Annotated in this window: 30 protein-coding genes and 1 tRNA gene; 25 read left to right on the forward strand and 6 right to left on the reverse strand. The window is 69.1% G+C overall.

Features of this window, described 5'->3' with window-relative positions; translation table 11 throughout:
• Nucleotides 1-253: 253 nt before the first annotated feature.
• Both tagH and GGR48_RS16055 read right to left on the reverse strand, forming a co-directional pair.
• A complete protein-coding gene (tagH, locus tag GGR48_RS16050) occupies nucleotides 254-1,666 on the reverse strand; it encodes a type VI secretion system-associated FHA domain protein TagH (protein WP_183952854.1) in 1,413 nt (470 codons plus the stop codon).
• A 36-nt stretch (nucleotides 1,667-1,702) separates the two neighbouring features.
• Entirely contained in the window at nucleotides 1,703-3,706 is a 2,004-nt protein-coding gene (locus GGR48_RS16055; RefSeq protein ID WP_206362416.1) for a type VI secretion system Vgr family protein, read from the reverse strand.
• Between the two features lie 260 nt (nucleotides 3,707-3,966).
• Between GGR48_RS16055 and GGR48_RS17970 the strand changes: the two genes are divergently transcribed.
• The 18 genes from GGR48_RS17970 (at nucleotide 3,967) to GGR48_RS16150 (ending at nucleotide 33,730) form a co-directional block, all read left to right on the forward strand.
• Nucleotides 3,967-4,698 (forward strand): OmpA family protein, encoded by a 732-nt coding sequence (locus GGR48_RS17970; protein WP_206362417.1) that lies wholly within the window; start codon nucleotides 3,967-3,969, stop codon nucleotides 4,696-4,698.
• A 14-nt stretch (nucleotides 4,699-4,712) separates the two neighbouring features.
• On the forward strand, nucleotides 4,713-5,711 hold the full coding sequence (locus GGR48_RS16065; RefSeq protein WP_183952856.1) for a type VI secretion system protein TssA: 999 nt from the start codon (nucleotides 4,713-4,715) through the stop codon (nucleotides 5,709-5,711).
• Nucleotides 5,712-5,778: 67 nt separating this feature from the next.
• On the forward strand, nucleotides 5,779-6,327 hold the full coding sequence (gene tssB, locus GGR48_RS16070; RefSeq protein WP_183952857.1) for a type VI secretion system contractile sheath small subunit: 549 nt from the start codon (nucleotides 5,779-5,781) through the stop codon (nucleotides 6,325-6,327).
• A gap of 27 nt (nucleotides 6,328-6,354) precedes the next feature.
• Entirely contained in the window at nucleotides 6,355-7,851 is a 1,497-nt protein-coding gene (gene tssC, locus GGR48_RS16075) for a type VI secretion system contractile sheath large subunit (protein ID WP_183952858.1), read from the forward strand.
• A 44-nt stretch (nucleotides 7,852-7,895) separates the two neighbouring features.
• Entirely contained in the window at nucleotides 7,896-8,390 is a 495-nt protein-coding gene (locus GGR48_RS16080) for an Hcp family type VI secretion system effector (RefSeq protein ID WP_183952859.1), read from the forward strand.
• Between the two features lie 59 nt (nucleotides 8,391-8,449).
• Nucleotides 8,450-9,247 (forward strand): type VI secretion system accessory protein TagJ, encoded by a 798-nt coding sequence (locus tag GGR48_RS16085; protein ID WP_183952860.1) that lies wholly within the window; start codon nucleotides 8,450-8,452, stop codon nucleotides 9,245-9,247.
• Nucleotides 9,248-9,255: 8 nt separating this feature from the next.
• The gene (tssE, locus tag GGR48_RS16090; protein WP_183952861.1) at nucleotides 9,256-9,789 is read left to right on the forward strand and encodes a type VI secretion system baseplate subunit TssE; all 534 of its coding nucleotides are present in this window, start codon (nucleotides 9,256-9,258) and stop codon (nucleotides 9,787-9,789) included.
• Nucleotides 9,782-11,662 (forward strand): type VI secretion system baseplate subunit TssF, encoded by a 1,881-nt coding sequence (gene tssF, locus GGR48_RS16095; protein WP_338110479.1) that lies wholly within the window; start codon nucleotides 9,782-9,784, stop codon nucleotides 11,660-11,662. The genes tssE and tssF overlap by 8 nt, the downstream gene beginning before the upstream one ends.
• Nucleotides 11,626-12,633 carry a type VI secretion system baseplate subunit TssG gene (gene tssG, locus GGR48_RS16100; RefSeq protein ID WP_183952862.1) on the forward strand — a complete coding sequence of 336 codons (1,008 nt, stop codon included), beginning with the start codon at nucleotides 11,626-11,628 and terminating at the stop codon, nucleotides 12,631-12,633. Before tssF ends, tssG begins: the two co-directional genes overlap by 37 nt.
• Nucleotides 12,634-12,676: 43 nt before the next feature.
• The gene (locus tag GGR48_RS17975; RefSeq protein WP_206362418.1) at nucleotides 12,677-13,576 is read left to right on the forward strand and encodes a glycoside hydrolase family protein; all 900 of its coding nucleotides are present in this window, start codon (nucleotides 12,677-12,679) and stop codon (nucleotides 13,574-13,576) included.
• Nucleotides 13,573-14,091, forward strand: a complete 519-nt coding sequence (locus GGR48_RS16115; protein ID WP_183952863.1) for a hypothetical protein — start codon at nucleotides 13,573-13,575, stop codon at nucleotides 14,089-14,091. Before GGR48_RS17975 ends, GGR48_RS16115 begins: the two co-directional genes overlap by 4 nt.
• Before the next feature lie 37 nt (nucleotides 14,092-14,128).
• The gene (locus GGR48_RS16120) at nucleotides 14,129-15,046 is read left to right on the forward strand and encodes a hypothetical protein (protein ID WP_183952864.1); all 918 of its coding nucleotides are present in this window, start codon (nucleotides 14,129-14,131) and stop codon (nucleotides 15,044-15,046) included.
• An 87-nt stretch (nucleotides 15,047-15,133) separates the two neighbouring features.
• A complete protein-coding gene (gene tssH, locus GGR48_RS16125; protein WP_183952865.1) occupies nucleotides 15,134-17,782 on the forward strand; it encodes a type VI secretion system ATPase TssH in 2,649 nt (882 codons plus the stop codon).
• 285 nt (nucleotides 17,783-18,067) lie between these two features.
• Nucleotides 18,068-18,535 carry a hypothetical protein gene (locus GGR48_RS16130; protein ID WP_221211559.1) on the forward strand — a complete coding sequence of 156 codons (468 nt, stop codon included), beginning with the start codon at nucleotides 18,068-18,070 and terminating at the stop codon, nucleotides 18,533-18,535.
• A 119-nt stretch (nucleotides 18,536-18,654) separates the two neighbouring features.
• Complete coding sequence (locus tag GGR48_RS16135) at nucleotides 18,655-20,367, forward strand: ShlB/FhaC/HecB family hemolysin secretion/activation protein (RefSeq protein ID WP_206362420.1); 1,713 nt, start codon at nucleotides 18,655-18,657, stop codon at nucleotides 20,365-20,367.
• Nucleotides 20,368-20,376: 9 nt separating this feature from the next.
• Entirely contained in the window at nucleotides 20,377-29,745 is a 9,369-nt protein-coding gene (locus GGR48_RS16140) for a two-partner secretion domain-containing protein (protein ID WP_183952868.1), read from the forward strand.
• A complete protein-coding gene (locus GGR48_RS18415; protein ID WP_183952869.1) occupies nucleotides 29,742-32,864 on the forward strand; it encodes a CHAT domain-containing protein in 3,123 nt (1,040 codons plus the stop codon). The genes GGR48_RS16140 and GGR48_RS18415 overlap by 4 nt, the downstream gene beginning before the upstream one ends.
• The gene (locus GGR48_RS16150) at nucleotides 32,861-33,730 is read left to right on the forward strand and encodes a CPBP family glutamic-type intramembrane protease (protein ID WP_183952870.1); all 870 of its coding nucleotides are present in this window, start codon (nucleotides 32,861-32,863) and stop codon (nucleotides 33,728-33,730) included. Before GGR48_RS18415 ends, GGR48_RS16150 begins: the two co-directional genes overlap by 4 nt.
• On the opposite strand, the gene GGR48_RS17980 is transcribed toward GGR48_RS16150, so the two are convergent.
• The 3 genes from GGR48_RS17980 to GGR48_RS16170 all read right to left on the reverse strand — a co-directional run bounded on the left by GGR48_RS17980 (nucleotide 33,654) and on the right by GGR48_RS16170 (nucleotide 36,357).
• On the reverse strand, nucleotides 33,654-34,526 hold the full coding sequence (locus GGR48_RS17980; protein WP_206362421.1) for a peptidoglycan-binding protein: 873 nt from the start codon (nucleotides 34,524-34,526) through the stop codon (nucleotides 33,654-33,656). The genes GGR48_RS16150 and GGR48_RS17980 overlap by 77 nt on opposite strands.
• A 14-nt stretch (nucleotides 34,527-34,540) precedes the next feature.
• The gene (locus GGR48_RS16165; protein WP_183952871.1) at nucleotides 34,541-34,765 is read right to left on the reverse strand and encodes a hypothetical protein; all 225 of its coding nucleotides are present in this window, start codon (nucleotides 34,763-34,765) and stop codon (nucleotides 34,541-34,543) included.
• A 251-nt stretch (nucleotides 34,766-35,016) separates the two neighbouring features.
• Nucleotides 35,017-36,357, reverse strand: a complete 1,341-nt coding sequence (locus tag GGR48_RS16170) for a M23 family metallopeptidase (protein ID WP_206362422.1) — start codon at nucleotides 36,355-36,357, stop codon at nucleotides 35,017-35,019.
• Between the two features lie 178 nt (nucleotides 36,358-36,535).
• On the opposite strand from GGR48_RS16170, the gene tssK reads away from it, so the two are divergent.
• Genes tssK through GGR48_RS16200 form a run of 6 tightly spaced genes read left to right on the forward strand, consistent with a single transcriptional unit; the run spans nucleotide 36,536 to nucleotide 45,707 of the window.
• A complete protein-coding gene (tssK, locus tag GGR48_RS16175; RefSeq protein WP_240455906.1) occupies nucleotides 36,536-37,840 on the forward strand; it encodes a type VI secretion system baseplate subunit TssK in 1,305 nt (434 codons plus the stop codon).
• Entirely contained in the window at nucleotides 37,837-39,204 is a 1,368-nt protein-coding gene (gene tssL / locus GGR48_RS16180; RefSeq protein WP_338110480.1) for a type VI secretion system protein TssL, long form, read from the forward strand. The genes tssK and tssL overlap by 4 nt, the downstream gene beginning before the upstream one ends.
• Nucleotides 39,204-42,707: a type VI secretion system membrane subunit TssM gene (gene tssM, locus GGR48_RS16185; protein WP_183952875.1), complete on the forward strand. Its 3,504-nt coding sequence runs from the start codon at nucleotides 39,204-39,206 to the stop codon at nucleotides 42,705-42,707. Before tssL ends, tssM begins: the two co-directional genes overlap by 1 nt.
• Complete coding sequence (gene tagF, locus GGR48_RS16190) at nucleotides 42,689-43,150, forward strand: type VI secretion system-associated protein TagF (RefSeq protein ID WP_183952876.1); 462 nt, start codon at nucleotides 42,689-42,691, stop codon at nucleotides 43,148-43,150. The genes tssM and tagF overlap by 19 nt, the downstream gene beginning before the upstream one ends.
• On the forward strand, nucleotides 43,147-43,902 hold the full coding sequence (locus GGR48_RS16195) for a PP2C family protein-serine/threonine phosphatase (protein WP_183952877.1): 756 nt from the start codon (nucleotides 43,147-43,149) through the stop codon (nucleotides 43,900-43,902). Before tagF ends, GGR48_RS16195 begins: the two co-directional genes overlap by 4 nt.
• Nucleotides 43,899-45,707: a serine/threonine-protein kinase gene (locus tag GGR48_RS16200; protein WP_183952878.1), complete on the forward strand. Its 1,809-nt coding sequence runs from the start codon at nucleotides 43,899-43,901 to the stop codon at nucleotides 45,705-45,707. Before GGR48_RS16195 ends, GGR48_RS16200 begins: the two co-directional genes overlap by 4 nt.
• Nucleotides 45,708-45,716: 9 nt before the next feature.
• Here the strand turns inward: GGR48_RS16200 and GGR48_RS16205 are convergent.
• Nucleotides 45,717-45,793 (reverse strand) — tRNA-Arg (locus tag GGR48_RS16205).
• Between the two features lie 81 nt (nucleotides 45,794-45,874).
• On the opposite strand from GGR48_RS16205, the gene GGR48_RS16210 reads away from it, so the two are divergent.
• A complete protein-coding gene (locus GGR48_RS16210; protein ID WP_183952879.1) occupies nucleotides 45,875-46,609 on the forward strand; it encodes a queuosine precursor transporter in 735 nt (244 codons plus the stop codon).
• Nucleotides 46,610-46,976 lie beyond the last annotated feature (367 nt).

The following is a 46,976-nucleotide window of genomic DNA, read 5'->3' on the forward strand; positions in this document are numbered from 1 at the left end:
GAAGGGACCCTTGCTCCCTATCGGGCTCCAGACCCTCGGGGGGGACGGGCTCCCTTCCGCAACACCTTCATACCACCGTCGCATCAGACAAGGGGGGATGGCGTTTTGGCTTATCGCAACTCAAAAAATCCTCCCCGGAACGGGGAGGGGGACCATGCGGAGCATGGTGGAGGGGGCGTGCCGGAAACGACATCCCCTGTGGAAGCCACCCCCGTCAGGCCAGCAGCCTGCCACCGCCCCGTGCCGGGGAGGATCAACCCTGGTTGTAATGCGTCCTGAAATGCTTGGAGAAGACCTCCAGGAACGCCTCGTCCGAGGCGTCGGCGACGCCGCTGAAGCTCGACACATAGGCCTGCCACAGCGCGGCATCGCGGGCGAGGGGGACGACGCGTTCCAACATCCCGCCCTTTTCGGCGCTCGCCTCGATCGCGGCGGGGGCGAAGCGTTCGACCGTGGCCTTTAGCGCGCCCTGCATCGCGCGCAACGTGGCGATCTGGTGCGATTGCAGGTCGCGGAACGCATCCTCGACCGCCTCGTCGCCCGCCTGGAAACCGGGTTGTGGCGCGGAAAGAAGCGCGATCAGCGCATCTTCGGGCCGGCGTGCGAATTTCAGCGGGTTGTGGCCGCTGGGGTTGAAGGCGGTGGCATCCGCGCCAAGCTGCGCCTTGGCCCGCGCGCGCGCCTCCAGCATCACGACCAGACCGGAGACCAGCTTGGCGAGCAGCGGCGCGGCGCGGCGCATCGCCTCGGCGGGGTCGGGGAATTGCGCAGGGTCGAGGCCGGCGGCATGCAGAAACTCCGCCGCATCGCCGGCGCCGGTCGGGGCGGGCGGGGGCGCCGGGGGCTTGGGACGTTCGGGGGGAAGCGCGGCCTGCGGCTCGGGATTGAGGCCCAGCGGATCGCGCGGTCGCTCGACCGGCTGGCCGAAACCGCCGCGTGCCCAGTCGACGACATTGCCCTCGGCGATGCGTCCCCATAGCTCGTTGGGCGACGGAGTGGGCGGCCGATCGGGTGCCGCGCTCGACCAGGGCGAGGCGGGGTCGGCGGGCGGCGCGGCGCTGTCCCAGGCGGATACGACCGGCGGAGGCGGTGCCGCCGCCTCTGGCGTCCAGCCGCCGCGTGGCGGCGATGCGGGGGCGGCGGGAATGTCACCCCATACGCTGCTGGCCGCGCGGTGCGGCTCGGGCCGGGCGAGCGACGGGCCGGCCTGGGGCTGCCAGCCACCGCCACCGCCGCCGGTGGACGGAACCGGTCCCCAGCCGCTGGCGGCGGGCGCCTCACTGGCCGCCGGCGTGGCACTTCCCGTATCGCCCCAGCCATGCCAGCCTGAAGCGGCGGGGGCTGCCCCCTGTGACGACAGCCGCGCCTCGATCACATACGGGCCGGCCAGGAAGCGGTCGCCGTCGCGTACGACATGCGATCCCGATACGCGCTGGCCGCTCGTGCCCAGCATCGTGCCGTTGGTCGAACAATCGGTCAGCAGATATTGCTGCCCGTCGAAGCGGATCTCGAAATGGCGCGAGGACAGATGCCGCGTCGGGTCGGGCAGCGCCCAGTCGCAACCCGGCGCGCGCCCCACCACCGCGCCGCGCCGGTCGAGCACCAGCTCGCGCGGGGTGCCGCCCTCGGGCCGGGCATCGCCCGACAGCGTCAGGGTCAGCGTCATCGGGGCGTGGTCATTCCAGCTAATGATGCAGAACCCTTATTTGCCGCCGCCGGGCGTGACCTTGGGAGCGGACAGGGGTTTCGGGTCGGCGACACCCGCGCCGCCATCGGGATTGATGTCGGTCCGCCCGCCGTTGAGAACCAATGTCGCCCCGCCATTGATCCGCGCATCGGGCGAATTGACCTTGAAGGACGCGGTGCCCTGAATTTCGATGTTGGGCGACTGGATCGTGATCGAGTCCGGTGCGATCGTGATCATCGAATTCTGACAGCGGATGGTCAGGGATTGCCCCGCCTCGATCTCCAGCACCTGTCCGACCAGCAACGTGTCGTTGCGCCCGACCCCGGTCGAGCGGTCGCGGCCGATCGACTTGCTATCGTCGCGGCCGATATTGGTCGTGCGGTCCAGCCCGACGCGGCGGCCCTGATTGTGGCCGACATGGCGCGTCTCGTCGAAGCGGACGCGGCTGTTCATGTCGCGCTCGGCATGGATGAACAGCTCTTCCTGGCCGCCCTTGTCCTCGAAGCGGATCTCGTTCGAGGTGCGGTTCTGCCCGCTGTCGAGCGCCTCGCTTTCGGGATAGTCGCCGCTCGCGCCATAGGTCAGCGTGCGCCACACCGCGCGCGTCTTGTTGGCGGGCAGGTCATAGACCGGCATGTGCGCGCGGTTGAAGACGCGCCCCATCACGACCGGCCGGTCGGGATCGCCGTCGAGGAAGTCGACCAGCACCTCATGCCCGACACGCGGCAGGATGACATTGCCGAGGCCCCCCGTCTGCGACACGCGAATCCAGCAGGTCGAACGTTCGCCCGGCGTGTCGCCGCGATCCCAGTGGAAGCGTACCTTCACCCGGCCATATTCGTCGGTATAGATCGTCTCGCCCGCCGGTCCGGTGACGATCGCGGTCTCCAGCCCCATGGCGCGCGGGCGCGGGGTTTCGGGCACCGGCTGAAACGCGGTGTCGGCGGGAATCGCCTCGAACCGGACGTTGAACGGCTCCTCATCCTCCTGCTTGCCCGAACGGTAGCTTTCCGCCGTGATCGAGTGGAAGGTGGAGGTGATGAGGTAGGAGGCGTTCATCCGACCCGCCGGATGGCCATCGACATCGACGCGGTAGCCGGTGGTCAGCCCGGCGGCCTGTGAGGTGCCGGTAAAGGTGCGCCGCCCGGCGCGCTGCGCATCGAGCAGCGCCTGGCCACGCTCGCGCCCCGTCTGTTCCTGGTCGCCGCGCCCGGTCTTTTCGCGGGTATAGCGGCCCGGATAGATGAAGATCTCGCGGTCGTCGCGCGGATGCGCGCCCTGGCCCGTCGCTTCGGCGGCGAGCGGCTGGTCGGGGGCCTCGAAATCGAAGTCGCGGGTGACGACGCGCGCCTCGCCGGTGGAGACGACCCGCTCCATCCAGCTTTGGACATAATCATTCTGGCGATTGAAGCGCGACTTGGAATTGGTGGTGAAGACCGAGACGCTGTTGGCGTTGTAGGTCAGCCGCGACGGCCGCCCCGGTTGGTGCGACGCGGTACCTTCGCACAGCACCATGATGTGGCGATCTTCCTCATGTTGGAAGGAATAATAGATGCCTTCCTCTTCCATCAGACGCGAGACGAAGGCGAAGTCGCTTTCCTTATATTGCACGCAGTAACCGCGCGGCACGCGCGGGCGGGACAGGCGGCTGTAATCGACGTCCTGGATGCCGGCGCCCTCGATCACCTGCTTGATGATCTCGACCGCGGTCTTGTCCTGAAAGATCGCCATCTGGCGGTTCTGCGCCAGATAATAGGTCCAGGGCTGCAGGGTCAGGCGGTAATGATGGCCGCTCTGCGTTTCCTTCACATATTCACCGGCGGTGACCAGCCCGTGGAACCGGCGCAGCAGCTCCTCATCCTCCAGCACGGCGAGCGCGGCGGGCTTGCCGAGATGCGGCTGGAGATCGATCTCCAGCGGCGAGATGATGTCCGCATGATAGGTGAAGGGGCGCCCGAGCCGTTCGCTGCCCTCGATCCGTTCAAGAACGACCTGCTCATCACCGACGTCGATCGACATCTGTGTCAGGCGCTGCGTCGATTCCGCCACCTGAAACTCCCATCCAACCCGCCCGGATCAGGGCAGGCATGGCCAAGAGTAATGCCGCGATCCCGATAGGACAATGGTTCAACGTGTTTAGCATAGAGCAAGTCCCATAGGGTCAGATCGGACCATTATGGTTACCGCGCTATTTGCCTTGATGCTGCCACAATGGCTTGTGCTGCGCGTTATGGGTCAGTAGACTTTCCCCTTAGGTGAGCAAAAGCAAAGAGGTGTCGATGCGTACGAAGCTGCTGCTGACCCTGGCCCTGCCGGGTGTGATCCTGATCGCCGGTGGCGCGACCGCGCAACAGCGTGGCGGCGATCGCCCGACGGTCGAGGGCTATCTCTGCACCTTTGCCGGCAAGTGCGACGGCGTCGAGGCGCCGCAGGCGACTCGCGACGCGCCCGCCACCAAGGGCTTCCGCCTCGCCCGGCCGATCGCCGAAGCGAACCCATCCGCCACCCCCGCCGCCCGGGCGGTATCGACGCGCGGGCCGGAGCGGCGCGCGGCGGCGGCCTCACCGGGACGCGGGCGCGGGATCGGCGGCGCGGCGGCGGTCGCGGCCGCCAACAGGGCGTCGGGCTACAGCGCAGCGGCCCCGATGCCGGCGGCCGGCACCGGCGTCGCCCGGCCGCGTGCGGACCTGATGATCGGCTTCCACCTCAATTCGGACCAGCTGACACAAGAAGGGCGCGAGGCGGCGCAGGTCTTCGCCCGCTCGCTGCAGATGCCCGAACTGCGCGATCGCCGCTTCCTGATCGAGGGGCATACCGATCTGCGCGGGGGTCGCGCGCTCAACCAGTCGCTGTCGTCGCGACGTGCGCAGGCGGTGGCGGATTATCTCGCCAGCCTGGGTGTGGACCGCAGCCGGTTGCAGGCGCGGGGGCTAGGCTATTCCGCGCCGCTGCCGGGCCATGCGGTGACTGATCCCGCCAACCGGCGGGTCGAGGCGGAACTGATCCGCTAAGCGGGGCGACGGGCATGGCACCCGATATCGACACCCTGTCGCAGCCCTTGTCGCTCGACGCGCCGGCCGGGCCGGACCTGTCCTATGACAATGGCCGCCAGGCGATCGAACAGGCCTTTGCCGATGACGGCGAAGAGGTCGACTGGCCGCGCACCATCGCGCTGACCGTCGCTCAGGCGCAGGAGACGCGCGACGTCTGGCTCGCCATCTACTGGATGCGTGCCGGCGCGCAGAGTGGTGACCTCGAGGCGGTCGAGTCGGGCGCGACGCTGCTCGCCGATCTGTTCGAGCGGATGTGGACCGACGCGCATCCGACGATCGCGGAATATGGCATCCAGGGGCGGCGCGGCGCATGCGAGTCGCTGGTACGGATCGGCGAGTTTCTGGGGCCGCTGCGCCGCGTGCCGCTGATCCAGCACGCGCGGCTGGGCAGCTTTTCGGGCGCCGATCTGGAGCGTTTTGCCGAGGGCGGTACGAGCGAGCCGGGCTATGGTCCGTTCCGCGCGGCGGTCGCGGACACGCCGGTCGATGTGCTGGAGGCGGCCGTCGCGCGGCTGACCCGGATCGAGGCGGCGATCCGGCGCGCCGATGCCGTATTGTCGGACCGCGCCAGCGCGATCGGCGAGACGGGGACGAATTTCGAGCCGACCTATGACGTGCTGCGCACGATCACCCGTGCGCTGGCACCGTTCACCGGTGCGACCCATGATGACGAAGTAATTACCAACATAGGTGAAGTTTCACCACAAGCATCGCAGTCAAATTCCGCTGGTTTCGTTGCCGGGCGCATCAACAATCGCGAGGATGTCGCCAAATCGATCGATCAGATCATCGCATATTATGCACGCTCTGAACCATCAAGTCCGATCCCGATCGGGTTGAAGCGAATAAAGTCATGGATTACCATGGACTTCATGGAGATTCTGAAGGACATAGCGCCGGGTAGTGGCAATGAGGCCAGTGCCGTATTGATGGCACGGGACTCCGGCGGCTCGTCCTCCGATTTGATGTAGCGATTGAAACTTACCCGTAACGATGCGCGTTCGGCGCTCTAGCCGAAAGTGAAACAGGGAGGCAGTCATGGCTATCAAGAGCGGTCAGCGCTTCATTCGCGAGAACCGCAAGCCGCGCGTCCATATCGAATATGAAGTCGAAACCTATGGCGCGCGCCAGAAGATCGAGCTGCCGTTCGTCATGGGTGTGCTGTCCGATCTGTCGGGCAAGAGCCTGAAGGACAAGAAGGCCGCCGAGGTTCGCGAGTTCGTCGATTTCGACATGGACAATATGGACCAGCGGATGGAGGCGATCGCCCCGCGCGTCGCCTTCGCCGTCGACAACACGCTGTCGGGCGAGGGCAAGCTGGGCGTCGACCTGACCTTCGCATCGATGAAGGATTTTTCGCCCGGCGAGATCGCCAAGAATATCGAGCCGCTGGCCAAGCTGCTCGAGGCGCGGACCCAGTTGGAGGATCTGCTGTCCTATATGGATGGCAAGCATGGCGCACAGGACCTGCTCGACAAGGTGCTGAAGGACCCGGCGCTATTGAAGGCGCTGTCGGCCGCGCGCGGCGACGCGGCGGAGCAGCATGCTTCGAACGACGATGCCGGCACGCCGCCGGTCCAGGCCTGATCCCCCACCTCAATTCCGGAGCGACCCATGGCTCAAGACGCGCTGAGACAGACCGACGCCGCCGCCCCCGCCGAGGCTGAGGGCGAGCTTTCCGAATTCCAGGCGCTCCTGCAAAAGGAGTTCCGCCCCGCCAATGACGAGCGCAAGACTCGGATCGAGGCGGCGGTGCAGACGCTGGCCGAACAGGCGCTGCAAAATGCGCAGGTGATCGGGGGCGATGTGTTCGCCACGGTCGATGCGATGCGCGCGGCGATCGACCGCAAGCTGACCGAACAGATCAACAAGATCATCCATCATCCCGAGTTCCAGCAGCTCGAGTCGGCCTGGCGAGGTCTCGAATATCTCGTCATGAACACCTCGACCGGTAAGGACATGAAAATCCGCGTGATGAACATGTCCAAGGAAGAATGCCGGCGGATGTTCCGCCAGTATCGCGACGCGGCCTGGGACCAGAGCCCGTTGTTCAAGAAGATCTACGAGTCGGAATTCGGCCAGCTGGGCGGGCAGCCTTATGGCGCATTCGTCTGCGACTATTATTTCGACCATTCGGCCGCCGATCTGGAGGTCATGCGCGGGCTGTCGCGGATCGGCGCGGCCAGCCATGCGCCATTCATCGCCGCCGCTGCGCCCGCGCTGCTGGGCATGGACCGCTGGACCGAGCTGTCCAATCCGCGCGATCTGGGCAAGCTGTTCGACGCGACCGACTATGCCGCGTGGCGCTCGTTCCGCAAGTCGGAGGACAGCCGCTATCTGGCACTCGCGCTGCCGCGCTTCCTGGGGCGGCCGGTTTATGGCGCCAAGAGCGAGCCGGTCGACGAGTTCGACTTCGAAGAGGATACCGGCGGCGAGCATGACGCGCATCTTTGGCTGAACGCCGCCTATGCGATGGGCACGCGCATCACCGAGGCGTTCAATACCTATGGCTGGACGACGCGCATCCGCGGCGTCGAGTCGGGCGGCACCGTCGAGGAACTGCCGACCGCGACCTTCCCGACCGATGAGGGCGGGATCGATTACAAATGCCCGACCGAGATCGCGATTTCGGACCGGCGCGAGGCGGAGCTGTCCTCGGCCGGGCTGATGGCGCTGGTCCATCGCAAGAACACCGATCAGGCGACCTTCATCGGCGCGCAGACCGTTCACCGGCCCGCGACCTATGACAAGAAGGAGGCGACCGCGAACGCCAACCTGTCCGCGCGTCTGCCCTATATCTTCGCGAGCTGCCGCTTCGCCCATTACCTGAAGTGCATGGTGCGCGACTGGGTGGGCGGATCGCGCGAGGCCGACCAGTTGCAGCGCGACCTGAACAACTGGGTCCTGCAATATGTCGATGGCTCGCCCACGACCTCCAATGAGGAGACCAAGGCACGCCTGCCGTTGAAGCAGGCGAAGATCGAGGTCATCCCGGACGAGGAAAATCCGGGTTACTACAAAGGCAAGTTCATGTTCGTCCCGCACTACCAGCTGGAAGGCATGGATGTGGCGCTCAGCATGGTGTCGCGCCTGCCCAAGACGTCGGGATGATCGGAAATTCCATCTGACCACGACCAAAGAGAGGGAGAAATCTCATGGCAGTCGACCTTTTCCTGAAAATTGACGGCATCAACGGCGAGTCGCGCAAGAAGAACCACGCGAACGAGATCGATATCATCTCGTTCGACTTCGGCGCGGTGCAGCATGGTTCGTTCCATACCGGCGGCGCCGGTGGCGGTTCGGGCAAGGCCGAAATCTCCGACATCCGCATCCAGAAGGAAGTCGACAAGTCGTCGCCGCTGCTGTTCAAGGCCTGCGCCTCGGGCAAGCACATTAAGGAAGCGATCATCTATTCGCAGAAGGCCGGCGACGGCAATGCGCCGCTGACCTATTACAAGATCCGTCTCGAGGACGTGATCGTCTCCGACATCCATAACAATGGCGCGTCGGGCGGCGATTCGATCATGGAGTCGGTGACGTTCAACTGCGCGAAGGTGACCTTCGACTATCAGGCGCAGAACGAACAGGGCGGCAAGGACGGCGGCGTCGTCACCGCTTACTACGACATCCGTCAGAACGAAGCGGGCTAAACCCGCCGCGACGTCCGGTACGGGGCGTTCGCGTTGGCCCTCTCGATCCAGGAGTGATGATGACCGACGCGGACGCCCTGCTCCGCTCCGGCGACCTCGCCGGTGCGCGCCGCGCACTGGTGGAGGCCGCCCGGACCGCCCCCGGCGATGCCAAGACCCGGCTGTTCCTGTTCCAGTTGCTGGCGCTGGCCGGCGAATGGGACAAGGCGGCCACGCAATTGACGACGCTCGCCAGCCTGTCGCCCGAGGCGCAGATGCTGTCGGTCGTCTACGGACAGGCGATCGCGGCGGAACGCGTCCGCGCCGACGTCTTTGCCGGCACGGTGCGTGCCGATATTCATGGCGAGGCACCGGACTGGTCCTTGCAGATCGCCGAAGCGCTGCAATTGTCCACGCAGGGCAGGGTCGACGAGGCCGATGCCTTGCGCGACACGGCGTTCGCGGCCGCCCCCGACACTCCCGGTTCGTTCAACGACACGCCGATCGCATGGATCGCCGACGCGGATTCGCGCGTCGGCCCGATGATCGAGGCGATCATCGGCGGCCGTTACGGGCTGCTTCCCTTTTCCGACATCGCGGTGATGGTCAGCGAGGGGCCGCGCGACCTGCGCGATCTCGTCTGGTATCCGGTCGAACTCACGCTGAAGACCGGCCCGCGCATCGCCGCGCTGCTGCCGACCCGCTATCCGATCATCGGCGATCCGGCCGCGCTGGACGCGGACCACGCGCTGGCCCGCGCGACCGACTGGCGCGATGACGGGCAGGGCGGCGAGATCGGTGTCGGCCAACGACTGCTGATGACGTCGGACGGCGGCGAGCATGGCCTATTGTCGCTCCGCCAGCTGCGTTTCGACTGAGGCCGGCCATGCCCGTCACCCAGCGCCTGACCCCCACCTTGTTCGACAAGCTGGTCGCCGATCTCGAAATCTCGGGCATGCGCGACATGAGCGACGAGGCGCCTGAGATCAGCCGCGAGAATTTCCGCTATTATTCGGTGCCCCGGCTGGAGCGGTTCAACGAGGCGGCGTTGCGCGCCACGATCCGGCGCGATCTGGCCTGGCTGTTCAACACCACCAATCTGGAATCGCTGGTCGATCTGGAACGCTATCCGCATGTCGCCGAGTCGGTGCTCAACTATGGGCTGACCGATCTGGCGGGGCGCGTGCTCAACCGGCGCGCGGTGCTGGCGCGGGCGCGCGAAATCCGCCGCGCGATCCGGCTGTTCGAGCCGCGCCTGTCGCGCGACGGCCTGACCGTCGATCCGATCGAGGATGAGGACGAACCCCATGCGCTGCACTTCATGATCCAGGGCGACATCGCGGCCGCCGCCGAGGCGATCGCGGTCAAGTTCCGGACCGAGGTGGAGGCGGAGACGGCGACGGTGAACGTCCGTGAGTAGTGCCGGCATCGATCCCCGGCTGCTGCGCTTCTACAATGACGAACTCGCCTATTTGCGCGAGGAGGCCCGCGCGTTCGGCGAGGAGCATGAATCGGTCGCGGGCCGGCTGGGCCTGAAGACCCCGACCGATCCCGACCCCTATGTCGAGCGCCTGCTGGAGGGGGTCGCGTTCCTGGGCGCGCGCGTCCAGCTGAAGATCGCGGATCAATATCCCGAATTTACCCAGCATCTGCTGCACGCGGTCCAGCCGCATTATCTGGCGCCGACCCCGTCCATGTGCATCGCCGGCTTCGAGCCCAAGGAGGGCGATCCCGTCCTGATCAAGGGCCATGCCGTGCCGCGCGGTACGCCCCTGATCGCGGCGGCGGGCGAGCAGGGCGGGGCGAGCGTGGAGTTCCGCACCGGCCATGACGTGACGCTCTGGCCGCTGAAGATCACCCAGGTCGAATATCTGGCCAGCCGCGTCGCGGTCGCGCCCTTTGCCGGGGCCGCCAATGTCCGCGCCGAGGCGGGCCTGCGCATCCGGTTCGAGGCGACGGCGGGGGCCAGCCTGCCGCAAATCCTGCCCAAATCGCTGCCGCTTTATCTCGCGGGGTCGGAGGCGGTGCCGGGCGAACTCTATCGCCAGATCGTCGGTGAGACGATGGCCGTCGTCGCGCGATCGGCGGATGCGGCGGCGGGCGCCGAGGGGTGGGTGAGGCTGCCCCAGCCCGAACAGGTCGGCTTTGCCGATGATCAGGCGCTGCTGCCCGCCGAGCTGCGCTCGTTTCGTGGCTATCGTCTGCTCAGCGAATATTTCGCCTGTCCCGAACGCTTCCTGTTCGTCGACCTGCCCGGCCTCGACCGCGCCTTCCGCACCAGTCCCAAGGCGTGCGACGTGGTGCTGTTGTTCGACCGGTCGTCGCCGGTCCTGCACGATGCGGTCGCACCCGCCAATTTCCACCTGTTCGCAACGCCCGCGATCAACCTGTTCGAAAAGCAGCTGGGGCGCGTCCGCCGTTCGCGGTTCGAGCATGAACATCATGTCGTCCCCGATCGCGCCCGGCCGCTCGACTATGAGGTGTTCCGGGTGCTCGACGTGCAGGCCTACGGCGCCAATGGCGTCGCGCCGCGCACCGTCGCGCCGCTCTATGCCTATGGCGCGCTGCTCTACGACTGGAGCGACGCGCTGTTCTACACGACGCAATTGCGTCCACGCCGCCTGTCGACGCGCGAGCAGCGCCTGCGGCGGCGCGGCGAATATACCGGCACCGAGACCTGGCTCAGCCTGACCGCGCCCTCGGACCCCGCAAGGCTGGACGAGGTCGACGAACTGGCGGTGCGCGCGCTGGTCACCAATCGCGAGCTGCCCGAGCTGCTGACCTTTCGCGGCGACCAGCATTTCACCGTCTCGGGCGTGCCCGCGCGCGCGGTGACGGTGCTGCGCGCGCCGACCCGGCCGCAGCCGCCTTTGGGCATGGGCGATGCGGCCTGGCGGGTGATCGGTCATCTGACCCCCAATTACATGACGATCGCGCCCGAGGAGGGCAGCGATCCGCAGGTGCTGCGCGATCATCTGGCGCTCTATGGCCGCCCCGACGACGCCGATGCGCGCCGCCAGATCGACGGCGTCACCGCGATCCGCTCGACCCGCATCGCGCGGCGCGTGCCCGGCATGGACCGGATGGCGATCGCGCGCGGGCATCGCATCCATGTCACGCTGGACGACAAGGCCTTCGACAAGGAACGCAAATTCCTGTTCTCGGCGGTGCTGGAGCGCTTCCTGGCCGAATTCGCCAGCATCAACGCCTTTACCGAAACCCATGTCGCCAGCGTCAATGAAGGGGAGTTTCAGCGATGGCCGCTGAGGATCGGTCGCCGGCCGACCATCTGAGCTTCCTAGCGGCCGCGGCGGCGGACACCAAGCGGCACGGGTTGTTCCCCATCGCGCGCGGGGCGGAGGCGCGCGCGCCGCATCTGCCGCGCATCGGCCGCGCCCGGCGGCCGGCGCAGAGCATCGCCGATCTGGCGCAGGTGCCCACGCTCGCCTTTCCGGACTCGACATTGGCCGGCGTCGCGGTGAAAGACGGGCGGGCGCGGGTGGAGGGGCACTGGCTGGGCCTGACCGGGCCGATGGGGCCGCTGCCCCAGCATCTGACCGAGTTCGCCGCTTTCGAGCGCCGCTATGCCCGGCAACAGCCCTTTGGTCGCTGGCTGGATGTGCTGGCCGGGCGGATGCTGCAATTCTTCTACCGCGCCTGGGCGGATTCACAGCCGGCGGCGCAGGCCGACCGCCCGCAGGACGACCGCTTCGCCGAACAGGCTGCGCGGCTGACCGGCGCGACGCAAGGGGCCAAGGCGGACGGCGCCTTTCCCGCCCATGCCCGGCTTCATTATGCTGCGCTGTTCGCCGGGCGGCGCAGCGCCGGCGCGATCGAGGATGCGCTGACCCATCTGCTCGGCCAGAGCGTGCGCGTGCTGGAATATCAGCCGCGTTGGCGCGACATCGAGCCGGAGGACCAGACCCGGCTCGGCCGCCAGTTCAGCGGGTTCGGCGAGGGGCTTGTGCTGGGCCGCCGCACCCGCGTCGCCTCCGACGCCTTCCGCGTGGTCATCCGCGCCCGCTCGCGCGCCGATTACGAGGCGCTGCTGCCCGGCGGCAAACGCTTCGCCATCCTGTCCGAAGCGCTCGACGCCTTCGCCCCCAGCCATCTGGAATGGGACGTGGCGCTCGAAACCCCTGCCGACCACGCGCCAGCGGCACGGCTGGACGGGCGCACGCGGCTGGGCTGGTCGGGATGGCTGGGCGGCGGCGGGGATGAGGTTAGGCGTGACGCGCATCTGCGACGGGGGCGTGGGGGGTGAGTTCGAAGGAGCTTGGTCTTGGTGCTTGTGGGAGAATGACGTCATGATCCTCAGACAAGGCGCGCGTGGCGATGCGGTGAAGGCGCTTCAGCAGAAGTTGCACCCGTATCAACCAGGTTTGCAGACGGATGGAATCTTCGGCCCTTTGACCGAACGGGCCGTACGCTCCTATCAGCGCCGCCAAGGACTCTATCCCGCCGATGGGATCGTTGGTCCGATTACCAATGCTGCGCTATCGGCCGATAAGGACACCGGCGCTGACCGGGCGCCTCGACCGCCGGCACGACGCCCCGACGGACTGGGGAAGCCGGTCAGCGACGCGGCGGATCGCGCGCGGCATCGCCCGATGCCCAGCGGCGGCGCCATGGCAGTCGCCCGCGTGCAAGTTTCCCGGTTGGGTCGAAAATTCATATTCGACCATGAGGCGCAACGCGGCAAAAGCAATCGTCTCCATCATCCCAGTACCGGTAGCGGCGTCACCATCGGGCTAGGCTACGATATGAAAGATCGAAGCAGTGCGACCGTCCAGCGGGATTTGGAAACCATCGAGGTGCCGGCCGCCATCGCACACACTGCATCGTTCGGTGCCGGCAAGTCCGGCAGCGCTGCAGCGGAATTCGTCCGGAACAATAAGAACCTCATCGATCTGACGGACGTCCAGCAACAAGGCCTGCTGGCACATATCGTACCCCAATATGAAAACCTCGTGAAGCGTTCTATCAAGGTGCCGCTCCATCAGCATGAATTCGATGCCTTGGTTTCCTATGCTTACAATCCCGGCGGTGGATGGCGCAAGACGACGGCCTTTGTGAACGAGGGGCTTGTTCATGACGCAATGATGGAAATAAAGCGTTACGTCTATTCACGAGGAGAGCTGATCAGAAGTTTGGTGGCGCGACGCGCGGCGGAAGCGGCATTATTCCTTTATGGAGAGTATAAATGAGCTGGAATCGTAGCGTGGCGCTTCTGTTCGCGGGGGCGCTGGGTGCCTGTGGGGTTCAGCCAAGTGGTGCCAGCAATACGAGCACCGCCGAAAGGTCCGAGATCGCACCGATGGCATCGCCATCGATCGCGCCCGCAGGCTCATCCGAAGTGGCGGACCCCATGCCGGAAAATGGCCAGACGATCGATCGGACGAATGCGACGGGCATGACCGTTCTGCGCGACATCTTGGTTGCCGTAGGCCAGGTGGATGGCAAACCGATCTCCGAAGCGCGCCTGCAAGACCGTTGTCATCTTGCCCTGACGTCGAAGGATGGCGTGACCGTGCTCGACCTGAAGCAGATCGGCAATTTCGCGCCGCGTACGGATGGCGAGCGCCAAGTCATCGAACTCGACGACGGCTCTGTGGTGCACGCGATCAGCGTGCCTGAGGCGCCGCGACCCGAGCCCGTGGGTAATGCGGCCGCCCGGCTGAACGGTGGCCTGTCGGTGATGATCGACAGCTGTCAGAGTTGATAGGATGTACGCCGGACGCACATTTTCGAGGCTGTGCATGACGGGGGGCGCACTTTGTCTGACGCTTGCCCTCTCCATGGGCGGCGAAGCGGCCCATGCCCTTCGTCCATCCGCCATCGCGATGGCCGCGGCCGATGGCGAGGCGATGAACGCGCGCGCCTTACTGGTCTTGCGGCGAAATCTGCGCGAATCCGCGACATGGGATGGCGCGCCGATCGTGGATCTGGTCGCCAAAGGGCCTTGCGTTTCGACGTTGATCACGACGAAGGGGCGGGCTGCGATCGACTGGTCGGATGCGGGAAATATCGCCGCAGAGACGATCGACGGCAACGACCTGTTCGCCGTCAAGGCATCCGGAAGCATCGGAGGGCTGTCCGTCAAGTCTGGCGATACTGCCGACCGGATCGCCATGGGCATGGGGCTGTTGGCGGGGAATTGTCAGGCGGGGCGCGGTGGTCATCCGGCCGGCTTGCGCCTGTCTGGTCCTGCGTCGACCGACGCGATCAAGGCGGTCGAGGACGAGGCTGCCAGGCAAAAGATGACCCAAATTCGCGTCGATTCGACTCAATCTTTCGCTGTCATCGATGGAAACCAGACTGTCGCAACACTGGTGACGGGCGAAGGTAGCATGCCTGACGCCAAACGAAATGGTTGTTTCGTAGCCATGAAACAGGGTGACGAGACGATGCTGATCCCTACGTTAGGCTATGGCGAGTACGAATTTGAGACGTGCGGTGGTCCGCTAGCGGTTGGGTTTGTCTCGACAGCAGTCATGCCCAAATTGGGCATCGTGTTTCGTAGCTATTCACGTGAGGCGGAAGAGACGGTGCCGATCATCGTAGAATGGGACCGATCGAACAATACACTGCTGATTGATGACGCCGCATCTCGCCGTGCCCTCGATGCTAGAGCGATCAACATCGCGCAAATTCGTCGGGCGTTGAATGGACGATGATCTCAAGCACTCAGTTCGAGGCATAAGTGCGCAATCCTGATTGGAGCGTGTCTCCTCGAATTTTCTTCCCCCAGCAATAGGATCAGCATGACCGATATCAGCCGTACCGCCCTGTTCGGTCGTCTCGATGCGACGGCGCTTCAGGCGATCGAGTCCGCCACGGGTTTCGCCCGGATGCGGGGCAACCCCTATGTCGAGCTGGTCCATTGGCTGCACCTGCTCGTCCAGGATGCGACCGGGGATGTCGCCGCGATCCGGGCGGCGTTCGGGATCGACGAGGCGGCGCTGGCGCGCGACATCGTCGGGGTGCTCGACATATTGCCGCGCGGGGCCTCGGCAATTTCGGATTTCGCGCCGCAGGTCGAGGAGGCGATCGAGAAGGGCTGGCTCTATGCCTCGCTGCAGTTCGGCGCGGGCAAGGTGCGGACCGGGCATCTTCTCTATGGCATGCTGAAGACCGCGACGCTGCGCAGCGCGCTGTTCGCGACCAGCAACGAGTGGCGCAAGGTTTCGGCGGACCGTCTGGCGCGCGAGTTCGAGGCGATCGTCGCGCCCTCGCGCGAAAGCACCGCGCCGGCGGTCGAGGCGGGGGGCGGCGGAGCCACACCCCCGGCCTCCGGCCCGGCGCCGGTCGGCGAGGCGCTGGCCCGCTATTCGGTCGATCTGACCGCGCGCGCGGCGGCGGGCGAGATCGATCCCGTGGTCGGTCGCGACGCCGAAATCCGCCAGCTGATCGACGTGCTGATGCGGCGGCGGCAGAACAACCCGATCCTGGTGGGCGAGGCGGGCGTCGGCAAGACGGCGGTGGTCGAGGGGCTGGCGCGACGGATCGCCGATGGCGACGTGCCCCCTGCGCTGACCGGCGTGACGCTGCGTTCGCTCGACGTGACGCTGATGCAGGCGGGCGCCGGCGTGAAGGGCGAGTTCGAGAAGCGGCTGCGCCAGGTGATCGACGAGGTGGAGGGCGCGGCCTCGCCCGTGATCCTGTTCGTCGACGAGGCGCATACGCTGATCGGCGCGGGGGGACAGGCGGGGACGGGCGATGCCGCCAATCTGCTGAAGCCCGCCCTGGCGCGGGGCCGGCTGCGCACGATCGCGGCGACCACCTATGCCGAATATCGGCAATATTTCGAGAAGGACCCCGCGCTCACCCGGCGTTTCCAGGTCGTCGATGTCGCGGAGCCGGAGGCGGATGTAGCGATCGCCATGCTGCGTTCGGTGATGCCCGCGATGGAGGCGCATCACGGCGTCGTCATCCTCGACGAGGCGGTCGCGGCGGCGGTCACCCTGTCGCAGCGCTATGTGCCCGCGCGGCAATTGCCCGACAAGGCGGTCAGCCTGCTCGACACGGCGGCGGCGCGCGTGGCGGTGTCGCAGCATGCGACGCCGGCGGTGGTCGAGGATCGCCGCCGCCGCCTGGAACTGCTGGAGGTCGAGCGTGGCATCGTCCAGCGCGAGACCGATGCGCGCTATCGCCGGGACGAACGCATCGCCGAACTGGACGCGACGATCGCCGAGGCGCGCGCCGAGGTCGAGGCGGTCGAGGCGCGCTGGGCGCAGGAAAAGGACGCGCTGGAACAGGTCCGCGTCGCGCGCGAGGGGGGCGATGCGGCCGCGCTCGACACCGCACTGGCGGCGGCGCGCGCGGCGGCGGGGGATGCGCCGATGGTGTTCGGCATGGTCGATGGCGACGCGATCGCGGCGGTCGTCGGCGACTGGACCGGCATCCCGGTCGGCCGGATGGTCAAGGACGAGATCGCGAGCGTCCTGACCATCGCCGATGCGCTGAAGGACCGGGTCATCGGTCAGGACCACGCCATGGACGCGATCGCCCGGCGGGTGCAGACCTCGCGCGCCAAGCTCGACAATCCCGACAAGCCGGTCGGCGTCTTCATGCTCTGCGGCCCCTCGGGCGTGGGCAAGACCGAGACCGCGCATGCGCTGTCCGAACTGCTGTTCTCGGGCGACGATTCGATGATCGTCATCAACATGAGTGAGTTTCAGGAAGCGCACAGCGTCTCGACGCTGAAGGGCGCGCCGGCGGGCTATGTCGGCTATGGTCAGGGCGGCGTCCTGACCGAGGCGGTGCGCCGCCGCCCCTATTCGGTGGTGCTGCTCGACGAGATCGAAAAGGCGCACCCGGACGTCCACGAACTCTTCTTCCAGGTGTTCGACAAGGGCTTCATGAACGACGCCGAGGGGCGGCATATCGATTTCCGCAACACGATCATCCTGCTGACCAGCAATGTCGGCACCGATCTGATCGCCACGCTGACCGAGGACGAGGAACTGGCGCCGACCCCGGACGGACTGGCGGAGGCGCTGCGTCCCGAACTGCTCAAGGTGTTTCCGCCGGCGCTGCTCGGGCGGTTGCTGGTGTTGCCCTATTACCCGCTGTCGAAGCCGGTACTGGCCGGGATCGTCCGGTTGCAGCTGAACCGCATCGTGCGGCGCGTCGCGGAGCAGCACGGCATCGTCCTGACCATCGACGATGCGGTGGTCGACCATATCGTCGCACGCTGCACCCAAGCGGCGTCGGGCGGGCGGATGATCGACGCGATCCTGACCAACAGCCTGCTGCCCGATATGTCGATCGCACTGCTCGAACGGCGGATGCGCGGCGAAGAGGTGGGGGTGATCACGGTCGAGATGGCGGGCGATGCGCTCAGCTATCGTTTCGATGGGACCGGGACGACACCCGCTGCGCTGCCGGTTGGCGAGGCGGTGGGATCGTGAGAGGGCAGGGCGGGCGCTTCCGGCGCAAGGGTATCGCCGGTGTGGCGCGGTTGCGGGCATGCGCTTTTTGAAGAGCATCTGGGTGCGTGGTGACGGACGGCGTTGTCCGAGCCATGCGTGAACAAACACCGCCGGGGCTAACCTATTTTATCCAGATGCGATGGATCGGCGCGGGCGCACATTCGTTCTGTTGGCGTCATCATTATGTCTTGTGAGCAGTCGACGACAAGACAGATGAGGCCAGGGGCAATCAGAAAGGGGTTTTGATTGCGAAACGCTATTCTGGTGCGTGCCGGGATATGGGGTCTGACATCCTCCGGGCTGCTTGCAAGCAGCGTCGGGGCGCGGGCTATTGCGCCCCGATCGGCCAAGGCGAATGCCGCCGCCGTTTCGCAGGCGGCCAGGACACTGCCGGGTTTCTGGACGACATTCCGCAAGGCCGTACTCGCCCATGATGCGGCGGGGATCGCCAGGCTGAGCGCGCCGATCGTGACGCAGCGTGGCGAACTGGACGATGCGCCGGTCAAGCGGCTGACGCCCGACCAAGTGCCGCCGGTGCTCGCCAGGCTGCTCGCCCAGCCCGATGGCGTCGATGATGCGGGGCGCAGTCAGCGGGCGATGCTGGCGGCGACGCCGGTGCCCAGGCGCGATCCGCAGATGCCGGCGGACCGGTTCCGCTTCGGCGATATGGAGTTCACGCACGGCGCGGCCGGATGGCGGCTGACGCACATCTATTACGAGGCCGAGGACTGACGATCGCGGGACGGCGGATAAGGACGACCTGGGCGCGGAAGGAGCGGTGGCGCCAGGGAGACCGTCGGGACCGATGACAAGGGGGAGTAGACGAGTTGCGGACGCGGGTTGCCGAACGAATGAAGATGCTGGGCGGGTTGGTCGCGCTGACCCTGCCCGCCACCGCCATGGCGCAGGTGACGACGCCGCAGCTGCCGACCCGGCAGGAGGTGACGCCGCCGGCTCCACAGCCGCGCACCGAGTCGACCGCGCGCGTCGATGCGCAGGGCGCGGTGCCCGTGTCCAACTGCCCGTTCGACGAATCGACGCTGCGCCTGACGATCCGCTCGGTCGCGTTCAGTCGGCCCGATGGCTCGCCGCTCCAGCCGCAGATCGCCGAGGCGCTGGCCGGGCTGGAGGCGCCGCAGGGGGACCAGCCGATCAAGGTGATCTGCGACGTGCGCGATGCTGCCAATGCCGCGTTGCGGCGTGGGGGCTGGATCGCCTCGGTCCAGATTCCGGCGCAGGAGATCAATGACGGCGTGCTGCGCCTTCAGGTCGTGACCGCGCGCATCGTCGATGTCCGTGTGCGCGGCGAGGCGGGGCGCTATGAGGCGCTGCTGCGCCGCCGTATCGACGCGCTGAAGGCGATGGACCCGCTCAACGAGCGCGAGGCCGAGCGGCTGTTGCTGTTGACCGGCGACCTGCCCGGTCTCGACGTCGCCTTGTCGCTGCGTCCGTCGGGTGGCGAGCGGGGCACGGTGATCGGCGATCTGACCGTCAGCTCGCGGCGTTTCGCGCTCTATGCCAATGCGCAGAACTACAATGCGCGCCAGCTGGGGCGCGAGACGCTCTATGCGCGCGGCGAGATCTATGGCCTGACGGGCCTCAGCGACCTGACCTATCTGGGCCTGTCGAGCACCGCCGATTTCAAGGAGCAGCAGATCGTCCAGGGCGGTCATGTGTTCCAGTTGAACGACAGCGGCACCAGCTTCGGCATTCGCGGTACCTATGCCTGGTCGCGGCCCGATCTGGGTTCGCTCGACCTGCGCACCAACACGCTGATCACCGGGTTCGACGTGACCCAGCCGCTGATCCGTTCGTTGCGCGCCAATGCGCGGGCGCGCGGCGGGTTCGATTTCATCGATCAGGTCTCGCGCGTCGGTTCGGGCGACCGCTCGGTCACGCTGACCCGCGACCGGTTGCGCGTGCTGTTCGTCGGGCTGGACGCCGATCGCCAGTTCCTCGACCGCAACGGCAATGTCTGGCTGGCGCTCGCCGCCTCGGGCGAGGTGCGAAAGGGGCTGGGCATCCTGAACGCCAGCGAGCGCGGCTTCCAGAGCGGCCAGCTGACCTCGCGACTGGATGGCAGTGCGGAGGCCTGGGTGGTGCGCGGCGTGATGGACGCCACGCTCAATCTGGGGCCGATCTTCAGCATCGCGGGCATCGGCCAGGTGCAATGGGCTGACCGGCCGCTGCTGAATTACGAGGAGTTCGCGCTGGGCAGCCTGACGATCGGGCGCGGTTACGATCCGGGTTCCAACAGCGGCGACCGTGCGCTGGGTGGGCGGGCCGAGCTGCGCGCCGATCTGCCCGTGGTGTCGGGGCTGGGCACGCAGTTCTATGGCTTTTACGATCATCTGTATTTGCGTAACCTGGACCGGACCGCGATCGAGGGACCGCGCAATTTCAACAGCGTAGGCGGCGGTATCCGCCTGTCGCTGCCCAACCGGCTGGTGCTGGACGTCGCCTATGCCAAGCCGTTGGACCGTGCGCTGTTGCTCGATCGCCAGCGGCCGACCGACCGCGTGCTGGTGTCGTTGACCATGCAGCTGCGGGATGCCGCCCGATAGGAGAGTGTGATGAGCCGCCGTATCTCCTCTGTTCGCCGGCATACGCTCCGGCTGGGCGTCGGCACCGCGCTGGGCGCGCTGATCGCCGCCGGTGCGCAGGCGCAGACGACCCCGCCGCGCCTGCCGACCCCGGCCGATGTCGACTCGACCCGGTCCAGCCTGCTCGGCCCGGTCATCAGCAGCGGCAATGGCGAGTTGAACGTCGGCTTGCGGTCGCGCAGCACGGTGATCGACTGGAAGGGGTTCAATATCCCCGAAGGCCAGCGGGCGAATTTCACGAATGAATCGGTGCTGTCGGGCAATGTCGCGGTGCTCAACCGCGACATTTCGGGCAACACCTCGCAGCTGTTGGGGGCGCTGAACGCGGGCAAGGACGTCGCGGTCTGGGTCTATAATCCCAACGGCATCATGGTCGGCGCCAATGCGGCGTTCAACACCGGATCGCTGGTGCTGACCACGCTCAACCCCGACGTCAACGACTTCCTGTCGAGCGGCAACAGCTATCGCCTGCAAGGCGCGGCCAACAGCACGACCGGCATCACCGTGATGAACGGCGCGCGCATCACCGTCAGCGGCGAGCGGATGGGCCTGGTGATGGTCGCGCCGCAGATCGACGCGGCGGGCACCTTCGTCTCGGCCGGCAATACCGCCTTCGTCACCGCGACCGACGTCACGCTGCGCTACCGCGACGACAGCATCCTGTCGGTCACGCTGAACAAGGGCACCTCGGTGCCGGGGCGCAGCCAATATGTGCGCGGCAGCGTGCAGGGCACCGATGCGCTGTTCGCGCTGGCGAGCCAGGACAATGTCACCGATGCGCTGTTGCAGGTCGACGCCAGCGTCACCGCCGCATCCGGCGGCACGCGCGGCATCATCCTGTCGGCGGGCAAGTCGCCCAGCGGACTGCGCGGCATCGACATCGGCGGCACCGCGGCGGATACCGGCGGCGTGGCCAATCTAATCGCCAGCGGGCCGCTGCGCGTCGACTATGACTATCGCGGCAACGGCAATGGCGTGCAGGCGCGTGCCACCGGCACGGCGGCCTTCACCGGCGAGTTGCGCGCGCGCGGCGATGTCGACCTGGCCGCCGATGGCGTCCTGTCGGTGACGGGCGCGGTGACGGCGGGCAAGGACTATAGCCTGGCCGGTTCGGGCATCACGCTGGGCGGCGCGGATACGATCGTGCAGCAGGCGGGCGGCAGCGTTCAGGCGGTGTCGACCAATGGCGACCTGGTCGGCGGCGCAGGCCTGACGCTGCGATCGGGCGGCAGCGAGTCGATCACGCTGAGCACCGGCGGCACCAGCGCAGGGAATATCCGCTTCGCGCCCGGCAGCGTGATCGGCGCGGGCGACGACCGGCGCGGCGACCTGATCCTGCGGCGGCGCAGCGAGGGAAATGCGCTGGCGCTGGGCAATGTGACGGCGCGGTCGCTGCGCGGGGCGGTGGGCAATGGCGCAACCAGCGGGACGCTGACGACGACGACGGCGCTGACGCTGGGCGATGTCGATGTACGCCAGTCGCTCGACCTGAAGGTGGCCGGGTTGAACGCGGGCAGTCTGGCCAGCGATGGCGGTATCGCGATCGCTTCCACGGGCGCGCTGTCCGCCGCCGCGCTCAACGCACGCGGTGACGATGTCGCGCTGAGCGGTACGGGCGCGACGACGGTCACGGGGAATATCCGCACGGGTAATGTCTCGGACGTGCTCATCACCCGCGACGGTGCGGTATCGCTGAACACGATCCAGGCCGCGCGGCATATCCGCATCGGCGAGCAATCGGCCGCCGCGAGTGCGACCATCGCCGGCAATGTCTTTGCCGGTGGCGATTATGTCGTGCGTGCCGGCACCGTCGCGCTGGGCGGCAACGGCACGGTGACCCAAGCCGCCAACGGGCTGGTCGCGATCACCGGCGGCGCGGGCGGGATCACCGGCGCGTCGGGGCTGACGCTGACGTCCAATGTCGATGGCGTCGACACCAATCCGCTGACGCTGGCGATCGAGGGCACCGGCAGTGGCGCGATCGCCTTCGCTGCCGACACGTCCTTGCGCGGCGGATCGAACCGGCAGTCGAACATCTTCATCCGCTCGGCGGATGCCGGCGGTGCGGTGTCGCTGGGGCGGGTCGAGGCCAATGCCCTGCGCGGTGCGGTGGGCAGCGACGGCTTTTCCACCGGGCTGACCCGCACCGGCACGATCAGCGTCGGCGACGTGTCGCTGAACGAAGATCTGGTGCTGCGCGCGGGCACGCTGCAGGCGGGTGCGCTGCGGGCGGACGACGGGCGGATTGCGCTGACCGCCGATACGGGCGGGATCACGGCGGGCACACTTACCGCGCGCAATGCCGTGCTGGTCGATGCGGCGGGTGCGGCGGCGTTGGGCGGGGACATCGCGGCCGGCGGTGCGCTGACGATCCGCGGCGCATCGGTGGGACTGGCGGGTACGCGGGCGCAGAGCGGTGGCGCGATCGACCTGCTGGCCCGCAGCGGCGGGATCGCGACGTCGCAGCCGCTGGCGCTCGTGTCGACCAGCCGCGACTCGCGCGACTTCGTGCGGTTGCAGGCGGCCGGCGCGGACGGGATCGCCTTTGCGACCGGCAGCAGCATTGTGGCGGGCGACAATCGCGCGCTGCGCGTCGGCGTGTTCAACGGCACCGCCGATGCGCCGCTGGCGCTGGGCGATGTGACCGCGCGCTCGCTGTCCGCGCTGTCGGCCTTGAACGCGGACGCGACGCGGCTGGGCGGCGCGATCACCGCCAATGGCGATCTGCGCTTCGGCGCGCTGAACCTGGTCGACAGTTTCGCGGCGGAAAGCCTGTCGGGCAATCTGAGCGTCGGGCGGATCGCGGTGACCGGCGACGGGCAGGGGATCAGCCTGAGCGCCGCCAAAGGTACGCTGTCGGTCCAGAACGACCTGAGCGCCAGCGGCGACGTGATCCTGGCGAGCGGTGCCGGGCTGACGCTGGGCAGCGTGGAAAGCCGGGCCGGCCGGGCTTCGGTGACGAGCGGCGGCGCGGTGCAACTCGCCGCCTTGCGCGGTGCGACGGGCGTGACCGCGCAGGGCACGACGCTGGTGATCGACGCGGTGCGCGGCGGTACGGTCGCGCTGACCGCGACGACGGGCACGGCGACGCTGGGGGCGGTGACCGGCAATGGCGTGACGGTCGACAGCGCCGGCGCGATGAGCCTGACCAGCGTCGACAGCGGCGGTGCGCTGACCCTGACGGCGGGCAGCGGCGGCATCACCGCCACCCAGGCGCTGACCGCTAATGGCGGGATCGCGGTGACCGCGACCGGCGGTGCGGTTTCGGTCGCCAATGGCGTGCGCGGTGGCGGCGCGGTGTCGGTACAGGGCCAGGCGGTGACGCTGGGCGGTGCGCAGCAGGCGGGGCAGGGCTTTGTCGCCACCGCGAGCAACGGCGCGGTCGCGACCGGCGCGATCACCGCCGGGGGCGGCATCACCCTGACCGGACCGCAGGGCGTGACCGCCGATGGCGCGCTGGTCGCGCGTGGCGGCGACGTGCGCGTCGATGGCGGGGCGGCTGCGGCCACCTTGCGCGGCGCCACCGACGCCAGCGGCACGGTCGCGCTGTCGGGTGGCACGATCACCGCCGGGGGCGACCAGCGCGCGGGCGCGGGGTTCAGCGCGGCGGCGAGCGGCGGGCCGCTGACCTTGTTGGCGGTCAATGCCGCCGGCCCGGTGTCACTGACGTCGAGCGGCGACCTGAGCGCGGGCGCGATCGCGACCACGGCGGGCGACCTGTCGGTCGCATCCTCGGCCGGCACGGTCAGCCTGAACAACGGCGCGCGGGCCTCGGGCAGCATCAACATCGCCGGCCGGTCGCTGGCATTGGGCGGAACGCATAGCGCGGGGGGCGGCTATACGGCGACCGCCAGCGCTGGCGGGATCACCGGCGGCAATGGCCTGTCGATCCTGTCCGATGCGACCGGATCGGGCAGCCGTCCTTTGGCGCTGAGCGCGACGGGCGGTGCGGTGCAGCCGGGCGCGGCCCCCTTGTCGGGTGGGCGCGGCGGCAGTTCGGATGTGACGATCACCACCGATGGCGGCGGCGTGACGGTGGGTGATGTCATCGCGCGGCGGCTGGCGGTGACCGGTCCGGCGGGCAGCGCTGCGGCGATCACCACTGGCGCATTGCGTCTGTCGGGCGACCTGTCACTGGCGGCGGCGGGCGGCGTCACGACTGGTACGATCGATACCGGCACGGGCGCGGTGTCGATCGACGGCGGTGCCTCGGCGGTGTCGACCGGCGCGATCACCGCCGGCGGCGCGACGACGCTGAACGGCGGGACGCTGCGCTTCGGTCGCGTGTCGGCGGCCAGCCTGACCGCGACGGGCACCGGCGTCGTGAGCGGCGGCGATGTCGATGTGACGGGTGGCATCGCGGTGCGCGGTGGCGGCGCGCGAACGACGCTGGGCGCGCTGCGCGCGCGTGGCGGTGCGGTGTCGGTCGATGGCGGAAGTGGTGACGTCACGCTGGGGGCGATCGGCGCATCGGACGGTACGACCCTGCGCGGCGCATCGCTGAATTTCGGGGCGGTCGACGGTGGCGGCCTGGACGCGCTGACCGCCGGCGTGCTGACCGGTGGTGACATCGCGGTGACCGGGGCGGCCTCGCTGAACGGCGGCACGGTTACGCTGGGGGGCGTGAACGCCGGCAATGGCGCGACTTTGCGCGGGGCGACGCTCGCCTTCGGACCGGTGTCGGGCAAGAGTCTGGACGCGGTGGCGACGGGCGCGCTGACGGGTGGTGATGTCAACGTGAGCGGCGCGGCGTCGGTCGGCGGCGGTGCGGTGACGCTGGGCGACGTGGCGACGGGCGGTGGCGCGACCCTTCGCGGCACCACGCTGAACGTCGGTGCGGTGTCGGGGAGCGGGCTGAGCGCGACCAGCACCGGCGCGCTGACGGTCGCGCGTGTCGACGTCACCGGCGCGGCCAGCGCCAATGCGGGCAGCGGCGCGCTGTCGCTCGGCCCGGTGACGGCGGGCGGTGCGGTCACGCTGGCGGGTGGAACGGTGAATGTCGGCGCGGTCAACGCCGCCAGCCTGGACCTGACGGGCAGCGGCACCGTGACCGGCGGCGATGTCGCCGCGACCGGCGCGGTGTCGGTGCGCGGTGGCGGCGATCGCCTGACGCTGGGGCAGGTGCGCGGGAACATGGTGACCCTCGACAGCGGCGGCGGCGCGCTGTCGATCGGTGCGCTGACCAGCACGGGCGGCGCGGCGCTGTCGGGCGGATCGCTCGCCTTCGGGGATGCAAATGTCGGCAGCCTGACGGCGACCGCGAGCCAGGGCGACATCACTGGCGGCGCGATCACGGCGGTCAACGACGTCGCGGTCACCGCGCAGCGAGGCGCGGTGACCCTGGGCAGCGTCAACACGACGGCGGGGGCGGTGACGATCGCGTCGGTCGGCACCTTGCGTGCGCAGGGCGTGCAGGCCGCACGCACCGCCAGCCTGACCACCACCGCGCGCGATGCCGACATCATCGTCGCCGATGGCATCGTCTCGCAGGACAAGGTGTCCGTCGTGTCCGCCGGCAATATCCGCGCGCCGCTGATCCGCAGCCGCGCCGGCGATCTGGTCGTGCGCGCGCCCAATGGCGAGGTCAGCGGCCTGACGCCGGGCAGCGTCACCGCGCTGTCGGCGGGCCCCGGCCGCGCCTTCGAACTGGCGGTCGGCACGGCGGCGCGGCTGGGCGACATCTCGGCGGGCCAGACGACGATCAGCGCCGCCTCGATCACCGCCGGGCGGATCGACACGGGCAGCGAGGCGATTACGCTGCGCGCCACGGACGGCGACCTCACCATCGGTGGCTTGGTGACGGCGGGGACGGCGACGCTGTCCGCGACCGGCCGAACCAGCCTGGCGGCGGTCGACGTCGCGGGCAATGTCGCGCTGTCGGGCGGCACCGGTCTGTCCTTCACCGATGTCAGCGGCGGTACGGTGCAGGCGGCGTCGGGCGGCACGATCGCCGGCCGGACGATCAATGCCGGCACCGTCCTGTCGGTCGAGGGCGGGCAGGTGTCGCTGGGCGGCGCGAAGGCCGATCAGGGGCTGACCCTGAACGCCACCAATGGCGACCTGAACGTCACGGGCCCGGTCACCGCCGGCACGGCGACATTGGGGGCGACCGGGCGGGCGATCCTCGCCAATGTGACGAGCACCGGCGACGTGTCGCTGAAGGGCGGCAGCGGCCTGTCCTTCGCGGACGTCAGCGGCGGGACGGTGCAGGCGGTGTCGGGTGGCGCGATCACCGGCGGGACGGTGACCGCCGCAACCACGCTGACAGGCGAGGGCACGCAAGTGACACTGGGCTCGGCGAAGGCCGGACAGGGTGTGACGCTGAACGCCACCAATGGCGACCTGACGGTAACCGGCCCGGTCACCGCCGGCATGGCGACATTGGGGGCGACCGGGCGGACGGTGCTCGCCGATGTGGCGACCACCAGCGGCCTGTCGATCAAGGCTGGCACGAGCCTGTCCTTCGCGAATGTCAGCGGTGAGTCGGTCCAGGCATCGTCGGGCGGCGCGATCAGCGGACAGTCGATGACCGCCGCGACCACGCTGACGGCGGAAGGCGCACAGCTGTCGCTGGGCTCGGTGAAGGCCGGGCAGGGTGTGACGCTGAACGCCACCAATGGCGACCTGAACGTCACCGGTCCGGTGACCGCCGGCACGGCAACGTTGGGGGCGACCGGGCGGACGGTGCTCGCCACCGTCACGACCACGGGTGACGCGTCGCTCAACGGCGGCACGGGCCTGTCCTTTGCGGAGGTGAGCGGCGGAGCGGTACGGGCGACGTCGGGTGGCGCGATCAATGGCCAGACGGCGACCGCCGGGACGACATTGAGCGCGCAGGGTACGCAGGTATCGCTGGGCAGCGTGAAGGTCGGGCAGGGGCTGACGTTGAACGCCATCAATGGCGACCTGAACGTCACCGGTCCGGTGACCGCCGGCACGGCGACGTTGGGCGCGACCGGGCGGACGGTGCTCGCCAATGTGACGACCACGGGTGACCTGTCGCTCAAGGGTGGCACTGGCCTGTCCTTTACCGATGTCAGCGGCGGCGCGGTGCAGGCTTCGTCGGGCGGCGCGATCAGCGGGCAGACGATCACCGCCGGGACGACACTGAACGCGCAAGGTGCGCAGGTGACGCTGGCCGGTGCGACGGCGGGGCAGGGGCTGACCCTGGCCGCGACGGGTGGCGATCTGAGCGTGGGGACGCTCACCTCTGGCGGCGACTCGATCGTGTCGGCGAGCGGGCTGGCGCGCGTCAGCGGCGCGGTCGATGCGGGCGGCGCGTACCGGGTGACGGGCGCGAATGTCGCGCTGGGCGGCGGTACGGTGGCGCAGCGGGCCAAGGGCGCGGTGCGCATCACCAGCGCGGCCGGCGACATCACCGGCGCGAGTGGGCTGACGCTGGCGAGCGACGCCGATGGCGTCGGCGCGGAGTCGCTGATCCTCGATGCGGGCGGTGCGATCCAGATGGCGGGCACCCGGCTTCAGGCGCGGCTGGGCGGCGGCGCGGCGCTGGGCCTGCGCGTCGGGGCGGCACGCGCGGTGCAGCTGGGTCATGTCGAGGCCGGATCGATCGGCCGGTTCGATGGCAGCACGATCGGCAGCGTCTTCACCCATGACGCGGGCTTCACCGCCGGGGATCTGGCGGTGAACGCGCTCGCGCTGCGGCTGTCGGCGGGCGACCTGTCGCTGGGCGAGGTTCGTGCGGGCACGGTCGACCTGTCCTCCGCCGGCGCGGTCGCGACCGGCAGTATCGCCGCCAGCGGTGCCGCAGCGGTGGCGGGCAACAGCGTGACCCTGCCCGGTATCCGCGCCGGCGCGATCACGCTGCGCAGCACCGGCGCGGTCGGTGGCATCAATGGCGCACGCACCACGCTGGAGACAACCGGCGGCGACCTGACGGTCGAGGCTGGCGCGGCGAGGCTGGGCGATGTCCGCTCCGCCGGCGCGGCGACCTTGCGTGGCGAGACGGTCGATGTCGCCGGCCGGCTTCAGGCGGCGCGCGGGTTGCTGGCCGAGGCGCGTCGCGCTTTGGCCATTGGCGATGCCGGCGCGGGCGACACGATGACGCTGCGCGCGGGAGAGGCGCTGACTACCGGCGGGCTAGAGGCGGCGGGCGCGCTGAACGCGATCGGCAGCAGCGTTCAGATCGGCGGCGCACGCGCGGCCACGCTCGCGGTCACCAGCACCAATGCGCTGACCCTGGGTGACAGCAGCGCTAGCGGCGGTGCGATGCTGGAGGCGGGCGGGCTTGCGACACTGGGCGCGCTCGACGGTGGCCCAACGGTATCGGTCTCGGCGGGTGATCTCGACCTGTCGGGTGCGGTGCGCGGGACGGCCGTCATGCTGACCAACCGCGCCGCCGCGACCAGCGCGATGCGGATCGGGGACGGAACGGAGGCCAGCGGTTTCCGTCTGTCCGCCACCGAGCTGGGACGCGTCTCCGCCAATCGTCTGACGCTGAACGGTGGCAGCGGCGCGGTCGAGCTGGGCAGCGTGGCGCTCGCCCCGGCGGCGGTCGATGTCGCGACCACCGGCGACCTGCGCGTCACCGGTGCGGTGACCAGCGGCGGCACGCGCGCGCTGCGGCTCGGCGGAGACGCATCGGGCCAGGGATCGGCGAGCACGATCATGGTCGAGGCGACGAGCGATGCCGGTGGCCGCCTGCGCATGCAGGATGCCGATCTGGTGTTGCAGGGATCGCGGATCGCGGTCGGCCTGCGCCCCGGCTTCATCGACACGCTGATGGAAGGTGGCGATCCGCGCGCACAGGCGGCGGCGTTGCTGTCGACCGGCAATACCGCGCTGTACAACCCGCAACTGGGCGGCGGCTTCTACGAGCCGACCGCGACCACCACGCTGGAGGCGCGGTCGTTGACCGTGCGGTTCGGCGACTATGCGCTGTTCCAGAATACCGGCGTGCCGGGGCGGCAATCGGGCCTGGTGCTGGGGTCGCAAACGGCACCGGTCACGCCGGCGCTGCGGGTCAACGGCACGGGCGTCGCGGGCAATACCAGCGTCGCGCTGTTCGGGTCGATCAACGGGATCGAGGGGGGCGCCGCCGCGCTGCTCGGCAATCCGGTGATCGAGATCGACCCGGTGCTGCTCCCGACCACGCGCATCAATGGCTGTCTGGCGGGTACGGGCACGGGGTGCCTGACCACCATCGTCATCCAGCCGACGCTGCAGGTGTTCAACTGGAACAGCGAGGACGTGTTCGGCATCTCGCAGGATGTTGCCGTCCCCTTCGCCCCGATCGTCAGCGGCAATAACGAGGATCTCTTGACCGGCCTTCCCGCGCTCGCCCCCGAAAAGCCCGCCGACCGGGAGAATGGCCAGTGAGCCTTCGGACCAAAGCCGCCTGGCCGCTGGGATGCGGGTTCGTCGCCACGCTGATGGCGGGATGCGCCACCGTGCCGCCGCCCGCGCGGCTCGACAGCTTCAATCTGGGGAAGACCGCAAGCGGCGAGGCCTGCGTCGCCACGCGTGCCTGGGCGGACCCCGCGATCGCCGACCCGTTCGCGCGCCTCTATGCCATCACCTGCTCGACGGCGGCGGCCAGCCGACCGCTGGGAGCGATCCGCGTCGTCGCGACCAGTCCCGAGGCGCTGGCGACGCTAGACAAGCAATTCGGGTGCGGCGCGGAACAGGCGGTGACGCTGGCCGGGCGGCCGGCGACGCTGCGCCGGTGCCAGGACCGGGTGACGGGGCTGGACTCGCTGCGGCTGGATCAGGTGCGCGGCGACCGGCGCTATGTCGCGTCGGGCACGCCCGCGCTGCTTGCGCAGCTGGAAGAGGGGATCGCCATCACCTCGGGCGAGCGGGCGCCGAGCGCCGACGTGACCCGCACCCTGACCGCGACGATCGACCCAGCGGTGGTCACCGGCATCGGCGCGGCCGCCCCGGCCAGCGTCGCGGGCGTGCAGGGCGATGCGCTGAACGTCGCGGGCGTGCTGGCACAGGGTATTTCGCTCAATCACAAGGGGCTGAATGTCGAGGCGTCGCGCATCCTGAACGACGCGCTCAGCCGCCTGCCCGCCGAGACGCCGCCCGCGACCCGGGTCGAGCTGTTGCTGGAGGCGGGGCTGGCGGATTCCAACATCCTGTTCCCCGAAACGGCGGCGGCGCATTTCGCCGAGGCGGATACGCTGCTGACCAATGTGCCGGCCGCGCGCAACGCGTTCCTGATGCGCAAGCGCGACACCTATCACGCGCTCGACGCGCTCAACCGCCGCGCCTTTCGCGAGGCGCTGACCGAGATCGACCGCAGCGGACAGGGGGCGACCCCCTCGACGGCGGCGCAGCCGCTCACCGATCCCGAAACGCTGCGTCAGCTCAACCAGCCGCGCACGGCGGGCGCGGCGGCGCTGGCGGTGGCCGACGCCTCCAACCTGGCGGCGCGTGTGCTCGACGTGCAGCGCGATTATACCCGCAGCGTCGCCTTGCTGGCGCTGGGGGACGAGGCGGGGGCGACGTCCGCACTCGACGCGGCGGCCTTGGCCTATCGCCCGCTGTCGAACCAGCGGCTCGATCAGTCGCGGCTGTTGTGGCTGGGCGCGCGGATCGCGCGGCAGCGCGGGCGGCTGGAGGCGCGTGCCGGGCGCTATGGCCGCGCGCTCGACAGCTATAACGACGCGGTCGACCAGTTGCGGCGCGGCTCGATCGCCAATGGCGGCACCGGGGCCGAGCCGGCGATCGCCGAGGCCGAGCTGGAACGCGCGGCGGTCTATGCGCGCACCGGCGCCAATCGCGATTCGGTGCGCAACACCTTTGCCGAAGCGGTCGACGCGCTGATCGCCTCCGGCTCCACCTCGTTCGGCAATTCGATCGGGATGGAGGATTATCTCGACCTGCTGGTGGGCGAGGCGGCGCAGCCGCGCGCCGATACCTATGATCGCTTCTTCCGCGCGGTGCAGGCCAATGGCGAACCGGCGGTCGCGCGCCAGCTGACCCAGCTGCGCGCGGTGGTCGCTGCCGATCCCAAGCTGGGCGTGGTGATCCGCGAGCGCGCCGATCTGGAGCGTGAGATCACCCGTCTGCGCTATGCGCTGGCCGACAAGCGCGAGGATGCGGCGGCATCGGGCACCGATCTGGTGCGCGCGCGCGACGCGGCCGAGGCGCGGCTGCTTCAGATCGATGCGCAGCTCGCCGCCGACCCGCGCTATCGTCAGGTGGACGAGGCGCCCGCGACACTCGCCGAATTGCGCGGCGCGCTGCGCCCCGGCGAAGTCTATGTGAAGCTGACCGAGCTCAATCGGCGCATCTATGGCCTGGTGGTGACGGCGGATCGCACGATGATCTACCATGTCGCCAATTCGAACGAGGCGAAGGCGGCGGTCGACCAGCTCGGCGATCAGCTCCGCGCGTCGATCGACGGCGGCCTGCGCCAGGGACAGCTGGTGCCGTTCGACGAGGCGCGCGGCTATACGCTCTACCGGCTGGTCAGCGGCCCCGCGGCGGGGCTGATCGCCGCGGCGCCCTCGATCGTCGTCGATCCGGCGGGGCCGCTCGCGCGCCTGCCCTTGGGCACGTTGGTCACGCGCTACGACGCACAGGCGCCCAAGGGGACCGATCCCTTCGATTTCTCGCGCACCGCCTTCCTGGCGCGTAGCGCCGCGATTTCGACCGCTTTGTCGCCGCGCTCCTTCCTGGTCGCGCGCGCATTGCCGCCGTCGCGTGCCCGGCGGCCCTTCCTGGGCATGGGCGACCACCGGCCGCCGCCAACGCCGGCACCGGGTGTCGCCGCGCGGCCGGTCGAAGTGGGCTATGGCTGCGCGGTCGATTTCGGCCGGCTGGCCAACCTGTCGCGTAGCCTGAAGCCGATCAGTCCGCGCGAACTGGGCATCGCCGCCGGCGCGCTGGGCGACGGGCGTGGCACGATGATCACCGGCGCAGCGTTCAGCGATACGGCGGTCAAGGCGCGTACCGATCTCGACCAATATGAGGTGCTGCACTTCGCCACGCACGGGCTGGAGGAAGGCATGTGGGGCTGCGCCAAGTCGCCGCCCGCGCTGGTCACCTCCTTTGGCGATGTGGGGTCGGACGGGTTGCTCAGCTTCTCGGAGATCGCCGATTTCCGGCTTGATGCGAACCTCGTCGTCCTGTCCGCCTGCGACACGGCGGCGGGCGTGCAGGACGAGGCGGTGGCGCGCTCGGCCGGCCAGGAAGAGGCGGGCGCGACGCTCGACGGGCTGGTCCGTGCCTTCCTGACCGCCAATGCGCGCGCGGTGCTTGCGACCTATTGGCAGGTGTCGGCCGAGGCGGAGAGCGATGCGTTCATCCGCGCCTTTTACGAACGCGGTCGTACCGGCACGATGGGCGAGGCGTTGCAGGCGGCGCAGCGCACGTTGATGACTCAGAGCGCCTATTCGCATCCCTTCTACTGGGCACCCTATTTCCTGGTCGGCGACAGCAGCAAGACGATGCTCTCCCCGCCGCCCGCGCAGGTGGCGCAGCGGTGACGCGCGCGGCCGCCGGCGTGGCGGCGGTGGCCGGGCTGGCGATCGTCGCGGCCTGGCTGCGGGTCGCGCCCGACTGGGTCGGCGGGCTGGTGGCGAGCATGGGGCCGGCAGCGGGCGAGGCGCTGTTCAACCTGCTGATCTTCACGCCGATGCTGGTGCTGGGGATCATCGGGGCGTGGCTGGGCGGCGGTGCGATATGGCCACGCGGTGGCAAGGGGCGATCGGTGCGCACCGGGCTGCTCTGCGGCGGCGGCGGGCTGGCGCTCGCCATCGCTTATGCGGCCACCGCCGGCGTGCTGCACCCGGGACAAAGCGGCGGCATCGGTGCGGTCTGGCTGTTGGGGATCGTCACCATCGCCGTGCAGGTCATCGCCGAGGAGGCGGTGTTCCGCGGCTGGCTGCAACCGGTGGCGCAGCGTTGGCTGGGTGCCTGGGTCGCGGTGCCGCTGGTCGCCCTGATCTTCGCCGGCCTCCATATCTGGGTGCAGGGCGGTCACCTGATCGCGCTGGGCAACATGGCGCTGGGCGGATTGCTGTTCGGCCTGCTCGCCTGGCGGGAGCGCGGCATATCGGGTGCGGTGGCGGCGCATCTGACGTGGAATGCCGGCGAGCAACTGGTACTGGGGCTGGACCCCAATCCGGGGATCGGCGGCTTCGGCGCGATCCTCGACCTGGAACTGGCCGGTGCCCCGCTTTGGAGCGGCGGCGAGGCCGGACTGAACGCCAGCCTCGCCATGAGCTTCGCGCTGGTCACCGTATTGCTCGCGCTGTCGGCGGCGATGCGGGGGCTCAGTGGCCGTTCGCCGACCAGTGCGGCGGGTCCGATGCCAGTTTCAGCACACCGTAGCTCGCGCCGACCGGGTTGAGTGCCGCCACCGAGCCGACCCGCACCGACTTGCCCGATCCGTCGGCGACGGTAATCGTTCCTGAAAAGCTGATCGTCATGTCGATCGCGGTGCCGGCGATATGATTGGACGTGAGCGAGGGTTTGAAGACGATATGGAACAGCCGCACCATCTCGGCGGCGGCGGCGCGTGACTTGGTCAGATCGCCATGATCCCATTGGATGTCGCAGCCGTCGATTGCTGACACGTCGGTTGGGGCTATCTGACCCTTCGCCACCCGCCAGCTATAATGCATCAGATGCGCGCGGATGCGATTGCGGCGTGTCGCGCTGACCCGCACATTAGCACCGGCGGCCCGAAGTGCGGCGATGAAGCGCTTGGCCTTTTCGCGGAAAGGGGATTCCAGATCGTCGACCGACTGGCTGTTGGGATAGCGCGCTTGATTGGCGTGCCACCAGGCTGCCCCGCTCAGATTGCCCTGCGCGTTCGCCGCCCGCGTGGCACCGGGTGAGGTGGATGCAACCGGCGGCTGACGACCGCTGACCGGTGCGGCCCGACGCCGGGGCGCGGCCGCGCCGCCGGTATCGCCGCCGGATAGCGCCGTCCAGGTCCGCCCCTTGGGATCGACTCGGCCATCGGGGCGGGACATGCGCAATCTGCTTTGTTGGAAGGATCGGATCGCGGCAATGGTCTTGGGACCGGCCAGGCCATCGACCTTCAATTGCGACATGCCGCTCGCTTTCAGGCGTTGCTGTACGGCTTTGACATCGCGGTGATTATTGACCCCGGATTCACCAACCGACTGCATGATCGACATGGTGGCTCTCCCGCTTACTCGATCCCTTCATCATAGTTCGACAGCACCGCCATGACGGCGGGCTGGTCGGCATAGCGCTTCTTCAGCGCGGCCAGCGCCGCATCGGTGCCGGTGCACGTGCGGGCGAGCGCCTTTTCCAGGAAGTCGGCACGCGCCTCATCGGCGGGTTCCTCGCCCCGGAAGTGATCGCATTCGTCCCGCTTGGCGCGGAAGGAGACGACATCGGCGGGTAGGGCCACGGTGGTCGGCTTGGCATCCGGAGTTGCGCTCGGGCTTGGGCCGGATGTCGGGATCACGGGCGGCGCGGGGGCTGGTGCCTCGGCGGGGACCGCCTGACTGGTATTGGCTTCGGCGCTGGGAGGCGAACCGCAACTGATCAAGGCAAAGGCGCTGAAACAGATAGAGAATGTGGCGACGCGCATGACGACTCCATGGATTGTCCAATCCTTCGATCAGCTTAGTCGGGCATGATCAGCGACCGCAACCCCGCTCACACGCCCTCCGCCGCGCGTCGCGCATCGATCGTGTCGCGGATTTTGCGGAACGGCGCGAGCATGGCGCCGGTCAGGGTCCGTGTCTGGCCGGTATCGATCGACAGCGGATCGACCGGCGCGCCCGCGATATGAACTTCGTAGTGGAGATGCGGTCCGGTCGAGCGGCCGGTGGTGCCGACCTCGCCGATCTGCTGCCCCTGTGCGACATGGCCGCCGACGCTGATCCCCGGCATGATGCGGTTCATGTGGAGATATAGGGTCTCCCTGCCATTGTCGTGGCGCAGCTTCACGAAATTGCCATTGGGGCCCTTGGGGCCGGCGAAGACCACGGTCGCATCGCCCGCCGCGAAGATCGGCGTGCCGGTGGGGGCGGCGAAATCGGTGCCCCGGTGCAGCTTGGCGAAGCCCAATATCGGGTGGTTGCGCATGCCGAAGCCGCTGCTGATCCGCGCCGCCTCGACCGGCGTGCGCATCAGCGCGCGGCGGCTGCTCTTACCGGCGCTGTCGAACCATTCCGCCACGCCATCGCCGGTCCCGGCGAAGCGATAGAGCGCGCGCGACTTGGCGTTGGTGGTCAGCGCGGCATAGACCAGCTCGGGCTGGCCGACCCGCTCGCCACCCGGCGTCATGCGCTGTTCGAACCCCGCCTCGAACACATCGCCGGGCTGCACCTCGCGTTGCATGTCGAAGTCGTAGCGAAAGGCGTTGGCGAACTCGTCGACCAGAACGTCGGCGACCCCGGCGGCCACCGCCGAGCTGTAGAAGCTCTCGCCATCCAGCTCGCCGCGCACGAACATCATCTGGCGGGTCAGCTTGGCCGACAGGCTGGTCGCCTGGAGCGCGCCTTGGCCTTTGCGGGCGATCTCGATCCCCGACCCGTCGGCGCGGGTGATCTCGGCATGGCGAAGCTGGCGGCCCGAGGTGTCGGCCATCACCGCCAGCCGTATCTCCCCCGGATCGCGACCCAGCCGCGCGATCACCATCCGCCCCGCCTCGTTCGCGTCCGCCGGTACGATGCCCAGCACCGACAGGCTGGAACCGACATCGGCGGCACTGGCGAGGTTCAGGATGCGCTGCTCGGTTGAGGCCAGCGCAGGGGCGGTGCGTGTCGCCGGCGCGCCGGCGGGGGCCGCCCATTGGGTCGGCGTGCGCGCCAGATAGGCGGTAGCGAATCCCGCTACCGCGACCGCCGCGCTCGCCAGCCATAAAGGTCTCGCGGATCGTGACGACTGTCTTGGCGGGGGAGGGGGCGGCGAGGGCGACTTGGCGGCCGGTCCCGGCACCGGGCCGAGCCAGGATCGGGGATCATAGGAAAGCTCATCCGGCCGACCATCCATTGCCCGCATCTGCCCCTTATCTTTTCACTGCCGGAACAAACGGTCGACCAAAACTATTGTGCCATTGTAACGGCATCAATAACCTTTGCGGTCGATCGGCCGCGCCGGTGGCCGGGTGAAATAGGGTGTTGGGGGACGCGGTTTGGCTGGCAAGAACAGGGTCGCCTGGCATGAGGGGATGTTCCTGCGGCCCCAGCATTTCCAGGTGCAGGACCGGTTCTTCGAGGGGCAGCTGGGTGCCCGGGTCGACACCGTGCGGCCCTGGCCCTGGGGCCTGACCTCGCTGACGCTCGACGAGGACCTGGCCAGCCTCGGCAAGTTCGCGATCCAGCAGGCCACCGGCGTATTGCCCGACGGGACGCCCTTTTCGATCCCCGACGATCTGCCCCCGCCCGAGCCGCTCGACGTCCCCGGCGACGCGCGCGACGCGCTCGTTTCGCTGACCCTGCCCGCCAGCCAGCATGGCGCGGTGCAGTTCGGCGATGTCGAGCAGCGTTCGGTCGAGGCGCGCTTCCTGGTCGAGGATGTCGAGATCGTCGACAGCTATTCGGATGACCGGACCAGCGAGCCGGTCGGGATGGGCCGCCCCAATCTGCGCTATGGCGTGACCCGCGACCAGCTGTACGGTCGCGTGACGCTGGGCCTCGCGCGGGTGCGCGAGGTGCAGAACAAGCGGTTGATGTTCGACGACCGCTATATCCCGCCGACGCTCGACATCGATGCCGCGACGCGCCTGAGCGGTGGCCTGTCCGACATTATTGGCCGCGCCGGCCAGCGCGCCGAGGAACTGGCACTGCGCGCGGTCGAGGCGACCGACGGCGGCACCGACACCTTCGCCGGCTTCCTGCTGCTCCAGGCGCTCAACCGCTGGCTGCCGGTGCTGGAGCATCTGCAATTCCTGCCCATGGTCCACCCGGAGCGACTGTACGAGACGCTGATCTCGATGGCGGGCGAGCTGGCGACGCTGATCCGCCCCGAGCGCAAAGCGCCGCCGCTGCCGCGCTACGACCACGAAAATCCGCAGACCTGTTTCGAGCCGGTCTTCGACCTGTTGCAATCCATGTTGTCGGCGGTGTTCGAACGCTCGGCGGTGCAGCTGCCGCTCGATGAGGCGGGGCCGGGGGCCTATGTTTCGCGGATCACCGATCACGGGCTGTACAAGACCGGCTATTTCTATCTGGCGGTGTCCGCCGCCTCGCCGGTTGAGGAAATCCGCGCGCTCTTCGCCTCGGTCGCCAAGATCGGGTCGGTGCAGAAGATGCGCCAGATCGTCGATTCCGCGCTGCCCGGCGTGCCGCTGCGCCACACGCCGACCCCGCCGCCGCAACTGCGCGTGCTGCCAGGCTTCGTCTATTTCGAGCTGGATCGCGGCGTGCCCGACTGGCGCGATTTCGAACAGGCGAGCGCACTGGGTCTGCACGTCGCGGGCGACTGGCCGCAGCTGCGCCTTGAACTCTGGTGCGTGAAACGGAGCGGACGGTGAGCGAGGACGACGGCGACAAGACCATCTTTCGACCGTCGCCGCTCCAGGGCCTGAAGCGGCCGGGCACCGCCGGATCGCATCCCGGCGGCTATGGCGCGCCGCCGCCCTTGTCCGCCAGCGGTGCGCCGCCGATGGGGGCGGGGCTGGCACCGTCGCGGCTGGCGGATGACGATGTGCCGCATCCCGCGACGCCGCCCGCGATCCGCAACATCATGCTGGCCGAGGCGGAGCCGGTGCTGGCGCTGCTCGCCGCCGTGCGTGCCGGCCGCGTCCGCCTGCCCATGCCCGAGCTGCACCGGCGCTGTTCGGCGGCGATCGCCAGGTTCGAACGCGCGATCCAGCCGCATTATTCCGAGGAAAAGCGCCAGCGCGCGCGCTACGCGGTGTGTGCGACCGCCGATGACGTCGCACAGAATCTGGCGGGGGTCGGCACCGATGGCGCGGAATGGGCGCGCCGCTCGATGGTCGTGCAGTTCTTCCACGAGAATATCGGCGGCGACCGCTTCTGGCAGCTGGTCGACGACATGCTGCGCGTGCCGCACGACAATCTCGACCTGATCGAACTGTTCCATGCCTGCCTCGCCGCCGGCTTCGAGGGGCGGTTCCGCGTCATGCCCGATGGGCAGCGGCGACTGCATGAGATCATGGCGCGGTTGCAGAGCGCGCTGCCGCATGTCCGCTCGCTGTCGCCGGTCGAGCTGGTCCCGCACTGGCGCGGCGAGACGGTGCCGATGCGCCGCATGGGGTGGAGCGTGCTGGCGCTGGCGGGCGCGGGCGCGCTCGCGCTGCTGCTGCTCGTCTATATCGTGCTGCGGCTGATGCTGGGGTCGAGCGGTGAGGAGCCGTTCAACCGGCTGAGCGCGCTGTCGCCCGATGCCCGGCTGACCCTGTCGCGCCCCGCCGCCGCCATGCCGGCGACCGACAGCGCGCAGGCCAGCCGGTTGAAGCGCTTCCTGGAACCCGAAATTCGGGAGGGGCTGGTGACCGTCGAGGAGGATGCCCAGACCGTACGCGTCCGCACCACGGTCGGGCAGCTCTTCGAATCCGGCTCGGACGAACTGGAGACGGGGCGCGAGGCGCTGTTCCATCGCATCGGTCGCGCGATCGAGGCGGAGAAGGGCGGCGTGCTGGTCGAGGGACATGCGGACAACGACCGCGTCCACACCGTGCGCTTCCCCGACAATATGGCGCTGTCAGAGGCGCGGGCGGAGACGGTGGGCAAGATCCTGCGCGCCGATCTGTCCGATCCGGCGCGGGTGACGACCAAGGGACTGGGGGAAACGGTGCCGATCGCTTCCAATGACACCGCGGCGGGCAAGTCGCGCAACCGGCGGGTCGAGATCATCGTGCCGCGGCGCTACTGATGAAACGCTTCTTCACCAACTGGTATGCGGTGACGATCACCGCCGCGCTGATCCTGGCGGCGCTGCTCGTCTTCGGGCTGCCGCTGTTCGTGCCCTTCTTCCGCCCGTGGAGCGTGCGGATCGCCGGGGTGGTCGTCATCCTGCTCGGCTGGGGGCTGTGGTGGTGGCTGCGGCGGCGCAAGGCGCGCAAGGCGGCCGAGGCGATCGCCGCCGAACTCGCCGGTCCCAACGCCGCCGAGGAGGAGGGCAAGGAACTCGGCCGCCGCATGAGCGAGGCGGTCGCCAAGTTGCGCGAGGCGGGCGGAGGGCGGCGCGACTATCTCTACACGCGTCCCTGGTATGTCATCATCGGCCCGCCCGGCGCGGGCAAGACGACCGCCTTGCTCCATTCCGGCTTGCGCTTTCCCTTCGTCGAACAGGCGGTGCAGGGGGTGGGCGGCACCCGCAATCTAGACTTCTGGTTCGCCGATGAGGCGGTGCTGGTCGACACCGCCGGCCGCTACACGACGCAGGATTCGGATGCGACCGTCGACTCGGCGGGGTGGGGGGCGTTCCTCACCCTGCTGAAACGCCATCGCCCGACCCAGCCGGTCAACGGCGTGCTGGTCGCGATCGGTATCGACACGCTGGTCGGCAGCGACTGCGCCGCGATCGACGCGCATGCCCGCGCGGTACGCCGGCGGCTGGCCGAATTGCGCCGCACGCTGGAGACGGCGGTGCCCGTCTATCTGCTGCTGACCAAGGCCGATCTGCTGGCGGGTTTCACCGAATATTTTGACGATCTGGATGTCGAGGGGCGGCGCGCGGTGTTCGGCGCGACCTTGCCCTATGCCGATGGCAAGCCGACCGCGCCCGCACTGGCGCAGGCGTTCGACGTGGCGGCGCAGGCGGTGGCGGATCGCCAGGCACGCCGCTTGTTCGAAGAGGTCGACCAGCGCCGGCGCGGCATGATGCTGGGCTTCCCGGCGCAGCTGCGGTCGCTGCGCTCGCGGCTGATGCGCTTTGCCGAGGGTGCGTTCGTCGCCGGTGACGAACCGATCGGCCAGCTCCGCGGCTTCTATTTGACCAGCGGCGTCCAGGACGGCGCACCGCTCGACCGCATCCTGGCCTCGATGGCCGAGGTTTATGAACAGCCCGGCAACAGCGGCGTCACCGGGCGCGGGCGCGCCTATTTCCTCAACCGCCTGCTGACCGAGGTCGCGTTCCCCGAGGCCGGGCTGGTCGCCACCGATGCCAAGGCCAAGGCGCGGCAGCGCGGGCGGGTGATCGCGGCGCTGATCGGTATCGGCGTCGCGACCGCGCTGGTGCTGGCGGGCTGGGGCGTCAGCTATGCGCGCAATCGTAGCTTCCAGTCGGCGCTGACGACCCAGACCGCCAAGGCCGAGGCGCAGCTGCGCGAGGCCGGGATCGACCTGACCCAGGTGCGCGGCGACGATGCCGATCTGCGCGCCGCGCTGCCCGCGCTGGACACGCTGCGCAACCTGCCGCGCGGCTATGCCGAGCGCCGCGCGGGCGGGCCGCCGCTGATGATGACGCTGGGCCTGTATCAGGGCAGCCTCAGCCGCCAGGCGGAGGAAAGCTATCGCGAGGCGCTGCGCCGGATCATGCTGCCCCGTCTGCTCCTGCGGCTGGAACAGGTGTTGCGTGGCGAGGCGGGCGATCCGTCGCGGCTGTACGAACCGCTCAAAGTCTATCTGATGCTGGGCCAGCAGGGGCCGATGGATGCCGGCGCTGTCAAGGCGTGGGTGACCAATGACTGGGCGACCGCACTCTATCCCGGGGCCGACAGCCAGGCGGAGCGCGCAGCGCTGACGCGGCATCTGGATGCGCTGCTGGAGGACCGCGACATGGCCTCGGTCTGGCCGGGGCGCAAGCCGCCGCTTGACGGTGCGCTGGTCGCGGGGGCGCGTGCGGCGGTACAGACGCTCAGCCTCGCCGACCGCGCCTATGCGATCATGAAGCAGAAGGCGGCGTCGGCCGGACCGTCCTGGGCGGCGGCCAATGTCCTGTCGCAGGGCGATGTGCTGGCCTTTTCGGACCCTGAAAAGGTGGCCGAGTATCGCATTCCCTATTTCTTCACCCGCGCCGGTTATGAGAAGGCTTATCTGCCGGGCCTCGCCACGGTGCAGCAGGATTTGAAGCGCGACCTGTGGGTGCTGGGCGGTGCGGGCGAGGCGGGCGTCGGGGCCGAGCTGTCCAATGTCCGCCCCGGCGTCGCGGGGCTCTATGCCAAGGAGTATATCGCCGCCTGGGAAGGCATGGTCGCGGCGATGGCGCCGGGGGCCTATTTCCAGAATCCGGCCGCGTTCGGCGCGCTGACCAAAAGCCCTTCGCCGCTCAAGCGCGTGCTGCTGGAACTCCGCAAGAACACCATCTTCTCCGGCGGGGTGCAGGCCGGGCTGGCACGGGTCGGTCGCTACGGCCTCAACCGCTCGCGCTATGGCCGTTTCGCCGAGGATATGGGCCGCGACCGCGCGCAAGGGATCGATGCCGGGGACGAGATCAGCGGCTATTTCGCCAATCTGCACGAATATGTCGGCGATGGCAGCCGTCCGGCTCCGGTCGACGAGTTCGTCGGCGCGATCAAGTCGGCGGGCCAAGCGGTGATGGCGGCGCAGTCGGTGGGCGGCGGCGGCGGCGCGGATGCGACCCAGGCGCAAATGGCCGCCGCGCTGGCACAGGTTCGCGCCTCGGCGGCGTCGGCACCGCCGCAGCTCCAGTCCTTCGTGACTCAGGCGGCCAAGGGCGGATCGGCGGCGCAGGTGAGTGCGGCGAGCGGTGCGGTCGGCGATGCCTATGCGCAGACGGTGCTGCCCGCCTGTCGGGAGGTTGCCCAGGAGCGCTACCCTTTTTTCGCGGCGGCCAAGGCGGATGCCCCCATGGCTGAGGTGCTGCGCGTCTTCGGCATGAACGGGGTGATCGATGGCTTCGTGCGTCAGCGGTTGATGCCGATGATCGACACCAGCGGCCCCGTCTGGCGCTGGCGGCGCGACGATCCGGTGGCCGGCGCGCTGAACCCCGCCACGCCCGAGACGCTGAAGCGCGCGGGCGACATTCGCGATCTGCTGGCGGGTGGCCTGCCGGTCAAGGTGTCGGTGGCAAGCTTCGGCAGCGGCGTCGACACGGTCGAGGTGGCGAGCGGCGGCACTCGCTATCGCTTCACCCCCACCAGCAACCAGCCGCGCCCGCTGCTGTGGTCGGCGACCGGGGGCCTGCCCGAGGCGTCGGTGGCGCTGTATCGCAGCGCTGGCGCAGGGGCGCCCAAGGCGGCGGATGGCGATGCCCCGCCGGGGACCGAAATCCTGCGCCGCGCGACCGAGGGACCCTGGGCGCTGTTCCGCCTGATGGACCAGGCCGACAAGCGCAATGCCGGGCCGCAGACGATTCAGGCGGCGTTCGGCACCGGTCCGGAGCGCAGCGTGCTGACCATCGTCCTGCCGGGCACGACCAATCCGTTCAGTCGGGGCGGGCTATGGTCCTTCCGATGCCCGGCGACATTATGACCGCGCTGCTGTTCGGCAAGCTGCCCGCGCATGGCGACTTCGTGGCGCGCGGGGTGGGTCAGGCGCAGCGACAGGCGCTCGATGTGTGGCTGTCGGCATCGCAGGCGGCGGCGGTCGCGGCCTATCCCGACTTTGCCGACCGCTTCGACCGCGCGCTGCCCTGGCGGGCCGAGGGCGTGGGGGTGGCGGGGGCGATCACCCCGTCGCAGGATGCGGTCGGCCGTCGCTTTCCGCTGCTGCTGCTGGTCGCCGGCGACGGCGATGCGGGGGCGCATTGCGAGGAGTTGCTGTTCCGCGCGATCGGCGAGGGCTGGGACGCCGATCGGCTCGCCGCCGAGGCGGGGGCGGCGCCCGATGGGCCGGTCGCTGGCTGGACGGGGCCGGATGATGCGCGACTGGCGGGCGAGCGTCCGGCCGACCTGCTGACGGCGATGCTGGCATGAGCATCGGCTGGCGGATCGAGGCGGTCGCCACCTCGCATCCCGGCCTGCGCCGCCGGGTGAACGAGGACCGCTATTGCGAGCGGCCCGAGATCGGGCTGTGGGCGGTGGCGGACGGGATGGGCGGTCATGCGCATGGCGACTGGGCGGCCAATGCGGTGACGCAGGCGCTCGACAGCCTGACGCTGCCGGCGGACTTCCACGCCGCGACCCAGGCCGTGGCGGATGCGATCCACTCGGCCAATCGCCGCATCTTCAGCGAGGCGCAGCGGCGCACCCAGCAAATGGGGTCGACCGTGGTCGCGCTGCTGGCGCGCGACGGATGTTTCGCGGTGCTGTGGGTCGGCGACAGCCGCGCCTATCTGCTGCGCGACGGCACGCTCCATCCGCTCAGCCGCGATCACAGCCAGGTGCAGGAGCTGGTCGATCGCGGCCTGATCCGCGAGGACGAGGCGCGGCATCACCCGCGCGGCCATGTGCTGGCGCGCGCCATCGGGGTCGATGCGCGGTTGCAGGTCGATGTCGTGACCGACGAACTGGCGCCGGGCGATCTGTTCCTGCTGTGTAGCGACGGGCTGACCGGGGTGCTCGACGATGCCGCGCTGGCCGAGGTCATGGCGGCCAGCGATCGCGCCGCCGCGCTCGACACGCTGATCCGCCGCACGCTGGACGGCGGCGCGCCCGACAATGTCACCGCGATCCTGGTCGGCGTGCGTGAGGCGACGCGGCTCGATCCGGCCGGGGCACGCGCATGATGACCGACGAGCCCGAGGACGACCGCACCGTCTTTTCGGCGGGCGAGCCGGCGGATGGCGAGCGCACCGTGTTCGACCGCGCCGCCGCGCGCGGCACCGGCGTGGCGATCCAGGAAGGCGATGTCCTGAACCACATGTTCGCGGTGCGCCGTTTCCTGGCGCGCGGCGGCATGGGCGAGGTGTTCGAGGGCGCGAACCTCGTTACCGACGAGCGCGTCGCGATCAAGGTCATGCTGCCCGCACTGGCCAACGACCCCAATGTCGTCACGCTGTTCCGGCGCGAGGCGCAGACGCTGACCCGGCTGCATCACGAGGCGGTGGTGCAGTATCGCGTGCTGGCGCAGGAGCCCGAGCTGGGCGTCCTCTACATCGTCACCGAATATATCGACGGCACCAGCCTGTCGGAGATGCTGGGGCGGTTGCGGCCGGACGTGACGCAACTGGGCGTGCTGCTCCGCCGGCTCGCCTCGGGGCTGGCGGCGGCGCATCGGCTGGGGGCGGTGCACCGTGACGTGTCGCCCGACAATGTCCTGCTGCCCGGTGGCGCGCTGGAGGCGGCCAAGCTGATCGACTTCGGTATCGCCAAGGATCTCGACGCCGGGACCGCGACGGTGGTGGGTGACGGCTTTGCCGGCAAGCTGGGCTATGTCGCGCCCGAGCAGCTCGGCGATTTCAATCGATCGCTGGGGCCATGGACCGATGTCTATAGCCTCGGCCTCGTCATCCTGGCGCTGGCGCGCGGCGGCGATCTGGGGCTGGGCGGCACGTTGGTCGATGCTGTCGACAAGCGCCGCGCCGGGCTGGACGTCGGCGCGGTGCCGCCGCCGCTTCGCGCCGTGGTCGAGCGGATGGTGCGCGCCGACCCGGCCGAGCGCTTCCAGTCGATGGATGAAGTCATCGCCGCGCTCGCCGCCGCCGAGGTGCCGGGCGTCAGCCGCGCGCCCTGGACCCGATGGTGGCCGGGCATGGCGGCGGCGGCCGTGCTGGCGCTCGGTGCGGTGGGCTGGTTCGCGACCCAGGACGGCGGGGACAAAAGCGCTCCGGGTCAGTCCGCCATCGCGCAGGCCGACCCCGTCGACCGTGCGCGCGGCGCGGTGGATGCGACCTTGCCCTCGGTCGGCTGCACCTGGCTGCGCATCGTGTCGGTCGAGCCGGGGACGAAGGGACCGCGCGTTGTCCTAACCGGCGTCGCGGGCAATCCGGCGGTGGCGCAGCAGGAAATCCGCCACAGCCTGGATGCGCAAAAGATCGCCAGCAGCGACATCGACTTCGCACAGGTTTCGCCGATCACCCAATCAGGTTGCGCCGCGCTCGACGTCTATCGCCAGATCCGCGCGACCGGCAACAGCCGCCTGTCGGTGCCGCAGCGCGCCTTCGCGATGCGGATGCAGCTGCCGGGCAAGGCCTATGCGGGGCGGATGGCGGCCAATGCGGTGATCGACATCGCGATCGGCGACCCCGCGCTCGACTTCGCGCTGGTCGGGCTGGAGCCGTCGGGCAAGATCGACATGCTGATCCCCGACCGCGCCGCCTTCCGCCAGGCGCTGGCCCAGTCGCGCGAGGGCGTGCCGATCAGCGACCTGGGCGGCGACCGCTATCGCCTCCAGATCGATCTCGACCATATCGGCTGGTCGGGCCTGTTGTTGTTGACGGGCAAGGGACCGTTCCCCGCCGAGGTCGTCGCGCCCCCCTTCGGCCAGCGTGGCGCCGACTGGCGCGACCGGCTGACCAGCCTGGCGGTCGAGCGCGGCTGGACCACCGACATGATCTGGTTCCGATCGACGGCTGCCGAGGCGGGGCAATAGGGGAAAGTGTGGCGCGCCCGGAGGGATTCGAACCCCCGACCGAGGAGGTAGAAGCTCCTTGCTCTATCCAACTGAGCTACGGACGCGCGGATGGCGGCGTCCTAGCGCGGTTTGCAGCCCAAGGGAATGGCGATAAACGAACCCGTTGAGGTCAGAGGGGAACGGGCATGAGCGCAGAACGAATCGTCGCGGCGCGCGATATGGAGCGGGGCGCGTTCCGCTGGTTCGACTTCGTCATGGCGGCGTTCGTGACCATCCTGCTCCTCTCCAACGTCATCGGCGCGGGCAAGGTGGCGGTCATCGATCTGCCGCTCGTCGGGCAGTGGCCGTTCGGGGCGGGCATCCTGTTCTTTCCGCTCAGCTATGTCATCGGTGACGTGCTGACCGAGGTCTATGGCTATGCCCGCGCCCGGCGCGTGATCTGGGCGGGAACGGCGGCGGTGCTGTTCATGGCGTTCATGAGCTATGTCGTGGTGGCGCTCCCGCCCGCACCGACCTGGACCAACCAGGCGGCCTATGAGGTGATCTTCGGCCAGGTGCCGCGCATCGTGCTGGCCAGCGTCTGCGCCTTTTGGGCGGGCGAGTTCGCCAATGCCTATGTCATGGCGCGGATGAAGGTGTGGACGGGCGGACGTCACCTTTGGTCGCGCACGATCGGTTCGACGCTGGTGGGGCAGGGGGTCGACAGCCTGATCTTCTATCCGCTGGCCTTTTGGGGCGCGGTGGGGTGGACGCCGCATCTGGTGATCGTCGTGCTGTTCACGCAATGGGCGCTGAAGGTGGGCTGGGAGGTCTTGTTGACGCCGGTGACCTATCTGATCGTCGGCTGGCTGAAGCGGGCCGAGGGGGTTGATGTGTTCGATGAGGGGACAGACTTTTCGCCGTTCCGGGCGCGGGTTTGAGTTCACGCGAAGCCGCGATGGCGCGAAGGGTTTGAGATTGAATTCGCGCGGAGGGGCCGAAAAGAGGTCAGGTTCGCGCAGAGGCGCAGAGGACGCAGAGGTGTCCTATCCAGCGGCAGCCGACCCATGTTTGCCCCTGGCGAGGTATAGACCGTGATGACATTGCATTGAATCAACGCGAGCCCCTCCCCTTCAGGGGAGGGGTTGGGGTGGGGCATCGCCGCAAACGCCCGGCCCGGGGAGGCGGGGGGGGGGGGGGGGGGGGGGGCCCGGGGCGGGGGGCGGGGGGGGGGGGGGGGGGGGGGGGGTGGGGGGGGGGGGGGGGGGGGGGGCGGGGCGTTTGGGGGGGTTTTTGTGCTGGGCGCCG

This window comes from Sphingomonas pseudosanguinis (assembly GCF_014196255.1).
Taxonomy (GTDB): Bacteria; Pseudomonadota; Alphaproteobacteria; order Sphingomonadales; family Sphingomonadaceae; genus Sphingomonas; species Sphingomonas pseudosanguinis.

Excerpts from the sequence above, each read along its gene's own strand:
- GGR48_RS16120 (WP_183952864.1), top strand. The coding sequence starts at position 14,129 with ATGACGGGGGGCGCACTTTGTCTGACGCTTGCCCTCTCCATGGGCGGC.
- GGR48_RS16080 (WP_183952859.1), top strand. The coding sequence starts at position 7,896 with ATGGCAGTCGACCTTTTCCTGAAAATTGACGGCATCAACGGCGAGTCG.
- GGR48_RS16195 (WP_183952877.1), top strand. The coding sequence starts at position 43,147 with ATGAGCATCGGCTGGCGGATCGAGGCGGTCGCCACCTCGCATCCCGGC.
- GGR48_RS16085 (WP_183952860.1), top strand. The coding sequence starts at position 8,450 with ATGACCGACGCGGACGCCCTGCTCCGCTCCGGCGACCTCGCCGGTGCG.
- tssG (WP_183952862.1), top strand. The coding sequence starts at position 11,626 with ATGGCCGCTGAGGATCGGTCGCCGGCCGACCATCTGAGCTTCCTAGCG.
- tssE (WP_183952861.1), top strand. The coding sequence starts at position 9,256 with ATGCCCGTCACCCAGCGCCTGACCCCCACCTTGTTCGACAAGCTGGTC.
- GGR48_RS16055 (WP_206362416.1), bottom strand. The coding sequence starts at position 3,706 with ATGTCGATCGACGTCGGTGATGAGCAGGTCGTTCTTGAACGGATCGAG.
- GGR48_RS16140 (WP_183952868.1), top strand. The coding sequence starts at position 20,377 with ATGAGCCGCCGTATCTCCTCTGTTCGCCGGCATACGCTCCGGCTGGGC.
- GGR48_RS16135 (WP_206362420.1), top strand. The coding sequence starts at position 18,655 with ATGAAGATGCTGGGCGGGTTGGTCGCGCTGACCCTGCCCGCCACCGCC.
- GGR48_RS16210 (WP_183952879.1), top strand. The coding sequence starts at position 45,875 with ATGAGCGCAGAACGAATCGTCGCGGCGCGCGATATGGAGCGGGGCGCG.
- tssB (WP_183952857.1), top strand. The coding sequence starts at position 5,779 with ATGGCTATCAAGAGCGGTCAGCGCTTCATTCGCGAGAACCGCAAGCCG.
- tagF (WP_183952876.1), top strand. The coding sequence starts at position 42,689 with ATGCCCGGCGACATTATGACCGCGCTGCTGTTCGGCAAGCTGCCCGCG.
- GGR48_RS16065 (WP_183952856.1), top strand. The coding sequence starts at position 4,713 with ATGGCACCCGATATCGACACCCTGTCGCAGCCCTTGTCGCTCGACGCG.
- tagH (WP_183952854.1), bottom strand. The coding sequence starts at position 1,666 with ATGACGCTGACCCTGACGCTGTCGGGCGATGCCCGGCCCGAGGGCGGC.
- GGR48_RS16170 (WP_206362422.1), bottom strand. The coding sequence starts at position 36,357 with ATGGATGGTCGGCCGGATGAGCTTTCCTATGATCCCCGATCCTGGCTC.
- GGR48_RS16115 (WP_183952863.1), top strand. The coding sequence starts at position 13,573 with ATGAGCTGGAATCGTAGCGTGGCGCTTCTGTTCGCGGGGGCGCTGGGT.
- GGR48_RS17975 (WP_206362418.1), top strand. The coding sequence starts at position 12,677 with ATGATCCTCAGACAAGGCGCGCGTGGCGATGCGGTGAAGGCGCTTCAG.
- tssM (WP_183952875.1), top strand. The coding sequence starts at position 39,204 with ATGAAACGCTTCTTCACCAACTGGTATGCGGTGACGATCACCGCCGCG.
- tssC (WP_183952858.1), top strand. The coding sequence starts at position 6,355 with ATGGCTCAAGACGCGCTGAGACAGACCGACGCCGCCGCCCCCGCCGAG.
- GGR48_RS17970 (WP_206362417.1), top strand. The coding sequence starts at position 3,967 with ATGCGTACGAAGCTGCTGCTGACCCTGGCCCTGCCGGGTGTGATCCTG.
- GGR48_RS17980 (WP_206362421.1), bottom strand. The coding sequence starts at position 34,526 with ATGTCGATCATGCAGTCGGTTGGTGAATCCGGGGTCAATAATCACCGC.
- tssK (WP_240455906.1), top strand. The coding sequence starts at position 36,536 with ATGTTCCTGCGGCCCCAGCATTTCCAGGTGCAGGACCGGTTCTTCGAG.
- GGR48_RS16200 (WP_183952878.1), top strand. The coding sequence starts at position 43,899 with ATGATGACCGACGAGCCCGAGGACGACCGCACCGTCTTTTCGGCGGGC.
- tssH (WP_183952865.1), top strand. The coding sequence starts at position 15,134 with ATGACCGATATCAGCCGTACCGCCCTGTTCGGTCGTCTCGATGCGACG.